Source organism: Mesorhizobium sp. WSM3879 (assembly GCF_002294915.1).
Taxonomy (GTDB): Bacteria; Pseudomonadota; Alphaproteobacteria; order Rhizobiales; family Rhizobiaceae; genus Mesorhizobium.
Map to the genome: position 1 here is coordinate 441,628 of NZ_NSFZ01000003.1, position 55,425 is coordinate 497,052.

The 55,425-nt window shown below is 65.4% G+C and carries 54 protein-coding genes and 1 pseudogene (1 of these 55 only partly in view); 36 read left to right on the forward strand and 19 right to left on the reverse strand.

Going from position 1 to position 55,425, the window contains the following annotated elements:
- The 3 genes from CK218_RS08835 to CK218_RS08845 form a co-directional block, all read left to right on the forward strand.
- Positions 1–1,687: the 3' portion of a DNA translocase FtsK gene (locus CK218_RS08835; protein ID WP_095827444.1), read on the forward strand. 971 nt of this gene lie to the left of the window's left edge; the window shows 1,687 of its 2,658 coding nt (coding positions 972–2,658); its start codon lies off the left edge, out of view; its stop codon occupies positions 1,685–1,687.
- Positions 1,688–1,830: 143 nt separating this feature from the next.
- The gene (locus tag CK218_RS08840) at positions 1,831–2,499 is read left to right on the forward strand and encodes an outer membrane lipoprotein carrier protein LolA (protein ID WP_066998340.1); all 669 of its coding nucleotides are present in this window, start codon (positions 1,831–1,833) and stop codon (positions 2,497–2,499) included.
- Between the two features lie 103 nt (positions 2,500–2,602).
- Entirely contained in the window at positions 2,603–3,403 is an 801-nt protein-coding gene (locus CK218_RS08845) for an exodeoxyribonuclease III (RefSeq protein ID WP_095779918.1), read from the forward strand.
- 33 nt (positions 3,404–3,436) lie between these two features.
- On the opposite strand, the gene CK218_RS08850 is transcribed toward CK218_RS08845, so the two are convergent.
- Positions 3,437–3,895 (reverse strand): cyclic nucleotide-binding domain-containing protein, encoded by a 459-nt coding sequence (locus CK218_RS08850; RefSeq protein WP_095782692.1) that lies wholly within the window; start codon positions 3,893–3,895, stop codon positions 3,437–3,439.
- A gap of 246 nt (positions 3,896–4,141) precedes the next feature.
- Positions 4,142–4,825: a response regulator transcription factor gene (locus CK218_RS08855; protein ID WP_095804844.1), complete on the reverse strand. Its 684-nt coding sequence runs from the start codon at positions 4,823–4,825 to the stop codon at positions 4,142–4,144.
- A gap of 83 nt (positions 4,826–4,908) precedes the next feature.
- On the opposite strand from CK218_RS08855, the gene CK218_RS08860 reads away from it, so the two are divergent.
- Entirely contained in the window at positions 4,909–5,505 is a 597-nt protein-coding gene (locus CK218_RS08860) for a L,D-transpeptidase (protein ID WP_095779916.1), read from the forward strand.
- 69 nt (positions 5,506–5,574) lie between these two features.
- Here the strand turns inward: CK218_RS08860 and CK218_RS08865 are convergent, their stop codons facing one another.
- Complete coding sequence (locus tag CK218_RS08865) at positions 5,575–5,832, reverse strand: DUF1127 domain-containing protein (RefSeq protein WP_066998328.1); 258 nt, start codon at positions 5,830–5,832, stop codon at positions 5,575–5,577.
- Between the two features lie 132 nt (positions 5,833–5,964).
- On the opposite strand from CK218_RS08865, the gene gcvA reads away from it, so the two are divergent.
- The gene (gene gcvA / locus CK218_RS08870) at positions 5,965–6,891 is read left to right on the forward strand and encodes a transcriptional regulator GcvA (RefSeq protein ID WP_095827569.1); all 927 of its coding nucleotides are present in this window, start codon (positions 5,965–5,967) and stop codon (positions 6,889–6,891) included.
- Positions 6,892–6,987: 96 nt separating this feature from the next.
- Here the strand turns inward: gcvA and CK218_RS08875 are convergent, their stop codons facing one another.
- The 6 genes from CK218_RS08875 to tsaD all read right to left on the reverse strand — a co-directional run bounded on the left by CK218_RS08875 (position 6,988) and on the right by tsaD (position 11,083).
- A complete protein-coding gene (locus CK218_RS08875) occupies positions 6,988–7,413 on the reverse strand; it encodes a DUF1761 domain-containing protein (RefSeq protein WP_095779794.1) in 426 nt (141 codons plus the stop codon).
- Between the two features lie 51 nt (positions 7,414–7,464).
- Positions 7,465–8,136: a methyltransferase gene (locus CK218_RS08880; protein ID WP_095799653.1), complete on the reverse strand. Its 672-nt coding sequence runs from the start codon at positions 8,134–8,136 to the stop codon at positions 7,465–7,467.
- Positions 8,133–8,558 (reverse strand): EVE domain-containing protein, encoded by a 426-nt coding sequence (locus CK218_RS08885; RefSeq protein WP_095826266.1) that lies wholly within the window; start codon positions 8,556–8,558, stop codon positions 8,133–8,135. Before CK218_RS08885 ends, CK218_RS08880 begins: the two co-directional genes overlap by 4 nt.
- Positions 8,559–8,661: 103 nt before the next feature.
- A complete protein-coding gene (locus CK218_RS08890; RefSeq protein ID WP_066998315.1) occupies positions 8,662–8,958 on the reverse strand; it encodes a YciI-like protein in 297 nt (98 codons plus the stop codon).
- A 17-nt stretch (positions 8,959–8,975) separates the two neighbouring features.
- Entirely contained in the window at positions 8,976–10,001 is a 1,026-nt protein-coding gene (locus CK218_RS08895) for an NAD(P)H-dependent glycerol-3-phosphate dehydrogenase (RefSeq protein WP_095827445.1), read from the reverse strand.
- Complete coding sequence (gene tsaD, locus CK218_RS08900; RefSeq protein ID WP_179294465.1) at positions 9,998–11,083, reverse strand: tRNA (adenosine(37)-N6)-threonylcarbamoyltransferase complex transferase subunit TsaD; 1,086 nt, start codon at positions 11,081–11,083, stop codon at positions 9,998–10,000. The genes CK218_RS08895 and tsaD overlap by 4 nt, the downstream gene beginning before the upstream one ends.
- A gap of 224 nt (positions 11,084–11,307) precedes the next feature.
- Between tsaD and hemC the strand changes: the two genes are divergently transcribed.
- From hemC to CK218_RS08930, 6 genes are all read left to right on the forward strand, one after another.
- Positions 11,308–12,234, forward strand: coding sequence for a hydroxymethylbilane synthase (gene hemC, locus CK218_RS08905; protein ID WP_095827446.1), 927 nt, complete (start codon positions 11,308–11,310; stop codon positions 12,232–12,234).
- A gap of 1 nt (position 12,235) precedes the next feature.
- Positions 12,236–12,949 (forward strand): uroporphyrinogen-III synthase, encoded by a 714-nt coding sequence (locus tag CK218_RS08910; RefSeq protein ID WP_095827447.1) that lies wholly within the window; start codon positions 12,236–12,238, stop codon positions 12,947–12,949.
- A 105-nt stretch (positions 12,950–13,054) separates the two neighbouring features.
- A complete protein-coding gene (locus tag CK218_RS08915) occupies positions 13,055–14,527 on the forward strand; it encodes a COG4223 family protein (protein ID WP_095827448.1) in 1,473 nt (490 codons plus the stop codon).
- 10 nt (positions 14,528–14,537) lie between these two features.
- Entirely contained in the window at positions 14,538–16,106 is a 1,569-nt protein-coding gene (locus CK218_RS08920) for a heme biosynthesis protein HemY (RefSeq protein WP_095827449.1), read from the forward strand.
- 32 nt (positions 16,107–16,138) lie between these two features.
- A complete protein-coding gene (locus CK218_RS08925; RefSeq protein ID WP_066998287.1) occupies positions 16,139–16,618 on the forward strand; it encodes a TerB family tellurite resistance protein in 480 nt (159 codons plus the stop codon).
- 18 nt (positions 16,619–16,636) lie between these two features.
- Positions 16,637–17,353 carry a glutamine amidotransferase gene (locus tag CK218_RS08930; RefSeq protein WP_066998285.1) on the forward strand — a complete coding sequence of 239 codons (717 nt, stop codon included), beginning with the start codon at positions 16,637–16,639 and terminating at the stop codon, positions 17,351–17,353.
- A 70-nt stretch (positions 17,354–17,423) separates the two neighbouring features.
- Here the strand turns inward: CK218_RS08930 and CK218_RS08935 are convergent, their stop codons facing one another.
- The 7 genes from CK218_RS08935 to CK218_RS08965 all read right to left on the reverse strand — a co-directional run bounded on the left by CK218_RS08935 (position 17,424) and on the right by CK218_RS08965 (position 26,258).
- Complete coding sequence (locus CK218_RS08935; protein WP_095827450.1) at positions 17,424–18,662, reverse strand: MFS transporter; 1,239 nt, start codon at positions 18,660–18,662, stop codon at positions 17,424–17,426.
- A 157-nt stretch (positions 18,663–18,819) separates the two neighbouring features.
- Positions 18,820–19,920, reverse strand: coding sequence for an aminotransferase class I/II-fold pyridoxal phosphate-dependent enzyme (locus CK218_RS08940; RefSeq protein ID WP_095827451.1), 1,101 nt, complete (start codon positions 19,918–19,920; stop codon positions 18,820–18,822).
- Between the two features lie 110 nt (positions 19,921–20,030).
- Complete coding sequence (locus tag CK218_RS08945; RefSeq protein WP_095827452.1) at positions 20,031–20,495, reverse strand: MucR family transcriptional regulator; 465 nt, start codon at positions 20,493–20,495, stop codon at positions 20,031–20,033.
- 191 nt (positions 20,496–20,686) lie between these two features.
- Complete coding sequence (locus CK218_RS08950; RefSeq protein ID WP_095826255.1) at positions 20,687–21,391, reverse strand: ROK family protein; 705 nt, start codon at positions 21,389–21,391, stop codon at positions 20,687–20,689.
- A gap of 16 nt (positions 21,392–21,407) precedes the next feature.
- The gene (gene zwf, locus CK218_RS08955; RefSeq protein WP_095826254.1) at positions 21,408–22,784 is read right to left on the reverse strand and encodes a glucose-6-phosphate dehydrogenase; all 1,377 of its coding nucleotides are present in this window, start codon (positions 22,782–22,784) and stop codon (positions 21,408–21,410) included.
- Between the two features lie 16 nt (positions 22,785–22,800).
- A complete protein-coding gene (gene gnd / locus CK218_RS08960; RefSeq protein WP_095826253.1) occupies positions 22,801–23,808 on the reverse strand; it encodes a phosphogluconate dehydrogenase (NAD(+)-dependent, decarboxylating) in 1,008 nt (335 codons plus the stop codon).
- A 38-nt stretch (positions 23,809–23,846) separates the two neighbouring features.
- The gene (locus CK218_RS08965; RefSeq protein ID WP_095827453.1) at positions 23,847–26,258 is read right to left on the reverse strand and encodes a glucan 1,4-alpha-glucosidase; all 2,412 of its coding nucleotides are present in this window, start codon (positions 26,256–26,258) and stop codon (positions 23,847–23,849) included.
- Between the two features lie 223 nt (positions 26,259–26,481).
- Between CK218_RS08965 and CK218_RS08970 the strand changes: the two genes are divergently transcribed.
- Positions 26,482–27,759: a histidine kinase gene (locus tag CK218_RS08970; protein WP_095827454.1), complete on the forward strand. Its 1,278-nt coding sequence runs from the start codon at positions 26,482–26,484 to the stop codon at positions 27,757–27,759.
- Entirely contained in the window at positions 27,759–28,499 is a 741-nt protein-coding gene (locus tag CK218_RS08975; RefSeq protein ID WP_095799667.1) for a response regulator transcription factor, read from the forward strand. The genes CK218_RS08970 and CK218_RS08975 overlap by 1 nt, the downstream gene beginning before the upstream one ends.
- Before the next feature lie 22 nt (positions 28,500–28,521).
- Here CK218_RS08975 and CK218_RS08980 read toward each other — a convergent pair whose 3' ends face one another.
- Positions 28,522–28,860: a putative quinol monooxygenase gene (locus CK218_RS08980; protein ID WP_095827455.1), complete on the reverse strand. Its 339-nt coding sequence runs from the start codon at positions 28,858–28,860 to the stop codon at positions 28,522–28,524.
- Between the two features lie 142 nt (positions 28,861–29,002).
- Between CK218_RS08980 and CK218_RS08985 the strand changes: the two genes are divergently transcribed.
- The 10 genes from CK218_RS08985 (at position 29,003) to CK218_RS09035 (ending at position 39,727) form a co-directional block, all read left to right on the forward strand.
- A complete protein-coding gene (locus tag CK218_RS08985) occupies positions 29,003–29,197 on the forward strand; it encodes a 4-oxalocrotonate tautomerase family protein (RefSeq protein ID WP_067323038.1) in 195 nt (64 codons plus the stop codon).
- Entirely contained in the window at positions 29,197–30,087 is an 891-nt protein-coding gene (locus CK218_RS08990; RefSeq protein WP_095827456.1) for an SMP-30/gluconolactonase/LRE family protein, read from the forward strand. The genes CK218_RS08985 and CK218_RS08990 overlap by 1 nt, the downstream gene beginning before the upstream one ends.
- Before the next feature lie 95 nt (positions 30,088–30,182).
- Entirely contained in the window at positions 30,183–31,199 is a 1,017-nt protein-coding gene (locus CK218_RS08995) for an ABC transporter substrate-binding protein (RefSeq protein ID WP_066998252.1), read from the forward strand.
- A 45-nt stretch (positions 31,200–31,244) separates the two neighbouring features.
- Positions 31,245–32,708 (forward strand): sugar ABC transporter ATP-binding protein, encoded by a 1,464-nt coding sequence (locus CK218_RS09000; protein ID WP_095827457.1) that lies wholly within the window; start codon positions 31,245–31,247, stop codon positions 32,706–32,708.
- A gap of 1 nt (position 32,709) precedes the next feature.
- Positions 32,710–33,684, forward strand: coding sequence for an ABC transporter permease (locus CK218_RS09005; protein WP_095799671.1), 975 nt, complete (start codon positions 32,710–32,712; stop codon positions 33,682–33,684).
- A gap of 3 nt (positions 33,685–33,687) precedes the next feature.
- The gene (locus tag CK218_RS09010) at positions 33,688–34,635 is read left to right on the forward strand and encodes an ABC transporter permease (protein ID WP_095827458.1); all 948 of its coding nucleotides are present in this window, start codon (positions 33,688–33,690) and stop codon (positions 34,633–34,635) included.
- A 146-nt stretch (positions 34,636–34,781) separates the two neighbouring features.
- Positions 34,782–35,807, forward strand: a complete 1,026-nt coding sequence (locus CK218_RS09015; protein ID WP_067323051.1) for a BMP family protein — start codon at positions 34,782–34,784, stop codon at positions 35,805–35,807.
- 168 nt (positions 35,808–35,975) lie between these two features.
- Entirely contained in the window at positions 35,976–37,487 is a 1,512-nt protein-coding gene (locus CK218_RS09020) for an ABC transporter ATP-binding protein (protein WP_095827459.1), read from the forward strand.
- Positions 37,488–37,730: 243 nt separating this feature from the next.
- On the forward strand, positions 37,731–38,786 hold the full coding sequence (locus CK218_RS09030; RefSeq protein WP_095827461.1) for an ABC transporter permease: 1,056 nt from the start codon (positions 37,731–37,733) through the stop codon (positions 38,784–38,786).
- The gene (locus CK218_RS09035) at positions 38,783–39,727 is read left to right on the forward strand and encodes an ABC transporter permease (protein WP_095779812.1); all 945 of its coding nucleotides are present in this window, start codon (positions 38,783–38,785) and stop codon (positions 39,725–39,727) included. Before CK218_RS09030 ends, CK218_RS09035 begins: the two co-directional genes overlap by 4 nt.
- 49 nt (positions 39,728–39,776) lie before the next feature.
- On the opposite strand, the gene CK218_RS09040 is transcribed toward CK218_RS09035, so the two are convergent.
- Positions 39,777–40,544, reverse strand: coding sequence for an SDR family oxidoreductase (locus tag CK218_RS09040; protein ID WP_095782665.1), 768 nt, complete (start codon positions 40,542–40,544; stop codon positions 39,777–39,779).
- Positions 40,545–40,822: 278 nt separating this feature from the next.
- Between CK218_RS09040 and CK218_RS30515 the strand changes: the two genes are divergently transcribed.
- Positions 40,823–40,972 carry a hypothetical protein gene (locus CK218_RS30515; protein WP_095782664.1) on the forward strand — a complete coding sequence of 50 codons (150 nt, stop codon included), beginning with the start codon at positions 40,823–40,825 and terminating at the stop codon, positions 40,970–40,972.
- 143 nt (positions 40,973–41,115) lie between these two features.
- Positions 41,116–42,054 (forward strand): LLM class flavin-dependent oxidoreductase, encoded by a 939-nt coding sequence (locus CK218_RS09050; protein WP_095827571.1) that lies wholly within the window; start codon positions 41,116–41,118, stop codon positions 42,052–42,054.
- 242 nt (positions 42,055–42,296) lie between these two features.
- Here CK218_RS09050 and CK218_RS09055 read toward each other — a convergent pair whose 3' ends face one another.
- Complete coding sequence (locus tag CK218_RS09055; RefSeq protein ID WP_095827462.1) at positions 42,297–42,971, reverse strand: isochorismatase family cysteine hydrolase; 675 nt, start codon at positions 42,969–42,971, stop codon at positions 42,297–42,299.
- A gap of 167 nt (positions 42,972–43,138) precedes the next feature.
- Here CK218_RS09055 and exbB point away from each other — a divergent pair, with 167 nt between their 5' ends.
- From exbB to CK218_RS09110, 11 genes and pseudogenes are all read left to right on the forward strand, one after another.
- A complete protein-coding gene (gene exbB / locus CK218_RS09060) occupies positions 43,139–44,155 on the forward strand; it encodes a tonB-system energizer ExbB (RefSeq protein WP_179294454.1) in 1,017 nt (338 codons plus the stop codon).
- Between the two features lie 7 nt (positions 44,156–44,162).
- On the forward strand, positions 44,163–44,648 hold the full coding sequence (exbD, locus tag CK218_RS09065) for a TonB system transport protein ExbD (RefSeq protein ID WP_095827464.1): 486 nt from the start codon (positions 44,163–44,165) through the stop codon (positions 44,646–44,648).
- On the forward strand, positions 44,645–45,622 hold the full coding sequence (locus CK218_RS09070; protein WP_095827465.1) for an energy transducer TonB: 978 nt from the start codon (positions 44,645–44,647) through the stop codon (positions 45,620–45,622). The genes exbD and CK218_RS09070 overlap by 4 nt, the downstream gene beginning before the upstream one ends.
- 159 nt (positions 45,623–45,781) lie before the next feature.
- Positions 45,782–46,876: a transporter substrate-binding protein gene (locus CK218_RS09075; protein WP_095827466.1), complete on the forward strand. Its 1,095-nt coding sequence runs from the start codon at positions 45,782–45,784 to the stop codon at positions 46,874–46,876.
- On the forward strand, positions 46,873–47,475 hold the full coding sequence (locus CK218_RS09080; RefSeq protein WP_095827467.1) for an ANTAR domain-containing protein: 603 nt from the start codon (positions 46,873–46,875) through the stop codon (positions 47,473–47,475). Before CK218_RS09075 ends, CK218_RS09080 begins: the two co-directional genes overlap by 4 nt.
- 19 nt (positions 47,476–47,494) lie before the next feature.
- Positions 47,495–48,361: pseudogene (locus CK218_RS09085) on the forward strand (ABC transporter permease).
- The gene (locus CK218_RS09090; protein WP_095827468.1) at positions 48,358–49,278 is read left to right on the forward strand and encodes an ABC transporter permease; all 921 of its coding nucleotides are present in this window, start codon (positions 48,358–48,360) and stop codon (positions 49,276–49,278) included. The pseudogene CK218_RS09085 and the gene CK218_RS09090 overlap by 4 nt, the downstream one beginning before the upstream one ends.
- 33 nt (positions 49,279–49,311) lie before the next feature.
- Positions 49,312–50,955: an ABC transporter substrate-binding protein gene (locus CK218_RS09095; protein WP_095827469.1), complete on the forward strand. Its 1,644-nt coding sequence runs from the start codon at positions 49,312–49,314 to the stop codon at positions 50,953–50,955.
- Positions 50,945–51,889 carry an acetamidase/formamidase family protein gene (locus CK218_RS09100; protein WP_095827470.1) on the forward strand — a complete coding sequence of 315 codons (945 nt, stop codon included), beginning with the start codon at positions 50,945–50,947 and terminating at the stop codon, positions 51,887–51,889. The genes CK218_RS09095 and CK218_RS09100 overlap by 11 nt, the downstream gene beginning before the upstream one ends.
- A gap of 151 nt (positions 51,890–52,040) precedes the next feature.
- Positions 52,041–53,849 carry an ABC transporter ATP-binding protein gene (locus CK218_RS09105; RefSeq protein ID WP_095827471.1) on the forward strand — a complete coding sequence of 603 codons (1,809 nt, stop codon included), beginning with the start codon at positions 52,041–52,043 and terminating at the stop codon, positions 53,847–53,849.
- A gap of 129 nt (positions 53,850–53,978) precedes the next feature.
- The gene (locus tag CK218_RS09110; RefSeq protein WP_095827472.1) at positions 53,979–55,373 is read left to right on the forward strand and encodes a multicopper oxidase family protein; all 1,395 of its coding nucleotides are present in this window, start codon (positions 53,979–53,981) and stop codon (positions 55,371–55,373) included.
- Positions 55,374–55,425 lie beyond the last annotated feature (52 nt).

The window sequence follows — 55,425 nt, forward strand, 5'->3', positions numbered from 1 at the left end:
CTTCGACGACGAAGAGCCGGTCCAGCGCCGCGCCAATGTGCGCAACTTCCGCTCGGACGCGGCGACGCGCGTGGAGGCGCCTGCGCCGCGCCCGGTGCAAGGCGCACGCGTTCAGCGCGAGGCGCAGACCTCGCTCATCGGCTCCGGCACGTTCGAGATGCCGTCGCTGCATTTCCTGTCCGAACCGAAGAACGTGGCGAAAGACCCAAGCCTGTCGAAGGACGCGCTGGAGCAGAACGCAAGGCTGCTCGAAGGCGTGCTCGAGGATTTCGGCGTCAAGGGCGAGATCATCCATGTCCGCCCGGGTCCGGTCGTCACCCTCTATGAGCTGGAACCTGCGCCCGGCATCAAATCCTCGCGCGTCATCGGCCTTTCCGACGACATCGCCCGCTCGATGAGCGCGATCGCCTGCCGCGTCGCCGTCGTGCCCGGCCGCAACGCCATCGGCATCGAACTGCCGAATGCCAAGCGCGAGACGGTCTATCTGCGCGAGATCATGGCGAGCCGCGACTTCGAAACCACCAAGGCGAAGCTCGCCTTGGCGCTCGGCAAGACCATCAACGGCGAGGCGGTCATCGTCGACATCGCCAAGATGCCGCATGTGCTGGTCGCCGGCACCACCGGCTCAGGCAAGTCGGTCGCCATCAACACCATGATCCTGTCGCTGCTCTACCGGCTCACCCCGCAGGAATGCCGGCTGATCATGATCGATCCGAAGATGCTCGAGCTCTCGGTCTATGACGGCATCCCGCATCTGCTCACGCCCGTCGTCACCGATCCGAAGAAGGCCGTGGTGGCGCTGAAATGGACGGTGCGCGAGATGGAGGACCGCTACCGCAAGATGTCCAAGGTCGGCGTGCGCAACATCGACGGCTTCAATGCACGCGTCAGCCAGGCCGAGAAGAAGGGCGAGAAAATCTCGCGCACCGTGCAGACCGGTTTCGACCGCCAGACCGGCGAGGCGATCTACGAGACGGAGGATCTCGACCTCGAGCCGATGCCCTATATCGTCGTCATCATCGACGAAATGGCCGACCTGATGATGGTGGCCGGCAAGGACATCGAAGGCGCGGTGCAGCGCCTGGCGCAGATGGCGCGCGCCGCCGGCATCCACGTCATCATGGCGACGCAGCGCCCGTCGGTCGACGTCATCACCGGCACCATCAAGGCCAATTTCCCCACCCGCATCTCCTTCCAGGTAACGTCGAAGATCGACAGCCGCACCATCCTGGGCGAGCAGGGCGCCGAGCAGCTGCTCGGCATGGGCGACATGCTCTACATGGCGGGCGGCGGCCGCATCCAGCGTGTCCACGGTCCCTTCGTCTCGGACGACGAGGTCGAACGGATCGTCGGCCATCTCAAACTGCAGGGCGTGCCGGAGTATCTCGACGCCATCACCGAGGATGACGAGGAAGACGACGAGGACGGCGCCTCGGGCCGGGGCGGTTCCGGCGGCGGCGGTGGGGGCGGCAATTTCGAGGATTCCGACGATCCCTACGATCAGGCGGTGGCCGTGGTGCTGCGCGACGGCAAGGCCTCGACCAGCTACATCCAGCGCCGGCTGGGCATCGGCTACAACCGCGCGGCGTCGATCATCGAGAAGATGGAGAAGGAAGGCATCGTCGGCCCGGCCAACCACGCCGGCAAACGCGAGATTCTCGTCCCCACCGAGGACGATAAGTTCTAGCCCGGCGAGGCCTACGGGAGGCGGCCGGCAACTTTGAACCCTCTGGCGCGTTGATGCGACCAAGCGCCGTGCGACCCGCCAAACTTAGGCCCAACTGGCGGTCCAGAGACAGCGACCAAGGCAAATCACAGGAAGTGACCGGCATGAAGACCCAGACAGATTTCGCTCCGACCCGCCGACAGCTGCTCGGCCTTGGCCTGGTGCTCGCTGGCGCCGCCGCCATCAATGTCGTGCCGGGCTTCCAACTTCTGGCCTTGGCTCAGGCCGCCGTTCCGCCGGCTGCGCAAAAGATCGCCGACCATTTTTCCTCGGTCAAATCGATGAGCGGCGAATTCGTGCAGTTCGGCCCGAAGGGCGAGCAGACCGGCGGCAAGTTCTTCCTCGAACGTCCCGGCAAAATCCGTTTCAACTATGACGGATCGTCGAATTTCCGGGTGATCTCGGACGGCAAGTCGGTCGTCATCCTCAACAAGAAGCTGAACACCTCCGACCTCTATCCGCTGTCGAAGACGCCCTTGAAGCTTTTGCTCGACGACCGGATCGATCTCTCCGGCGGGCGCGTGAAGGCCGTCAAGGAAGAAGACGACCTCACCACCATCCAACTCTCCGACAAGTCGGTGTTCGGCAACGCCAAGATCACCATGATGTTTGATCCGAAGACCTATGAACTGCGCCAGTGGACGATCACCGACGCGCAGGGCAAGGACACAACGGTGATGATCTTCAACGTCAAGGAAGGCGTCTCCATTCCGGACGGCACCTTCGCGATCGACTATACGGCGAACCGCGAGCTCAATACCAAGACGCGGTAGGTCCGCCCATATTCAGGGCAGGGCCGGCTTGCAGCGCGGGCCGGCTTGTCTTTATGGCGCGTGGCTGGCAGTAGATCGGCGATCTTTTGCCGGACCTGCCTGAATGCCCTTCACCATAGCCACCTGGAACATCAACTCGGTGCGCCTGCGCATGCCGATCGTCGAGCGGCTGCTCAAGGAGCACGCGCCGGACGTGCTCTGCCTGCAGGAAACCAAGGTTCCGGACGAGCTGTTTCCGGAAAAGGCGTTCCGCAAGGCGGGATACGAGCACATCCTGTTCCACGGCCAGAAAGGCTATCACGGCGTGGCGACGGTGGCGCGCCGGCCGATCGAGCTGGTCGAGAAGCGGCGTTTCTGCGAGATCGACGACAGCCGGCATCTCTCGGTCAGGGTCCAGGCCGGCGGCAGGTCGATTCTGCTGCACAATTTCTACGTTCCGGCCGGCGGCGATGAGCCGGACCCGGAGATCAACCGGAAATTCCGCCACAAGCTCGATTTCGTCTATGAGATGAACAGCGTGCCAGCGAGTGAGCACGATGCCTCGATCCTGGTGGGCGACCTCAACATCGCGCCGCAGGAGCATGACGTGTGGTCGCACAAGCAATTGCTCAACGTCGTCAGCCACACCCCGGTCGAGACCGAAAACTTCGAGGCGATGCGGCAGGCCGGCGGCTGGGTTGACCTGATGCGGCTCAATGTGCCGGCCGAGCAAAAGCTCTACACCTGGTGGAGCTACCGCGCGAAGGACTGGCAAGCATCGGACCGCGGCCGGCGGCTCGACCATATCTGGTCGTCCGCCAATCTGGTGCCGAGCTTTGCCGGTTACGAGGTCCTCAAGGCGGCGCGCGGCTGGGAGAAGCCGTCGGACCATGTGCCGGTCATCGCGAAGTTTGAATTGGATTGAGCGCTTTCAATCGGCAGGGGCGCTGCGGCGCGTCTATTCCGTAAACCGTGGCGCGAGCTCCTCGATGCGGGCGATCATCTCTTGGAATTCCTCCAAGATGCGCTCGTGCAGCTGCACCGCGAGCTCCGGATATTCCTCGAGGATGCGGCGAAACATCTTGCGGCTCAAGCGGATAACTTCCGAATCGATCGCGGCCGAGGCGCTGGTCAGCCGGTTGGTGTCGGCGATGAGGGCCAGTTCGCTGAGCATGGCGCCGGGGCCTGCCGTGCCGATCGGGACGCGTTCGCCGCTGCCTTGCTCGCGATAGAGGACTATCCGCCCGCTGACCACGATATAGGCCGAGTCGGCCACGTCATCCTCGCGGTAGAGCTTGTGGTCGGCCTGCAGAAAAGTGGTCTCGGCGCCGAAGGCCAGCAGGCGCAACTGTTCCTGCGTGAAGCCCTGAAAAAGCTTCACGGCGGACAGGATGCGGATGTCGTCATCCAGCGCCATGCTAGCTGTGTCCCCGAGCGGTCAGTCCAGTCCCTCCTTTGGAGCGCCGCCTCCTTGCGGGAGCGCGCACTCCAACTTTCAATCACGCGTCGTGCGATGCGTGCAGCGAGCCGATCCATCACCCTCCAGCATCAGGATCGTACCCGAGGCAGTCCCGCCCGACCGCCTATCTGTTTGGTTCGACGCAATTCCGATCGGAAAACCGCTTTCACACTTTTCCTGGAATTGCTCTAGATCATGAAATGTTTAAGGAACCAGCTTGTAGCCGCCGCTTTCTGTCACAAGAATTTCGGCATTGGAAGGATCGCGCTCAATCTTCTGGCGCAGCCGGTAGACATGGGTTTCCAGCGTGTGGGTGGTGACGCCGGAATTGTAACCCCACACTTCTTCCAAGAGCACGTCGCGCGTTACCACCTTCTGGTCGGCGCGATAGAGATATTTGATGATCGAGGCTTCCTTTTCGGTCAGCCGCACCTTGGCGCCGCGCGGATCGATCAAAAGCTTCTGGCTGGGCTTGAAGGTGTAGGGGCCGACCGAGAAGGTGGCGTCCTCGCTCTGCTCGTGTTGGCGCAACTGTGCACGGATGCGCGCCAACAGCACGGCGAAACGGAAAGGCTTGGTGACGTAATCGTTGGCGCCGGCTTCGAGCCCCAGGATCGTGTCGGAATCGGTGTCGTGGCCGGTCAACATGATGATCGGGGCCTTATAGCCGCCCTTGCGCAGGATCTTCACCGCCTCCCGACCGTCCATATCGGGCAGGCCGACGTCCATGATGAGCAGATCGACAAGGCCGCCGCGCGCCGCAGCGACGCCTTTTGCGGCAGTGGCTTCCTGCTGGACGTCGAATTCTTCGTAAAGCGCCAGTTGCTCGACGAGGGTGGCTCGCAGGTCGTCGTCGTCGTCAACGATCAGAATGGTGCGTGATGTCATGATCAATCCGTTGTTTTAAAAAGAATATTCAGTTGACCTCCCCCCATTTATGCGGAAGCTCACCGGCGCAACAGTCGTTCACAGTGATTTGTTCCGTGAGACAATCATACAAGAAAAAACGCGCGCGCAATGCGGCAGGCGAATTTTTGCCGAAAGGGCTGCATGTCCTGGTTGTGCGTGCGAGGCCCGGCAACCCTGCGCAGGGATTGCTGCAAGCCGGCCAAACGGTGTTTCCCTGCGCCCTCGGGCGCGGCGGCATTTCCGCCAGCAAGCGCGAGGGCGACGGCGCGACGCCACTGGCTGCGATGCGGATATTGTCAGGCTATTTCCGCAACGACCAGTTTCCCGGCGGCCGCCGGACGGGGCTGGCGATGGCGCCGATCGGCCCGGATCTTGGCTGGTGCGAGGTGCCGGACGACCGCAACTACAACCGACCGGTGAAGATCCCTTACGGCGCCAGCCATGAACGGATGCGGCGCGCCGACCGGCTCTACGATGTGTGCCTGGTGCTGGACTGGAACATCGCGCCGCGCCGCCGCGGGCGCGGCAGCGCGATCTTCTTCCATCTGGCGCGTCCCGGCTTCACGCCGACGCAAGGCTGCGTCGCGGTGACGGCGCGCACCATGGCGAGGCTGCTGCCGCTGCTGTCGGACCGGACGGTGGTGAAGGTGGTGAGGTAGGGGAGTAGGATATGTCACGGAGGACGCACGTCCACCGAAGCGAGATTCTCTGCCTACTCCCCTATTCCCTCAGTGCCGCTTAGGCTGCTGCCAGCCGGTATCCAGCAATCCGATCCGGCCAAGCTCCCGGTTCATCGCCTTTGCGACGTCCCTGCGCTCGACGCCGATGTCGCGCAGCTGACGGTCGGAGAGATCCTCGACGGATTCGTCGGGAAGCCGAGCGGCGACCCCGGCCTGGCGCAGCCACTCGAATGCCGAACGCAGCCAAAGCGTGATGCCGGAGTCGGATTTCTGGACGGCGTGAGACTTCAGGACGATCTCGGTCATGGCTCTATCCCGTGTTCTCCGGATATCAAATCCGGTTTGATGGTTTATCGATGCGGCCATCTTGCCGGATTGAAAAACAAATGGGAAACGAGTAGTTCTTGTCTGATCATCAAGTTTTTTTTGGAGATCTGGATGGCCCGCTTGCTGCCCGGAACGCGTGCGTTGAGGACGTTCGAGGCAGCGGCGAGGCACCTCAATTTCACCCGTGCCGCGGACGAGCTTGGCCTGACGCCGGCGGCGGTCAGCCACCAGATCAAGGAAATAGAGGATCAGCTCGACCTCGTGCTGTTCACGCGCACCAGCCGCACCATGCGGCTAACCGAAGCGGGGAACGTTCTGTTCGAAGCCTCGGTCGATGCGCTCGACCTGCTTGGCCGCGCCGTTACCCGCGCGCGCAAGATGGCGAGAGGCACGGCGCTGCTGAAAGTGACGCTCGACGCGCAGTTCGCAACCAAGTGGCTGATGCGGCGCGTCGACGGTTTCCGCCGGCAAAAGCCTGGCGTCGAGTTGCGCTTCGACATTACCTATGAAGTCAGGGATTTCGAGCGGGACGATGTCGATATCGGCATTCGTTTCGGCAGCGGCAAATATCCCGGGCTCTGCGCGCACCGGCTGTTCGAGAACATCATCATCCCCGTCTGCAGCCCGGCGCTGCTCGCCTCAGGCCTGCCGCTAAAGGAGCCGCGCGATCTCTTCCACCATACGCTGGCGCATATCGAATGGTCCCGGCAGGGCGTCACTTGGCCGAACTGGAGCATGTGGATGCACGCGGCAGGGGTCGAAGATTTCGACGACAGCCGCACCCTTGCCTTCGGGTCCTCGACCGATGCCGCGCAGGCGGCGCTCGACGGCAATGCGGTGGCGCTTGCCGACTTCGCCATGGTGGCCAATGACCTTTCGCAAGGGCGGCTGATCCGGCCCTTCGAACTCGGCATCAAGGTCGCGCCGGAGTTCGCCTATTTCCTGGTTTATCCGGAAGCGATGAAGGACGACGCGCGCATCGTCGCCTTCCGCGAATGGCTTCTCGACGAAGTCACGAAAGACGCAGACGCGGGTTAGCGGCGCTCCGGACCGCTCTCTCTCTATCTCTCTCTCTTTCTCTCTTTGTTTGGCGCAATTCCGACGGAACCGTTTCACACTTTTCCTGGAAGTGCCCTAGCCTGCCGGCGCGGCCGGCGCGCCGAACCAACCGATCACGGCGCCGATGATGAGCAGCACGCCGAGCCAATGGCCGGCATCGATCAGCGTGAGGTCCCAGCCAAAGCCCTGATAGCGGTGGTTGACCGACAGCGTGGTGGCGACGAAGCCAAACCAGAGCACAAAGCCGAAGATCACGCCGGCGAGCGGGTTGGGCTCGCCGCCGGTCATCGCGCCGACCACCAGCGTCATGACCAGCGCCATGACGAGCTCGGCGACGAAGCTGACGATGAACGGAACGGCCGAGCGCTTCATCGTCGCCGGATCGAGCTTTGCCGCCTTCAGCCAGGGCCTGCTCAGGCCCATGTACCAGGCGGCACCGAACAGCCACGCCACGACGGCTGCGGCGATCACTGCCAGCCAGTTCACCGTTGAGAAATCCATAGAATCCCCTCCCGAAAAGATGAGCGATGGAATCCCTGTTCGCCGGCTGCGTCAAGCCGAAGCGGCGGAAACCCATCGCCACACGGTCGTGCGCTTGACCTCGGCATCCTCCAGCACGCGCGTCACCGGCACCTGGTAGACGGCGAGCGATTGCAGTCCGGTCTTCGGCAGATAGGCGCGCCCGGGATCGCCGACGAGGATGTCGGCGCCGCGCGCCTTGAGGCTCGTGAACCACGGCGTCAGCCTCTCCGCCAAAGGCTTGTCGTAGAAGACATCGCCGGCCAAGACGACGTCCCAGCCGTCATCCGTGCCGATGGAGTCCGCATCCAGGAAATCGGCCTTCACGCCATTGGCTTCCAGGTTGAGGGCGATAACCGTCGCGCAAAAGGGATCGATATCGGCCGCGGTCACTTCAGCCGCGCCGGCCTTCAAGGCAGCGATGGCGACCACGCCGGAGCCGGAAGCGAAGTCGAGCACGCGTTTGTCCTGCACCGTCGCCGGATGGTCGAGCACATAGCGGGCAAGGCCCTGGCCGCCGGCCCAGGCGAAAGCCCAGAAGGGCGGCGGCAGGCCGATCTCGGCCAGCTCCTCCTCGGTGCGCAGCCAGAGGTCGTGCGCCTCGTCAGCCAGGTGCAGCAGCACTTCCGGCACATGCGGCGGCGCCATCAGCGCCGTATTGTCGAGGATGAATGTCCTTGCGTTTTTGGGGGTGAGTCTGGTCACGGCGCCGGGTCGAGGCCGGCCATGCGGCAGACTTCTTTCCACTCTGCCGGCGTCACCGGCTGCACGGAAAGCCGGCCAAGCCGCACCAGCGCCATGTCGGCCAGCTTCGGATTGGCCTTGACCTGTTCCAGCGTCACCGGCTTCGGCACGTCCTTGCAGGCGCGGATGTCGACGCATTCCCAGCGTGGATCGTCGGTGGTGGAGTCGGGGTGGGCAAGCGCGCAGACCTCGGCGATGCCGACGATGTCGAGGCCTTCATTGGAATGGTAGAAAAAACCGAGATCGCCGATCTGCATGGCTTTCATGTTGTTGCGCGCGGCGTAGTTGCGCACGCCGTCCCACTGCGTGCCGGCCTTGCCCTTCGCCTTCAGCGCCTCGAAGGAAAAGACCGAAGGTTCGGACTTGAACAGCCAGTAGTTCATCTCAGTTGTTCCCTTGCCATTGTCGGTTCGCCACGATTGAAGCCTTGGCGCTCTTCCTTATCCTTTCCCCGTACTCGCGGGGAGCGGGAGCGCCAGCGACCGGTCACGCGGCGGCAGGCTTCTGGAAGACCCAGTTCCATGGACGGATTTCGACGCTTTCGAACAGGCCGGCCTTGGCATAAGGGTCGGCGGCCGCCAGGGCTTGCGCGCCGGCCATGTCGGGCGCCTCAATCATCACCAGGCTTCCGTCAGGCTTGCCGGCAGCGTCGAGGAAGGGCCCTGCGAAGGCAAGTCTTCCTTCGCTGATCAGCCCTTCCAGGAACGCCGCATGCGCCGGCCTTGTGTCGGCGCGCAGCTGCAAGCTGCCGGGCTTGTCCTTGCAAATCAACGCAAACAGCATGTTTCAACTCCGAGGCTTCAGATGTCGGTTTCGGTTTTGAGCGGCCGCGTCATCAGCGCCGTCACAGCCTGGCCGATGGTCACCTTGCCATCGAGGATGGCGGCGACCGCGGCAATGATCGGCGTCTCGATGCCGCGCTCGGCGGCGATGCGGGCAGCAATGCCCGCCGTCGGCACACCTTCGGCGAGCGGGAGGCCGGTGAGCTCCTTGCCTTGGCCGAGCGCCAGGCCGTAGGCGAAGTTGCGCGACTGCGCCGAGGAACAGGTGAGCAGCAGGTCGCCGAGGCCGGAGAGCCCCATTAGCGTCTCCGGCCTGGCGCCGAAGGCGGCGCCGATGCGGCGCAGCTCGACGAAGCCTCGCGTCACCATGGCGGCCTGGGCGCTGGCACCAAGCTTGGCTCCGCTGACGGCGCCGGCAGCAATGGCGAAGACGTTCTTCAGCGCGCCGCCGATCTCGACGCCGATGAGATCGTCGCTGGAATAGCAGCGCAGGTTCTCGGCCGAGAAGCGGGCGGCGAGATCGGCCGCCAGTTCCGCGTCGCGACCCGCCACCACCACGGCCGTCGGCAGGCCGCGCGCGACATCGCTGGCGAAGCTCGGGCCGGAAAGTGCCGCGACCGGGTTGTCGGGCAGGTTTTCCTCGACGATCGAGGACAGCAGCGCGCCGGTGTCGCGCTCGATGCCCTTGGCGCAGAGGACGAGCGGCACGCCGGATGGCACATGGCCGGCGGCAGCGGCCAGAACCGCGCGCAGCGATTGGGCGGGCGTTACCGCCAGCACGCAATTCGCACCGTCGAGCGCAGCAGCGATATCGCTGGTGGCGACGATGCCGGGCTCGATCGCGATGCCGGGCAGATAGTGCGGGTTTTCGCCACGGTCGATCGCGGCGACGGTGTCGGGATCGCGGGCATAGAGGCGGACAAAATGGCCGGCGCGCAGCATGGCGAGCGCCAGCGCCGTGCCCCAGGCGCCGCCGCCAAGCACCGCTACGCGCCAGCCGCTGGGCGCCTTGGCCTGTGCGCCGTTCGTGACCGCGTCAGTCATGCCTTTGCCCCGCGACGGCCCGAGCCGACCAAGGGAGCGGAAACACTGTCCAGCGGCCAGCGCGAGCGCGGCACGAAGTCGGCGGCGCTCGCGTCGGCCATCCCGGCGCGCAGCCGCTCGATGCCGGCCCAGGCGATCATCGCGGCATTGTCGGTGCAAAGCTTTTGCGGCGGTGCGACGAATGCGAAGCCGGCCTTGGAACAGCGCGCCTCCAACGTCGCCTTGATCGTGCGGTTGGCGGCGACGCCGCCGGCGACGACCAGCGCCGGCTTTGCCGTGTCGGGAAATTCCTTGCGGAAACGGGCGAGCGCCCGCGCGACACGGTCGCCCAGCGCATCGGCCACCGCCGCCTGGAAGGAGGCGCAGATGTCGGCGACGTCCTGGTCGCCGAGCGGCGCGATCGCCGTTGCTGTCTGGCGCACAGCCGTCTTCAGGCCGGAGAAGGAGAAGTCCGGCTGCGCCGAGCCTTTCATCGGACGCGGGAAGGCAAAGCGGCTCGCATCGCCGCCGGCCGCGGCCTTTTCGACATTCGGCCCGCCCGGATAGGGCAGGCCAAGCATCTTGGCCGTCTTGTCGAAGGCTTCGCCCAGCGCATCGTCGATGGTCGTTGCCCACCGCTGGTAGTCGCCGACGCCGCGCACCGCGACGATCTGGGTGTGGCCGCCGGAGACCAGCAAGAGCAGATAGGGAAAGTCGAGCCCCTCGGTCAGCCGGGCAGTCAGCGCGTGACCTTCGAGGTGGTTGATGGCGATCAGCGGCTTGTTCGCGGCGGCGGCGATCGCCTTGGCGGTCATCAGACCAACGATCAGCCCGCCGACCAGCCCCGGCCCGGCAGTCGCGGCGACGGCGTCGACCTCATCGAGCGATACGGCCGAATCGGTCAGCGCTGCCTCGACGATCCCATCCAGCGCCTCGACATGGGCGCGCGCGGCAATCTCGGGGACGACGCCGCCGAAGGCGGCATGCTCCTCGATCTGGCTCAAGACGACATTGGAGAGGATTTCGGGCGCGGAGTCGCCGTCCAGCGCCACCACGCTGGCCGCCGTCTCATCGCAGCTTGTCTCAATGCCCAGAACGCGGATCAATTCGTCGCTGTCCTCGAAGATTGTGTCTCTGACCTTTCCTATATAGGAGGTCTGTCGATAGTCAGGTGATGCCGGCCTGCAAATGGCGGTTTTCTGCGCTTCCGGCGCTCGCGTACCCAAAAGCACGCTCCGGTTCTCGAAATCCGCCATTTTCGGCTCGGCCTGACCTGAATCTCGGCAAACCTCGAAATCGCCTGGGGGGTTATCACGGACCGCGCGCCATGCAAACAACCTTGAAAATCGGAACACGCGGCAGCCCGCTGGCGCTCGCCCAGGCGCATGAGACGCGGGCGCGGCTCATGCAGGCGCATGGCCTGCCCGAGCAGGCCTTGGAAATTGTGCCGATCTCAACCAGCGGCGACCGCATTCAGGACCGGCCGTTGTCGGAAGCGGGCGGCAAGGGCCTGTTCACCAAGGAGATCGAGGAAGCGCTGCTCGACCGCCGCATCGATATCGCCGTGCATTCCTCGAAGGACATGCCGACGGTGCTGCCCAACGGGCTGGAGCTTTCCGTCTTCCTGCCGCGCGAGGACGCGCGCGACGCCTTCATCGGCAAGAGCGCGAAGCGGATCGCCGATCTGCCGCATGGCGCGACGCTCGGCTCGTCGTCGCTCCGGCGCCAGGCGCTGCTCCGCCGGATGCGGCCGGACCTCAATGTGGTGATGTTCCGCGGCAATGTGCAGACCAGGCTGCGCAAGCTGGATGAGGGCGTGGCCGAAGGCACCATCCTCGCCTATGCCGGGCTGAAGCGGCTCGGGCTCGAGAGCGTGATTACCGATCTGATGCCGCTGGATGTCTTTCCGCCGGCGCCGGGGCAGGGGGCGATCGGCATCGAAAGCCGCATCGGCGACGGCGTGGTCGAAAATATGTTGGCGGCTATTCACGACATGCCGACCGGCCAGGCGCTGGCTTGTGAGCGCGCTTTTCTCGCTGCGCTCGACGGCTCCTGCCGCACGCCGATCGCCGGCCATGCGATCGTCTCGGACGAATACCTGTCTTTCGCCGGGCTGATCATCTCGCCCGACGGCACCGAGTCGCATGAGGTCAGATTGAATGGCCCGGCCCGGGACGCGGCGAATACCGGCGTGGAAGCCGCGCGGGCCGTTCGCGCCGAGGCCGGCGCAAAATTCTTCGACGGCTGGGCCTGACATGGTCCGCGTCCTGGTGACGAGGCCGGAACCGGGCGCCTCCCGCACGGCCCGGCGGCTTCAGGCCCAGGGGTTCCAGCCCGTCCTGCTGCCACTGACGGAAACAGTGGCGTTGCCGGTCGAGGCAAGCGTCTTTCCCGCTGCTGCCGCGGTTGCCGTCACCAGCGCCAATGCGGTGCGCTATGCGCCCAAGGAACTGGTCGCCGCGCTTGCCGCCCTGCCTTGCCATGCGGTTGGCAAAAGGACGGCGGAAGCCTGCCGTGCGGCTGGATTTACGTCCGTCTTTGAAGGCCCAGGCGATGCCGAAGCACTGGCCGGCCAGATAACCGCCGAACTTACGGGCAAGGAGATTGTTTATCTTTGTGGCCGGGCGCGCTTTCCCGTCTTCGAAGAACGGCTGGCGGCAGCCCGGGTGCGTGTCCGGCCTGTCAAGACCTACGACACCATCGAATTCGATTATGGCGACGATGCCGTCGTTGCCCGATTGTCGGGCACGCCGGTCGAGGCAGTGCTGCTCTATTCGGCCAAGGCGGCACCCGTGATGATTGGCCTGGCCATGCGCCCAGCACTGCGGCATCTCTTTGAACGGGCGGAGTTTTTGGCCCTTTCCGCGCGAATCGCCAACGCATTGGACGGGGTTGGCGGGCAAAAGGTTCGCATTGCCTCTCAACCCGACGAGGACGCGCTGTTCCAGCTTTTGTCGCTACCGGGCTGAGCCGCGTCATCACACCGCCCCTTTTCACCGCTTGGTGATGTGGTAGAGCATCCTTGAGCTCTAGACCCTTTGAACCATCCTCAAGCCAATTTGCGGAGCCCAAGCATGGTCAAGACGCCTAAGGTGCGACATTCGAAGAGCCGCCGCGAGCCGGTGACCATCGAACTCGAACCCGGCGCCGTCTCGCGAATCACTGACGAGGATGCCGCCAATACCGATACCAACACGGAACGAACCGACGAGGCGAAGGCAGAGGAAGGGGCTGCTGCTTCGCAGCCGGAAGCTCCCGAAGAGCCGATCCATGCCGAACAGGCCGACATCGAGCCGTGGGAACACACCGACGCGGCGCAGGGCGGAGCTGACCAGGCTGGAACCAACAAGGATGGGGCAGAAGCATCCTATCCGGGCACTGATGAGGCTCCGAAGAGCGAACCAAAAAGCTTCGGCTACAGTTTCGAGGATGCGTCGGCAGCCAAGACCCGTTTTGCCGCCTCGACGGCGAAGCCGAGCGAAACCCGAAGCGACGATCGCGACTTCCCGGCCGCCAGGCGCTCAGGCGTCAACATGATTGCCGCCGGCGTGATCGGCGGCGTTGTCGCGCTTGCCGGCGCCGGCCTTCTGCAAGCGGTAGGGCTGCTCGGCTCTCCGAGTTCGGTCGGCGGGCCCTCGCCCGACGGCGTCACCGGCGAGATCGCCTCGCTGAGAAGCCAAATCGCGGCACTCAAGGAAACGGCCGATGCCGGCGCTTCGGCCAAGGTCGACGGCCTGTCCTCGGCGCTCGACCAGGTGAAGTCGGACGTCGCGGCGCTGAAATCCTCGCCCGGCCAGGGCGGCGACGGCGCCGCGCTCAAGGCGCTCACCGACAAGGTCGGCCAGGTCGAGACGTCGGTCGCCGACCTGCAGAAGGCCGGAAATGCTGCACCGGTCGATCTCGCCCCGCTCAACGAGAAGCTCGCCGGGCTCGACGCGCTTGTGAAATCGGCGGGCGACGCGGCGAAGGCGGCGGACAGCCGGATCGCGGCGCTGGAACAGTCGGTGCGGCAGCTCTCCGGCAAGGTCGAGGCGCAGGCCTCGCAGCCGAAGATCGCGTTGGCGATCGCCGCTTCGGCGCTGAAGGCGGCGCTCGATCGCGGTGCGCCGTTTGCGACCGAGCTCGACACGTTCGCCGCGATTGCGCCCAACGCGCCGGAGCTTGGCGTTCTGCGCGGCTATGCGGAAAAAGGCGTGCCCACGCGAGCCACCATCGCTTCCGAGGCCGAAGCCGCCGCCAACGCCATGATCGAAGCGGCAACGCCGGTCGACCAGAATGCCGGCTTCTTCCAAAGCCTGGTGTCGAGCGCGAAATCGCTGGTGCAGGTGCGGCCGGTCGGCGCCGTCGAAGGCAAGGGCGTGCCGGAAACCGTCGCGCGCATTGAAGTGGCAGTCAGCCAGGGCGACTATGCCAAGGCTCTCGCCGAATACGATACCCTGCGCGATGCGTCGAAGGCGGCCGGCGCCGACTTCGCCGGCAAACTGAAGGCGCGGCTCGAGGTCGAAAAGCAGATCGAAGCGCTGATTGGCGGCGCGACCAAGGCATGAGGACCGTCAAATGATCCGCATCCTCGCCTTCCTCGCCGTCGTCTTCGCGCTGGGGCTCGGCTTTGCCTGGCTGGCCGACCGTCCGGGCGAGATGATCGTCACCTTCAACGGTTACCAGTACCAGGTCACGCTGATGGTGGCGGCGGTGGCGATCGTCGCCGTGGTCGCAGCGGTGATGATCGTCTGGTGGCTGATCAAGTCGCTGTGGAACAGCCCTTATGCGATCTCGCGCTATTTCCGGGTGCGCCGCCGCGACCGCGGCTACCAGGCGCTGTCGACGGGGATGATCGCGGCCGGCGCCGGCGACGGCGCGCTGGCGCGCAAGAAGACCAAAGAGGCGGCCAAGTTGATCAGTTCCGACCAAGAGCCGCTGATCAACCTGCTCGATGCGCAGGCCTCGCTGCTCGAAGGCGACCATGACGGTGCGCGGGAAAAGTTCGAGCGCATGCTCGATGATCCGGAGATGCGGCTGCTCGGCCTGCGCGGGCTCTATCTCGAAGCTGAGCGACTGGGCGACCGCAACGCCGCGCGCCACTATGCCGGTCGTGCCGCAGCTGTGGCACCGCAGCTTGCCTGGGCGGCGGAATCGACGCTTGAAGAGCTGACCGAGCGCGGCGACTGGGACGGCGCGTTGAAGCTGGTCGAGGCGCAGAAATCGACAAGGCAAATCGAACGCGATGCCGCCAACCGCCGCCGCGCCGTGCTGCTCACTGCCAAGGCGCAGGCGCTGGTCGACAGCGATCCGAACGCTGCCCGGACCGCGGCGCTCGAAGCCAACAAGCTGGCGCCCGATTTCGCGCCGGCCGCGGTGATCGCGGCCAACCTGCTGATTAAGCACAACGATGTGCGCAAGGGTTCCAAGATCCTGGAGACGGCTTGGCGGGCCGAACCGCATCCGGACATCGCCGAGCTCTACATCCATGCGAGGCCGGGCGATGCCGTGCTCGATCGCCTCAACCGGGCGAAAAAGCTGCAGGAATTGAAGAAGAACCATGCCGAATCGTCGATGGCGGTGGCGCGCGCCGCGCTCGACGCGCAGGATTTCGCCACCGCCAGGCGCGAGGCGGAATCCGCCATCCGCATTGATCGCCGCGAAGGCGCCTATCTGTTGCTGGCCGACATCGAGGAGGCCGAAAGCGGCGACCAGGGCAAGGTGCGGCAGCTGCTGTCCAAGGCTGTGCGCGCGCCGCGCGATCCGGCCTGGGTGGCGGACGGTGTCGTCTCGGAGCGCTGGGCGCCGGTATCGCCGATCACCGGCAAGCTCGACGCGTTCACTTGGCGCGCGCCGATGGAGCGGCTCGGGCAACTAATCGACAGCGAGGTTGAGGAGGAAATTCCCGCGATCGCTGCATCGGCGCCCGCTTTGCCGGCTGACGAGAGAGCGATCGACCTTGAGCCCGATAGTTCGGCCGAGAAGGCGGCCGCCGAGGCGCCGAACGGCATCGAGAGGGAAACCGCGGTCGCCGCCGATGACACGGTGGTCGAGCAGGCGCCGGAGTTGCCGCGCTTGCCGGATGATCCCGGCGTGACGCCGGAAGACGAGGCGGAAAAATCGCCGCGCCGGTTTCGTTTGTTTTGAGGCTCGGCTTGGCGGACAGGGAAAAAGCATCGATGTTCGAACGCGTATTGTCCTTCCTGAGGGATTTGCCTGCTGCGGGCGCGAGCAAGCCAAGCGCGGACGATCCGCGCGTCGCGGCCTCGGCGCTGCTCTATCACGTGATGAACGCCGACGGCGTGCGCCAGGATATCGAGTGGGAGCGCTTCAAGGAGATCCTGGCCGAGACCTATTCGATCAGCGGCGACGAGCTCGACGCGCTGGCCGCCGCCGGCGAGCGTGCCGATAACGAGGCGATCGACCTCTATGCCTTCACCAGCGTGCTCAAGCGCCATCTGGATGCCGAGGCGCGCAAGGCCTTCATCGGCCTGATGTGGGAGATCGTCTACGCCGACGGCGAGCTGCACGAGCTCGAGGACAACACCGTCTGGCGCGTCGCCGAACTGATCGGTGTCGAGCGCCACGACCGCATCGAGGCGCGCCGCAAGGCTGCGGCCGAAGCGCCGGGCGCGCGGGGCACATCGAGCGACGAATAGCTGGACCTTTCTTCTTCCATGCCACCCAGACCCAGGCCGAGACCAAAAATCCTGATCGTGCTGCATCAGGAGACTTCGAGCCCCGGCCGCGTCGGCCATATGCTTCTGGAAGAAGGTTTCGATCTCGACATTCGCCGGCCGCCGCTTGGCGAAGAGCTTCCCTGCACTTTGGACGGCCACGCCGGGGCGGTGATCTTCGGCGGGCCGATGAGCGCCAACGACCAGGACGAGTTCGTCCGGCGTGAGACCGAGTGGCTCGAAATCCCGCTCAAGGAAAACCGGCCTTTTCTTGGGATCTGCCTCGGCGCGCAAATGCTCGCCAGGCACCTTGGCGGCAGGGTCGAGGGTCATGGCGAAGGACTGGTCGAGATCGGCTGGTATCCGCTGAAGGCGACCGACGCCGGCAAGAAACTGCTGCACTGGCCGGAGATGGTCTACCAATTCCACCGCGAGGGCTTTTCCCTGCCGAAGGACGCGACGCTGCTCGCCACGGCCGAAACCTATCCCAACCAGGCTTTCCGGTATGGCGAGAATGCCTGGGGCATCCAGTTCCATGGCGAGCTGACCAGGGTGATGATGCAGCGCTGGGTGGTGCGCGGCGCGCATCGCTTCGAGCTGCCGGGCGCGCAGCCCGGCCGCGATCATCTCGGCGGCCGGCTGATCTGGGACATGCACCTCAAGCGCTGGCTCGGCGAATTTTTGAGCCTGATCTTCGGCAAGCCGGCCGTCGGATAGATTTTGCCGCAATTGCAGAGGGAAGCCGCTGCTCTCTTCTAGTCCGGCCGTCAAGTTGCTGCGCCGGCAATTAGTTCCTGCTATTCAAATGCCGCACCTGCCGCAGCGCAGGGAACAACCAAGCCCAGATCCCGGCAACCCCGATGGCGCCGATGCCGCCGATCACCACCGCCGGCACGGTGCCGATCAGCGCCGCCATGGTGCCGGCGCGGAACTCGCCAACCTCATTGGAAGCGCCGACGAAGACCTGGTTGACGGCGTTGACGCGGCCGCGCACCTCGTCGGGCGTCCAGAGCTGGATCAGCGTCTCGCGGATATAGACGCTGAACATGTCGGTGGCTCCGAGCATGGCGAGCGCCACGATCGACAGCCAGGTGATGGTCGAGACGCCGAACAGGACGGTGAAGGCGCCGAACAAGGCGACGAAACCGAGCATGATCTTGCCGGCATGGTCGCGGATCGGATGGCCGGCGAGCCAGACGGCCACGGCGATGGCGCCGATGCCAGGCGCCGAGCGCAGCAGGCCGAGGCCCCAGGGCCCAAGCTCCAGAATGTCGCGGGCATAGACCGGCAGCAGCGCCGAGGCGCCGGAGAGCAGCACCGCGAACAGGTCGAGCGAGATCGCGCCGAGCACGATCTTCTCGCCCCAGATGTAACGAAAGCCGGCAAACAGGGTCTGCATCGTCGGCTTGTCGGTAGCCGTCTGCTGCGCGGGCTTGGGGATGGTGAAGACGAGCAGCGCGGCGACAAGCATCAGGATCGCCGCAGTAGCGTAGGCGATCTCCGCCGAAAGGCCGTAGAGCAGGCCGCCGGCGACCGGGCCGACGATGGTTGCCGTCTGCCAGGCGGACGAATTCCAGGCAATGGCGTTGGCGAAATCCTGTGGCGGCACCAGATTGGCGACCAGCGAGGACGAGGCCGGCCCGTAGAAGGCGCGGGCGATGCCGAACATGGCGAGCACGACGAAGATCGGCAGCGGGCCGCCAAGGCCGCGCAGCGTCAGCAACAACAGAGTGAGCGCACAGCCGGCCTCGACGAACGACGCCAATGTCATGATCAGGCGGCGGCCGAAGCGGTCGGCGACGACGCCGGTGACAAGCACCAAGAGCAGCGACGGCAGGAACTGGACGATGCCGACGATGCCGAGGTCGAAGGGATTGCGCGTCAGGTCGTAGATCTGCCAGCCGACGGCGACGGAGACGATCTGGGTGGCGAAAGTGGTGAGGAAGCGCGCCGTCCAGTAGCTGAGATACGGCCGGTGCCGGAAGGCGGCGTAGCGCTGTTCAGGTGAAGTTGCTTCGGCGGTCATGATTCGAGGGCCCCGTTGTGACATCGACCGGCGGGGCACTTCCACGGTGGGCGCTGTTCCGGCCTGAGACCTTTAGCCCAGTTCGCCTCGTCGCGCGCGCAAAAAATCGGCGCGGCATGAAGGATCTTCGGGATTGTCGTTCGCGGTGGAAAGAGGCTCAGTCTCTCAGCGCGGCGGAAATCGCTTGCAACCCGCCGCGCAATTCCGCCTCCTTCGGCCAGCCGAAGCCGACGCGGAAGAAGCGCTTCGGCATCTCGAACCAGTGGCCGGGGCCGACATAAGTGCCGTGTTCTTCCAGGAGCCGCAAGTAGAACCGGTCGAGGTCGAAACCTGCATCGACATTCAGCCGCGGGAAGCCGACCACACCGCCTTGCGGACGCACCCAGTCGACCAGCGGCTCGCCGTCGATCCAAGCCTGGACGATATCGCGGCGCTTGGCCATCTCCGGCAACAACGATGCAAGGAAGGCATCGCGCCGCTCGAGCATGAAGCGTGCGATCGCCTCGTCGATGACACTGCCGCAGATGCCGATCTGCTCCTTGGCGGCGAGGAACGTCTCTTGCAGAGCGTGGTCCTTGCTGACCAGCCAGCCGATGCGGATGCCCGGAATGCCGAATGCTTTCGAAAGGGAACAGACGCTGATCGCGCTTGGACTGAGCGATGCCGCGGAGGGCAGGCGCTCGCCATAGGACAGATCGCGATAGGTTTCGTCGACCAGAAGCCGGCAGCGGCGGCTTTCGGCAAGCGCGACCAACGCGTCGAGATCGGCGCCGGTCATCATCGTGCCGGTCGGGTTGTGCGGGCAGGTGACGCTGATCAGCCTGGTGTTCGGCCGCACCGCCGCCGCGACGCGCGCGACATCCACGGCGAAGCCCTCGTCGAAGTCGAGATCGACATAGCTGATCGCGCAGCCGATCGCCTTGGGCGTCTCGATATTGGTGGCATAGTTCGGCCGCACGACGACGAGATGGTCATCGGCCGAAAGCAGCGAGGTAGCAATGATGAACAGCGCGCCGGCAGCGCCGGCTGTAACCAGCACGTCGTCCGGGGATAGCGCTTTGTCCTGCCCGGCGATCAGCGCGCGCAATTGCTTATCGCCGCGATGCTCGCCGTAGAACAAGGTGAGGTCGGGCAGCGAGAGGCCGATATCGGCAAGCTTCTGGTCGGCGATCGAGCTTTCGGAGAGATTGAAGCGGATGCGGTCGTAGCCGTATTCCTCCGGCGCTTCCTTCTCGATCACCATCCTCGCATAGTTCATGGCTCACCCGAACAGCATTCGCTTGTCTTATCCAAGCCAAAAGCAGGAAGCCTGCCAAGGCGGATTCCTTGGCAGGCTTCTTCAAACCGTTGGCACAGGGCCAAGATCGTTCAGGCGGGGGCCTTTACCTTCCTGGCCTTTGCCGGCTTCTCCGGCTCGGCTTCGGCCTTGCGGCCGAGGCCGATCGACTTGGCGAGCTCGGAGCGCGATGCCGCGTAGTTAGGCGCGACCATCGGGTAGTCTGCCGGCAGGCCCCATTTGGTCCGGTAGGCTTCCGGGCTCAGCCCGAAATGCACGCCGATATGACGCTTCAGCGATTTGAACTTCTTGCCGTCCTCGAGGCAGATGATGTAATCCGGCGTCACCGAGCGCCGGGGATTGACGGCAGGAACGGGCGGCGGTGCCGGCGGAATCGGCGGCTGGTTCAGGGCGCCGATCGAGGAGGCGACACTGGCGATGAGCTCGCCCAGGCCCGAAGCAGGCAGCCGGTTCTTGGCGACATAGGCCGACACGATGTGGGCGGTGAGCTCGAGCAGGTCGACATCTTCGTTGGCTGTATTGGTTTCCTCGTCCACGTCAGTCCTCCTCTATGCCGCACGGCCGCAAATCGGGATGTAAAATCCAGCGCGCTGCCGCGCGTTTGGCGCGCCGAGGCGGGCGCATGTGCGGCAGGCCGGCGGATTCCTAGTCGGCAAATCTGCGAGGCGCAACGACAGGTCGTGCGACTACACGTTATTTTGAACGACTATACTGAAAAGTAAAAATATCAGACGATCAGCGCCTTATCGCGCCACAGTCGAAATCCGCCTTCGAAGGCACGTGTGTTGTCGCCGCGCCTGGATCTTTCAGGCAATTCATCGAGCTTGTCGACATTGCCGCCGCCGATGACCACATAGTCCGGCTGCAAGGCGGCGCGAAGCCTGTTTACGACATCGAAAACGTATCTGCGCCATTTTTTCTTGCCGTGCTTTTCCAGGCCGCGCTCGCCGACATAGTCCTCGAAGCTGCCGCCCTTCTTGTAAGGAAGATGAGCAAGCTCCATCGGCTGCCCGACATTGTCGAGGATCATGGCGGCGCCCAGGCCGGTGCCGAGGCCGAGGAACAGCATACGGCCGCCGTCATAGCTGCCGATCGCCTGCAGGAGCGCGTCGTTGACGACTTTGACCGGCTTGCCGAAGGCGGCGGCGAAATCATAGCCGTTCCAGCCCTTGCCGAGATTAAAGGGATCGAGCGACGGCTTGTTGTCCCTGACCGGGCCCGGATAGCCCATCGAAATGACGTCGTAATCCAGGCCCTCGGCCAGCTTCTTCACCGAAGCCACCATCTGCTCAGGTGTCAAGCCCGGCCCGGACTCGGTGCGGCGCATCTCGCCGCCGGCGCTGGTGAGAATTTTCACACGCGATCCGCCGACGTCGATGGTGAGGACGACCTGCCCGTCCTTCGTCGAAGCCCGTTTTGCTGCTTTCGCCATCCCGTCCCCCGAGAAGCTATTTCGTCGGATTGATCCAGCCATCGGGGGGGCCGAAGCCGTTCATGGCGTCGGCCGGCCCCCAGGTCTTCGGCGCGTAGATCGGAGGCGGCGTGGTGTCGCCAAGCACCGGTCCGACGATCCGCCATGCAAGCTCGGCCGCGTCCTGGCGCGTGAAGAGCTGGCCGTTGCCGTTCATCGCGTCGCCGATCAGCCGCTCATAGGGCGGCATGTCGCCCTTGGTGTCGTCGAGCGCGGTCAGTTCCACCTGCTCGCCGATCATGTCGTCGCCGGCTACCTTGCGCTGGGCGCCGATCGAGATCGCCACCTGCGGATCGATACGGAAACGGACATAGTTGGCGTCGCCCGGCTTGATCGGATCGAAGACGTCGAGCGGCGGACGCTTCAGCCGCACGATCACTTCGGTCGCATGCACCGGCATGTTCTTGCCGGCGCGGATGAAGAAGGGCACGTCCTGCCAGCGCCAGGTGTCGACGAAGAAGCGTACGGCGGCGAAGGTCTCGACCGGCGAGTTCGGCCGCACGCCCGGTTCGGCCAGATAGCCGTCGAACTGGCCGCGCACGACATCGTCCTTGGTAAGCGTTCGGATGGCGCGCAGCACCTGCACCTTCTCGTCGATCAAATCGTCGGCAGAGCGGCCGACCGGCGGCTCCATGGCGAGCAACAGCAGGATGTTGAGCAGATGGTTCTCGATGACGTCGCGGATGCAGCCGACGTCGTCATAGAATTTGCCGCGGCCTTCGATGCCAAAATCCTCGGCCATGGTTATCTGCACGCTCTCGACGAAGTTGCGGTTCCAGATCGGCTCGAGGAAAGCGTTGGCGAAACGGAAATAGAGCAGGTTCTGGATCGCTTCCTTGCCGAGATAGTGGTCGATGCGGAAGATGGACTGTTCGTCGAACACCAGGTGCAACACGCGGTTCAGCCAGCGGGCCGACTGCAAATCGTGGCCGAAAGGCTTTTCGACCATCAATCTGGCGCCCCGCGCGGTGCCGGATTGTTCGAGCCCCTGGACGACGGTTTCGAACATGGTGGGCGGCACTGCCATGTAATGCAGCGGCCGCTGCGCCGAGCCGAGCGCTGCCTTCAATCTCTCGAATGTCGCCGGATCTCGATAGTCGCCGCTGACATAGCGCAGCAGCGAGGCGAGCCTGGCGAACACCTTGTCGTCGACGCCGCCCAGCGCATTGACGACGCCGTCGCGGGCACGGTCCACCAGCTTGCCAAGATCCCAGGGATCGAATGCGACGCCGATCACCGGCTCGCTCAGCGTCCCCTTGGCGACCATGTGATAGAGGGCCGGAAATATCTTCTTGTGCGCAAGGTCGCCGGTCGCCCCGAAAAGCACCAGCGTGTCGGATCTCTCCTGGCTCATCCCGTCACTCCCGCCCTCACGCCTTCGGCTTTTCGACATGGCCGCCGAAAGCGTAGCGCATGGCGGACAAGAGCTTGTCGGCAAAGGCGGATTCGCCTTGCGAGGAGAAGCGGTCGAACAGCGCCGAGGAGAGCACCGGCGCCGGAACGCCGGTGTCGATCGCGGCCTTCAAGGTCCAGCGGCCTTCGCCGGAATCGGAGACGCGGCCGCCGAACTGGGCGAGCGACGGATCGTTCTTCAGCGCGCCGGCGGTGAGATCGAGCAGCCAGGAGCCGATGACGCTGCCGTGGCGCCAGACTTCGGCCACGGCGGGCAGGTCGATGTCGAACTGATAGTATTGCGGGCTTTCGAGCGGGCTGGTTTCAGCGTCCGCCGTGCGGGCGCGCTTGCCGGCATTGGCCGATTTCAGGATGTTGATGCCCTCGGCGTAAGCGGCCATGACGCCGTATTCGATGCCGTTATGAACCATCTTGACGAAATGGCCGGCGCCGCTCGGCCCGCAATGCAGATAGCCGTAAGGCGCGGTTCCGGCGTCCTTCGGCGGATTGGAGCCCGGGTCGGAGCCCGGCGCCAGCGTGGCGAAGACCGAATCCAAGTGTTTCACGGCGTCGTCGGGGCCGCCGATCATCAGGCAGTAGCCGCGCTCCAGTCCCCAGACGCCGCCGCTGGTGCCGACATCGACGAAATTGATGCCCTTGGTCGCCAACTTCGCCGCCTGGTCGACGGCATCGTGATAATAGGAATTGCCGCCGTCGATGATGATATCGCCCGGCTCCATCAGCGCCGCAACCTGGTCGACGATCCTGCCGGTGATCGCCGCCGGCAGCATCAGCCAGGCACAGCGCGGCTTAGCGAGCTTGGCGACGAACTCCTCCAGCGAGGCGGCGCCGATGGCGCCGTCCTTGACCATGCCGGCGACGCTTGCCGAATTGATGTCGTAGACGACGCATTCGTGGCCGTCGCGCATCAGGCGCCGCACCATGTTGGCGCCCATCCTGCCCAGTCCCATCATTCCGATCTGCATGGTGTTATCCTAATAGCTTGAGGAAAGAACCTTACCGGCTATCCCGAAGGATCGATGCCGACGGTGAAGTCGACATTCTCCCAACGGCTCGCTTCCGGCCAGAAAAATGTGAAGACGACCGTCGATCCCGGCTGCAGGCCGGCGACATCCAGGTCAACCAGGTGGACGCCGAAGGCGTTCTCCACCGTGTTGTCGTCGCGCACCGTCAGCCATTTGTCGCTACTCCAGTGAACCACGCCGCGCGCCGCAAGTTCCACGCGCAGGAGCTTGCCGGCGGGAAGCGAGCGGATCTTGTTGTTGAAGCGCCATGTCCTGAACGGCGACACGGTTTTGCGCTTGATGTAGCGCTCGACGCCCTGCGGCGGCATGTCGAAGACCTTGCCGTCGCGCAGCGAGCGCAGCAGCTTGATGTGCTCGGCATGCGCCCAGACCAGCGGCATGGCGCTGCCCGATGGCGCGCCGAGCCGCAATTCGCGCTCCGGCAGGTCGGGTCTGTCCCAAACCTGCTCCGGCAGCAGACCGCCTGCACCGGCAGAGCGCTCGAAGGTTTCGAGCAGTTCGGCCGCTTTGCTGGGTCGCCCGGCGGCCAGCTCGTAATGCGCGCGCTCGCCGGCGAGTAGCGGCCAGGGCCGGCCCCGGCCGATGCCGTCGAAGGGCGAGCCGTCCTCATGCTCGCCATAGCCGTCACCGCTATAGCGATACCAGAGCGGACCTTGCGGCAACTCGCAGCGCAGAAGCGCGTCGATGGCTTTGACGGTGTTCACGATGCGAGCATCGTCGGCGGCTCTCAGTCCGAAGCGGACCAGCGCCAGCGCGTCGGGACTTATGATGGCCTCGGCCGGCCGATGGCTATCGCCGGGCGGGCGGTTCTTGATCGGCAGGAAACCGTCCTTCGGCGAAGCGGCGCCAGCACCGTCGGGCGGTGCGATGCGGACATGGTAGCCGTCGATGCCCTCCCTGGCGCAGAGTTCGGTGCCGGTGACATAGGTCCAGCGCTCGATCTGGTCGTTCCAGCAGTCGGCCGTCTCGCGCAGATAGTTTGCCGGTTCATTTTTGCCGCAAGCATCCAGCATGTCAGCCGCCGCAAGCAGCGCCGCGATCTCGACGGCCAGCGTGAACGGGCTGTAGCCGGCGTCCTCTTCCCAGCGGTCCTCGCCGGTGACCGGGCCGTTGCGCACCACATAGGAAGCCGCGCTTTCGATCATGGCTAGGAAGTCGTCGAGCTTCGCGCGCGGCAGATGGCCGGCGCGGCGGAGCGCGTCGGCAAGCAGCAGCGGAAAGGCGCATTCGTCCATCTGGATGCCAGGCCAGTAGGGCGTGCCGCTCGCCCAGCAGTTCTGCGGCCAATGACCGTCCGCCTGTTGGATTGAGCGGAGATAGATGAGGATATCGAGCGCCTGCCTGGCGTCGCCGGCTGCAAGGAAGCCGCCCGCCGTTTCGACCAGGTCGCGCGGCCAGACCAGATGGTAGCCGCCCAGATCGTCGTCGCCCTTGCTGAAGCCCCAGGGGATCGAAAGACTGGCGACTGCGGCTCCAGGTCTCGCGATCGACAGATGCGAGGCAAGCACCGCGGTACTGACGCGGTAGGTGTTCAAGCCGCAGGCGGCTTGCCTGTCGAGCGTCTCCAGGCCGGACTGAAATTTCCGCCAGCTGGCGGCGTAGGTTTCGGCGGCCGCATCGAAACCGTCCTTCAGGCTGGCCAGCGCGGCTTCAGCCGCCTCTTCCTGCGAGGCGCCGAAGCCGAGCGCCAGCAATGCCGTGCCCTTGCCTGTCGAGAAGCCGATCTCGCCGGTCAGCGCCACATTGCCATCCTCCGCGCGCTCAGCGGCAGGATCGAGCGCGCCGCCATTCCGCAGCTGCTGCCAGCCGTCCGAGAACCCGACATAGCCGGCCGAGCAGGCGCCCCAGGGGAGCGAGGCGGCAAGCGCGACCGAGACGCCGCGGCCTGAGGCAAAGAGGATACGCTGCCCCTTGTGCTCGCCGACCCAGGCGGTGTTGCCCATGCCGCGATTGACGAGATGCGGCGCGAGCAGCGCGTAAACCTGGTAGTCCGAGGCTGAGCCTTTGAGCGCCGCGAATGTAATTTCCTGCAGCAGAACGGGCCGTTTCGAATCCGTAACAATGCGCTTTTCAATCCGACAGGAGCCATTGACCGCCGTGTTGACCAGGCGATAGCCGGGGACGCCGGCTTCGAATGGCTCGATAAGGTGGGCGGCATCGCGTTTCTCTTCCGAGAAATAGCCATCGCGACCGGTAATGATCAGCCCCAAGTCGCGCGTGCAGGCGCTGTCGAGGCGGGGATAATAGACCTCGTTCAATATGCCGTGACTGATGGTGAACCAAAGCGGGCTGTTCGCTGAAAGCCCGGTGCCGACGCCGCTCTTGGCGCTTGACGTCCAGCGCGCGGGAATTCCCGGGGCGCCCTGAGCAACGGTCGGCGTCACTGCCATCAATTGGCCTCCTGCCGCCGTTCCTAGACCAGGAGCCGGCGGCTTTTCAATCGCCGCACCCGAAGTTGATCGGGCTCGGGTCGCTTGACCCATCGTTGACAGCGGCGCCGTCAAGCGCTCACTATTTCTCGGGCAGGGAGGAACTGCGGAAAACAGGATCGAGGCCGCGCGGCGCGGCTTGGCTGTCGTTCCACGGCATTCATCAGGGGGACAGGGAGGAGACATGTCGGAGGTATCTCCCCAGCTGATCGATCGGCTGCTCGCGATCTCGCGGGCGCTCGCCGGCCATATCGATCCGGGCTCAGCGTTCCGGGCGACAGCGATCGAAATCGGCACGCTCATCCCGCACGACCATATCGATCTGGCGGTGTTGTCGCTCGATGGGCGCATGCATGCCTGCTACGAGGCCGGCTTCCATACCAGCTGGAGCGATCTGGCGCAGCATCCGGTCGAGGGCAGCCCGATCCGGCGCGTGCTGTGGGGCGACACGCCTTATCTTCTGACCGACAACGCGCTTCTCGACGACCGATTCCACTTCGAGGGAGCGTTCGACGGACCGATCTTCGCCGCCAAGCTGCGCAGCCGCATCATCGTGCCGCTGCGGGCACGCGGCAGCGTGATCGGCGCGCTCAACATCAGCCGGCACAAGGCCGGCTGCTACTCGCAAGAGGACGTCGAGGTCGCTCAGCAATGCGCCGACCTCATCGGGCCCTATATGTTCGCGCTGATCCAGACAGAGGAAGCGCGCCGCGCCATGCTCGCCGAAAGCGAGGCGCGCAACCGGGCGGAACTGCTGAGAGTCGGCGCCTCGCAACTGACCGAGGGCATGGAGCGCGAGCGGCGCCGCATGGCCATGGACCTGCACGACCAGACGCTCGCCGACCTTGCCCGCATAGCACGTCAGGTTTCTGCGTTCCGCAGCCGGGGCGTGGCGCGGACGGCCCAGCTTGCCGATCTCGAGCAGGAGGTGGCGGGCTGCCTGGCGGAGCTGCGCCACATCGTCGACGACATGCGGCCGAGCGTTCTGGAACTGTTCGGCCTGCGCGACGCGGTCGAGGCGCACCTCAACCGCAGCGTCGCGAGGGCCAAGCCGCCGATCGCGGTGCGCATCGCCGACACCAGCGACGGCAGCGCCGACAGCCTGTCGGAAACGCTTCGCACCGCGCTCTACCGTATCGTGCAGGAAGCCATCAACAATGCGGTCCGTCATGCCGCGCCAAGCCGCATCGAGGTGCAGCTGGCGTCGACGGCAACCACATTCAACGTGACCGTCACCGATGACGGGCATGGCTGCGGCGCCGTCGATCCCGCCGCCCAAGGCGGCATCGGCCACATGCACACGCGAGCGGCCCTTGTCGGGGCGCGGCTGCGTTTCGAGCCGGCCGACCGCAAGGGCGGCACCAGGGTCGTGATCGAGATCGATCGCGAGTCCGCCGAGGCCAAGGCGGCGGCGTGCAGCGCCGCGATAACCGAAGCTCAGCCGGTGGCGGAGGCAGTTTGATGCTGGTCATGATCGCCGAAAATGACGGCCTGCATCGCACCTTCGCGCGGCGGACCGTCGAGCAATTGTGGCCCGGCGATGTCGAGGTGATCGAAGCCGGCGACGGCGAGGACGCCATCAATCTTGCGGCGGAGCGGCAGCCGCCGCATGTCGTGCTCGACCTGCAACTGCCCAAGGCGACCGGGATCGAGGTGGCGCGCGCCATCTGGAGCCAGCGCGCCGGCACGCATATCCTGTTCTGGTCGAACTTCGCCGACGAGGCCTATGTGCGCGGCGTGGCCCGCATCGTGCCGCCGGGATCGGTCTATGGCTATGTGCTGAAATCGGCGACGGAAGAAGGCATGCGCTCGGCGCTGCGCGGCGTGTTCCGCGAGGGGCATTGCATCATCGACCGCGAGATCCGCGGCATCCAGCACCGCGTCCAGGACCGGTTCGAGGGCATCACCGACGGCGAATATGAAAGCCTGATCGACATCGCGCTCGGCCTCACCGACCGAGCGATCGCGGCGCGGCGCGGCCTGTCGATCCGCGGCGCGCAGAGCCGCATCAAGCATGTCTACGAGAAGCTCGGAATAGTGCCGCCGGAGGAAGGCGTTGGCGAGGCGTCGGTGTTCAATTCGCGCACCCGCGCGATCTATCTGGCCATGGCCCGAGGCCTGATCAACATCGACGCGCTGCGGCGCGAGCAGGAGCAACTCGACGCCTGGCTCGCGCAGGCAACGCCGTTGCAGGAGCAGTAAGCCCCGCGATGGGCGAACAGGCTCAGCTTGAATGCTGATTGCTCTTGGCCCTCAGAACGATCGGCTCGGTCTCGATCAATCGAAGCGACCTGACCATATCAGCCGTCCGCGCCTTGTATTTGAGAAAGTGCGGCGCGGTCAGGTGAGCGTGGTATGCGGAATGATCGACATAGCATTCGATGACGCGCACCGTTTCGGGCGAACCCTTTATCGAGACCGCGTGCAGGAACAACACGCCAGGCTCGTTCTGCACCGAGGCCTCGATCTCTTCGGCGAGCAAGGCCCTGAAGCTTTCGAGCTGGGATGCCTCGATCTCCAGTTCCGCAATCCGCACGATCGGCCTGCCGCATCTCTCTGCCATCCATGGTTCTCCTGTCTGCAGCCGTGGATGCCGGTGCCGACTGTGCAAAACCACAGTCGGTGCTGCGCTTAGACCGCTATCGCCCGGTCCGCGTCCCGACTAGCTTTTGTCCTACAAAAACAGAAATCCCGGGGAAGCGCTCATGCCGTTCGTCAGCATACGGATACTCGAGGGTCATTCGCAAAAGCGCAAGAACGAGATCTCTCGCCGGGTCACCGAGGCGATCAGCGAGGTCGCCGGACTGCCCATGGACGCGATCTGGGTGGTGATCGAGGACGTGCCGGGCAGCGACTGGTTCGTCGCCGGCAAGCCGGTGCGGGAACCCAAGAGCCCGTGATGTCGATCCCGGCGCGCGCCCGTCAGTCCGGCTTTGATGACGTCGTCGGCAATGCGGCGATGGAGCGGCTCGCCACCGGCTACGGCTTCATCGAAGGTCCGGTGTGGCATCCCTATGAGAAATGGCTGGTCTTTTCCGATATTCCGCAAAGCCGCATGTACCGGCGCAGCGCTTCCGGCGAAATCGCGGCGTTCCGCGACCCGAGCCACATGGCCAACGGCAACACGCTCGACCGGCAGGGGCGGCTGGTGACCTGCGAGCACGCCAGCAGCCGCGTTACCCGCGCCGAGCCGGGCGGCACCACGACCGTTCTCGCCACGCATTACCAGGGCAAGCAGCTCAACAGCCCGAACGACATTGTCGTTGCTACTGGAGGCTCGATCTATTTCACCGATCCGACCTACGGCCGAGCGGAATTTTACGGCGTCCCGAGGCCGCAGGAACTGTCCTACCAGGGTGTCTACCGGATCGACGGCGACGGCGCCGGGCTGACGTTGCTTGCCGACGATTTCGCGCAGCCCAACGGGCTCTGCTTCTCGCTCGATGAATCGCGGCTCTTCGTCAACGATACCACGCGTGGCCACATCCGTGTGTTCGGCGTCGAATCCAATGGTGACCTCAATGGCGGGGCCGTATGGGCTGTGACCGAGGGCGATGCGCCAGGCGCGCCGGATGGGATGAAGATCGACAGCCGCGGCAACCTCTATTGCACCGGCCCGGGCGGCATCCATGTCTTTGACGCGTCGGGCGATCTCCTCGGCGTCATCGCGACGCCGGAAGATTGTGCCAATTTCACCTTCGGCGACGAGGACCTGCGGAGCCTCTACATCGCCGCGTCGACGTCGCTCTACCGGCTGAGGGTACGGGTGCCGGGATTGAGGCTGTTTTGAGCGGGACCGTTCGCGCTCAGATCGGATGGGAGTGAAGCCGGCCCGCAGGGGCCGGTGGGAAGTGCAGCAGTCAACACATCTGGGAGGATAATGACATGAAGAAACTACTGGTCTTGAGCGCCTTTGCAGCCATGCTCGCCTCGGGCACCGCGCTTGCCGACACGAGCGGCAAGAAGATCGCCTTCTCCAACAATTATGCCGGCAATTCGTGGCGCCAGGCGATGCTCGACAGCTACGCCATCGTCACCAAGAAAGCGGTCGAGGACAAGGTGGTGGCGGCGGCGGATGTCTTCACCACCGCCGACAAGGAAGTGCCGACGCAAGCCGCGCAGGTGCAGAACCTGATCCTGCAGGGCTATGACGCCATCGTCATCAACGCCGCCTCGCCGGATGCGCTGAACGGCGCCATCAAGCAGGCCTGCGACGCCGGCATCGTCGTCGTTTCCTTCGACGGCATCGTGACCGAGCCTTGCGCCTACCGCGTCGTCGTCGACTTCAAGGACATGGGTAGGCAGGAAGTCGAGCAGATGGCCAAGTTCCAGCCGAAGGGCGGCAATTTGCTGGAAATCCGCGGGCTGGCAGGCACCTCGATCGACGATGCCATCCATGCCGGTATCCTCGAAGGCGTCGCCGCCCATCCCGAGTTCAAGATCGTCGGCTCCGTGACCGGCGACTGGGACCAGACCACGGCGCAGAAGGCGGTGGCGACCATCCTGCCGTCGCTGCCGGAGATCGTCGGCGTCGTCGACCAGGGCGGCGACGGCTACGGCGCCGCGCAAGCGTTCGCCGCCGCCGGCAAGCCGCGTCCGACCATCATCATGGGCAACCGTCAGGACGAGCTGAAGTGGTGGAAGGAGCAGAAGGACAAGGACGGCTACCAGACCTGGTCGGCCTCGATCGCGCCCGGCGTGTCGACGCTCGCCTTCTGGGTGGCGCAGCAGGTGCTCGACGGCCGCAAGGACGTGCCGCACGATCTGCTGGTGCCGTATCTCGCCTTCACCCAGGACAATTTCGAGGCCGCGCTGCCGAAGATCAAGGAAGGCGGCGTCGCTACCCACGAATACACCCAGGAAGACGCGATCGCGGCCATCAAGGCCAACATCAAGCAATAGCGGCGCGACGTTGCCAGCCGCATCGCCGACCGGATATCGTTGAGGATGCTCCAGGCTATTGCAGACATCGTCAGGCTGGACGGCGCCGAAAAGCACTTCGGCGCCGTCCGCGCGCTCAACGGCGTCGACTTCCATGTCGGCGCCGGCGAATGCGTCGGGCTGGTCGGGCACAATGGCGCCGGCAAGTCGACGCTGATGCATATGGTTGCGGGCACGCTGCGGCCCGATGGCGGGCAGATCGCGGTGCGCGGCAACCAGGAAGCGAGCTATTCCGTGGCGCGCGCGCTCGAGCTCGGCATACGCTGCGTGTTCCAGGAGCTGTCGCTCTGCCCAAACCTCAGCGTCGCCGAGAACACGCGCATCAACCATCCCTCGCTCAGCGGGCTCGGCTGGCGGCGCAAGGCCGCCGATCTGATCCAGGCCAAGCTCGACGAGATCTTTCCCGACCACGGCATCGCGGCGGACGACATTGCCGGCGATCTGTCGATCGGACGCCGCCAGATGGTCGAGGTGGCGCGCGCCTTCACGCTGACCCGCGAGCCGCTGCATCTGGTCATCCTCGACGAGCCGACCTCGTCGCTCGATGCGCACACGGCCGGCCAGCTGCTTTCATTCGTGCGCCGCTTCGTCGCCGCGGGCGGCAGCTGCATCCTGATCTCCCATGTGCTGGGCGAGGTGCTGCAGAATGCCGACCGCATCGTGGTGATGCGCGACGGCAAGGTGGTCGCCGCCGACGCCGCAAGCGCGTTCGACCGGGACAAGCTGGTCGCCGCGATGGGCGGCGCCGGGGAACATCAGAAGGCCGCCGCCGAGACCCGCAAGGTCGCGGTCGGGGCGCTCAGGGTGCGGGCGCGCCCGGCGCGGCAGCAGGATGGCAAGGAGCTTGTCGCCCGCGCCGGCGAGATCATCGGCCTTGCCGGGCTCGCCGGGCATGGCCAGACCGACCTGCTGCTCGCGATCTTCTCGGCCGCCTCGCGCGCCAGGGCCGGCATCGAAGTGACGGCGCCGGTGGCGCTGGTCGCCGGCGACCGCCAGGCGGACGGCATCTTCGCCCAATGGTCGATCGCGCAGAACATCGGCATCCGCTCGCTTCAGCGCCTGCGCGACGGCCTGCTGATCTCACCGCAGCGCGAGGCGGAGCTGGCGGAATTTTGGAAGAAGAAGATCGGCATCCGCACGCCGGACATGAGCAACAACATCTATTCGCTGTCGGGCGGCAATCAGCAGAAGGCGCTGTTTGCGCGCGCGCTCGGCTCCGATGCCGAGATCGTGCTGATGGACGATCCGATGCGCGGCGTCGACATCGGCACCAAGCTCGAAGTCTATGACCTCGTGCGCGAGGAGGCCGGAAAGGGCCGCACCTTCCTCTGGTACACGACCGAAACCGAAGAGCTCGACAATTGCGACCATGTCTATGTCTTCAAGAACGGCCGCATCGTCGCCAATCTCGGACGCGACGAACTGACGGAGGAGAAGATCATCCAGTCCTCGTTCGGCGACACGGCCTGAGATGACGGCGATCGCTCCCGGCACGCTCCCGAAATCCTCCCGCGGCAGCGCGGCCCGCGCACGCATGCTGCGCAGCCTGCTGCCGGCGCTGTCGCTGGCGCTGGTGTTGATGGCCATCGCCTGGCTCAACCCGCGCGCCATCAGCTATTTCGGCTTCAACCTGATGCTGAACCTGGCGATCCCGATCGCGCTGGCGACGATCGCGCAGATGTTCGTCATCGCCGGCAATGAGCTCGATCTGTCGATCGGCACTTTCGTCGGCTTTGTCGGCTGCGTCACCGCCACCTGGCTCAGGGATGCGCCGCTCATCGGTGTCGCTGTGCTGCTCGGTTCAATCGGCGTCTACGCGCTGCTCGGCGCGCTGATCCATCTGCGCAACCTGCCCTCGATCGTGGTGACGCTCGGCATGAGCTTCGTCTGGCAGGGGCTGGCTATCCTTATCCTGCCGAAGCCGGGCGGCAAGGCTCCGGACTGGCTGCTGGCGATCATGTCTTTCAAGCCGCCCTATATCCCGTTCCCTATCCTGGCGGCATTGCTCATCGCGGCGATCGTGCATTTTGGCCTGATGCGCACTTCATATGGCGTCATCCTGCGCGGTTCCGGCGGCAATGCCGCGGCGCTCAGGCGCGCCGGCTGGTCGCTGCTCAAGACAAAGATCGTGCTCTTCGCGCTGACCGGCCTGTTCGGCGTGCTTTCCGGCATGGCGCTGATCGGCATCACCACTTCGGCCGACGCCAATATCGGCAACGGCTACACGCTGCTTTCGATTGCCGGCGTCATCCTTGGCGGCGGCGAGTTCGTCGGCGGCCGGGTGTCGCCGATCGGCGCGGTCATCGGCGCGCTGACGCTGGCTTTGGCCGCCTCGCCGCTCTTGACCTTCATGCACATCCCGCCCGATTGGCAGGTGGCTGCCAATGGCGCGATCCTGATCATCGTGCTGGCGGCCCGGGTGCTGATCAGCCGCAGGGAGAGGTGAACGATGACCTCTGTACGGATGCTGCTTGAAAAACCCTGGCTCTGGTCCTTCGTCGGCGCCGTTCTCGTGTGGGTGGCGACCGTCGCCTTCACCGGCGGCTATGGCGCCGGCGGCATGGTCACGGCGGCACTTTCGCTTGCCGTCTTCACCGTCATCGTCGGCGTCGGCCAGATGTTCGTCATCACGCTCGGCCCCGGCAATGTCGACCTGTCGCTGCCCGCCAATATCGGACTGGCGAGCGCGGTGGCGATGAAGGTTATGGGCGGCAGCGATTCGATGATCGTCGTCGGGCTGTTGGCGGCGCTCGCCTGCGGCGCGGCGATCGGCGCCATCAACTATCTGCTGATCTGGGCGCTCAGGATTCCGCCGATCATCGCGACGCTGTCGGCGAGCTTCATCATCCAGTCGGTCGACATCAGCTACGGGCGCGGCCTGCAGATCAAGCCGCCGCCGGGCTTTGCCGATTTCACCAACTGGCAGATGCTGGGGATCCCGGTGCTGGCGATACTGACGGTGGTCTTCACCGTCGCCGCGGCGCTGGCGCTGCAGCGCATGATCTATGGCCGCTCGGTGCTGGCGATCGGGCAGAACATCCGCGCCGCCTGGCTGGCCGGCGTCAATGTCGGCCGCATCCGCTTCCTCACCTACACGCTTTGCGGCGCGCTCGGTGGCATCGACGGCGCGCTGCTTGCCGGCTATTTCCGCGGCGCCAATGTCGATATCGGCAATGAATATCTGCTCGCCTCCATCGCGGTCGTCGTCATCGGCGGCACCTCGGTCGCCGGCGGCAAGGCCAACGTGCCCGGCGTCTGGGGCGCCGGCCTGTTCCTGGTGCTTTTGCTCACCATGCTCAACACCTTCGGCGTCAGCGCCGGCGTGCGGCTGGTGCTGACCGGGCTGATCATCGTCGGGGTGATCACGGCGGCGGGTGGCGAGAAGGCTGTGCGGTGACAAGTCGCGAGGAGGGGGTCGCTCTCCGGGGTCTCTCCAGCCAAATTTGACCATGTGGACAAAGGTCCGGCGTCGTTCCATAGTCCTCCCGTCTGACATGTTTTGAACGGCCGGCTCGACACGGTCGTCGAGCAGAGGGGATTTCAATGGAAAACGATCATCGCAAAACGCAACGCGCCGGCCTGTCGCGGCGCAATGTGCTGGAACTCGGCGCCCTCGGGCTGACCGCGGCGGCGCTGCCCGGCGTGGCCTTCGCCAAGGACAAGAAGCTGAAGGTGGCGGCGATCTTCGCGACGCCGATCGAGGAGCCCTGGGACAACCAGATCCATGTCGCCCTGCAGAAGGCCGAGAAGGAGCTGGGCATCGAATACAAATGGTCGGAGAAGGTGCAGACCGCCGACTTCAGCCGCGTGATGCGCGAATATGCGCAAGGCGGCTACCAGTTGGTGCTGGGCGACGCCTTCGCCGCCGAGCGCGAATCGCGGCGCACGGCAAAACAGTTTCCGAAGACCGCCTGGCTGTTCGGCTCCGGCGCCGGGCCGGCCGAACCCAATTTCGGCGTCTTCGACAACTGGATCCACGAGCCGGCCTATCTCTCCGGGCTGATCGCCGGCAAGATGTCGAAGTCGGGCACGATCGGCGCTGTCGCGGCAATGGGCATTCCGGAAGTGAACCGGCTGGTCAACGCCTTCTTCGCCGGCGCCAAGGAGGTCAATCCAAACATCAAGCGGAAGGTCGCCTTCATCGGCTCCTTCTTCGATCCGCCGAAGGCCAAGGAGGCCGCGATCGCGCAGATCGATGCCGGCGTCGACGTCATCTATGCCGAGCGTTTCGGCGTCATCGAGGCGGCGGTCGAAAAGAAGATCTACGCCATCTCCAACATGTCCGATCAGTCGAGCCTCGGACCCGACACGGTGATCACCGGCCCGGTATGGAACATGTATCCGACGGTCGAGCAGGCGATCAAGCTGGTCAAGGCGGGCGTCTTCACCGCGCAGGACTATGGCGACTTCTCGCGCATGGCCAAGGGCGGCTCCGATCTCGCCCCCTATCACAAGTTCGAGAAGACGCTGCCGGCCGAGGTCAAGGACCTGGTCGCCAAGAAGAGAGCCGAGATCCTGGAAGGCAATTTCCGCGTCGACGTCGACGAGAACACGCCTGTGTCGGATTGAGCGCAGTTTACCCTCCCCCTCGAGGGGAGGGGTGCCGAGCGAAGCGAGGCGGGAGGGGTCGTCTCAACCGCTCGACCTTGACGACTGAAGATGGAGCGCGTCGCGGGCGACCCCCCCCCGCCCGGCGGGCCACCCGCCCCACGAGGGGGAGGGATATTAGGAGCATCCTTGCCCGTCCCTCTGATCGAAATGCGCGGCATCACCAAGAGCTTCGGCGCCGTCAAGGCGAACGAGGGCGTGGATCTCAGCGTCGCCTCCGGCGAGATCCTTGGCCTGCTCGGCGAGAACGGGGCCGGCAAGACGACGCTCATGAACGTGCTGTTCGGCGCTTATGCGCCGGATGCCGGCGAGATCCTGGTCGAGGGCAGGCCGGTCGCCATCCACGATTCGGCGGATGCACTCGCGGCCGGCATCGGCATGGTGCATCAGCATTTCCATCTGGCGCCACGGCTGACGGTGCTGGAAAACCTCTTGATCGGCATTGCCGGCAAGTCCGGTCGCATCGACCGCACGGGCGGGCTGGCGCGGCTGAAGGAGATCGGCCGCCAGCATGGCTTACATCTCGATCCCGGCCTGCCGGTCTCGGCGCTCTCGATCGGCGAGCAGCAGCGGCTGGAAATCATCAAGGCGCTCTTTCGCGGCGCCAGGCTCCTGATCCTCGACGAGCCGACGGCGGTGCTGGCGCCCAGCGAGGTCGATGGCCTCTTCGCCGCGCTGCGCTCGATGGCGGCGCAAGGGCTCGGCATCATCTTCATCTCGCACAAGCTCAACGAAGTCAGGGCGCTCACCCATCGTTGCGTCGTGCTTCGGCATGGCAAGGTCGCCGGCCGCGTCGATCATCCGGCAGGAACCACCTCGGCCGAGATGGCCAAGCTGATGTGCGGCCACGAAATCATGCCGCCGATCAAGGAGGTCTCGACGCCTGGCGCGCCCGTGCTGACGCTCGACGGCGTCTCCACCTCAGGTCATGGCGGCACGCCGCTGCGCGAGGTCTCGCTCTTCGTCCGCGCCGGCGAGATCCTCGGCGTTGCCGGCGTCTCCGGCAATGGCCAGCGGGCGCTGGCTGATGTGATCTCCGGCATGCTGTCGCCGAGTGCCGGTTCGATGACGATAGCCGGCAAAGCAGTTGCGCAATTTTCGCCGCGCGAGCTGCAGGCGCTCGGCCTTGGCCGCATTCCGGAGGACCGGATGACGACCGGGCTGGTCACCAACCTGCCTCTAGCCGACTCCATGGTGCTGCCCCGCATCGGCACCGAGGCCTTCAGCCGCAAGGGACTGCTCGATCCGGCCGCGATCCGCGCCTTCGCGGAGGCGCAGATCAAGGCCTATGACATACGCTGTCCCGGCCCCATGACGCGCGCCGGCGCGCTTTCCGGCGGCAATCTGCAGAAGGCGCTTTTGGCGCGCGAGCTCGCCTTCGACCCGAAGGTGCTGATCGTTTCGCAGCCGACGCGCGGCCTCGACATCGGCGCTGCACGGTTCATCCACGAAAAATTCCTGGCCATGCGGGCGAAGGGTTGCGGGATCATCGTGATTGGCGAGGATCTCGAGGAATTGCTGATGCTCTGCGACCGCATCACGGTGATGTATGAGGGTCGCATCGCCGGCACGCTTTCCGGCCCGGAGGCCACCGTCGCGACGCTTGGGCTGCTGATGACCGGCGCGGAGGGGAGGGCGTAGAGCTATGGAATTGCCTCGGGCGCCGGACTTTGGCGCCGCCCCTCACCTGCCTGCCGGCATCCTCTCCCCGTATAGGGACGGGGAGAGGGGCGCTCTCATCGGTGGTTTCGCCAATCGTCAGCGGTGCAAGAGAAGCGCCAGCGGCGCGCCCAGCCCCCTTCTCCCCGTCACTATACGGGGAGAAGGTGCCGGCAGGCGGATGAGGGGCGGCGCCGACATCCGCCTAGCAGAGGGCCACGCCTGATGTTCCGTCTCGAAGCCCGCAGCTCGACGCCGGCCTGGCTCAATCTCGCACTGCCGCTGCTCGCCATCGCCGTCACGCTGGTTTTGTGCAGCGGTCTCATCGCTGTCGCGGGCGCTGGCGTCGTCGAGGCCTATGGCGTTATGCTCTCGGCCTCGCTCGGCGACAGCTACGCCATCACCGAGACGCTGGTTCGCGCCGCGCCGATGATCTTCACCGGCCTGGCGGTGGCGATCGCCTTCCGCGCCAAATTCTGGAACATCGGCGCCGAGGGCCAGCTGCTCGCCGGCGCGGTTGCGAGTTGTGCCGTAGGCGCCATCCCGATGCCGGGACCGCTCGCCATGCTGCTGATGGTGCTGGCCGGCGCGGTGGCCGGCGCCCTCGTCGCGCTTGTGCCGGCGACGTTGCGCGTCCAATTCAAGGTCGACGACGTGGTCAGCTCGCTGCTGCTCAACTCGGTCATCTATTACGCGCTGATGGCGCTGATCGAGGGGCCGTGGAAAGACACCTTTTCCGGCTATCCGATCTCGCCGCCGATCGAGGATTCCGCCAATTTCCCGGTGCTGATCGAAGGCACAAGGCTGCATATCGGCGTCGTCGTGGCGCTGATCGCAGCGCCCGTCTGCTGGTTCCTGATCGCGCGCACCACGCTCGGCTTCCAAATCCGCGTAACCGGCGAGAATGCGGAGGCGGCCCGCTATGGCGGCATCAATACCCAGCGCGTGCTGCTCTCCACCGCGCTGCTTTCCGGCGCGCTGGCCGGATTGGCCGGCGTCGGCGAGGTTGGTGGCGTCCACTTCCAGGTGATGAGCGACATCTCGCCGGGCTACGGCTATTCCGGCATCGTCGTCGCCATGCTCGCCCGGCTCAATCCGCTCGGCGTCGTGCCGGCCGCGATTTTCCTTGCCGCGGTCATGACCGGCGCCGAGGCGATGTCGCGCGCGACTGGCGTGCCGGCCTTCCTCAGTGAGGTCATCCAGGGCACGGCGCTGCTTGCGATGCTGGTGGCGCTGCTCTTCACCGCCTACCGCATCCGCCGCGTGGGGGCGCCCGTATGAGCGCGGTATTCGAGCAGATTTTTCAGGTCGGCTTTCTCGCCGCCATCATCCGTATCGCCACACCGCTCGCCTTCGCCACGCTCGGCGAGATGTTTTCGGAGCGCGCCGGCGTGCTCAATCTCGGCATTGAAGGCATCATGCTGTTGGCGGCCATGGCCGGCTTCACCGCCGCGAGCCTGAGCGGCAGCCTGTGGCTGGGCGTGCTGGTGGCCGTGCTTGTCGGGGCGGCGATGGGCGCGCTGCATGGGCTGTTCACGGTGGTCTTGGGCCTCAGCCAGCATGTCTGCGGCATTGGCGTGACGCTGTTCTGCTCTGGGCTCGCCTATTTCCTCTACCGACTGATCTTCGGCCAGCAATCGGTGCCGCCCAGCATCAAGGGCTTTCAGCCGGCGCCGATCCCCCTGCTGTCGGACATTCCGATCCTGGGGCCGGCGGTGTTCAACCAGTTCACGCTGGTTTATCTCGCGATCATCGCCGTTCCGTTTGCCGCCTTCGTGCTCTACCGCACGCCCTGGGGGCTGTCGGTGCGCATGGTCGGCGAGAACCCGCGCGCGGCGGATTCCGCCGGCGTCAGCGTGATCGCCACGCGCTTCCAGGCCGTGATCCTCGGCGGCGCGCTGATGGGTCTTGCCGGCGCCTTTCTCACCATGGCGCAGTTCAACGCCTTCACCTTCGGCGTGGTGTCGGGGCGCGGCTGGGTGGCGATCGCGCTGGTGGTGTTCGGCCGCTGGGACCCGTGGCGTTCGGCGGGCGCGGCATTGCTCTTTGCCTTCGTCGACGCGCTGCAGCTCAGGATGCAGGCCAGCGGCCTCGGGCACATCCCTTACGAAGCCTTCCTGATGCTGCCCTTCATCTTCACCATCGTCGCCATGGCCTTCATTTCGCGCAACGCGGTCGCGCCTTCGGCGCTGCTGAAGCCGTTTCGACGCGAGGAACGGTAGGTAGATTCCGATCGCCGGGGTAGAGGAAGGGCGCCAAGCTTGGGACGCCTCAGATCGCCGTGAAGGCGTTGTCGACGAAGAGATGCGCGCCGTTGACGAAGCTCGATTCGTCGCTCGCCAGGAACAGCGCCGCCTTGGCCACTTCCTCCGGCTCGCCGATGCGGCCCTGTTGCGCGGCCATGGCGGCATCGGAAACATCGACGCCGAGCTTGCCGAGGTCGGCGACCTCGCGCATTCCGTGCGGCGTGCGGATGAAGCCGGGACAGATGGCATTGCAGCGGATGTTGCGATCGCGGAACTCCACCGCGATGGCACGCGCGAACATGTGGCAGGCGCCTTTAGTGGTGTCATAGAGCACTTCGTTCGGCGTCGCCGCCACCGCCGAGATCGACGAGGTGCAGACGATCGAGCCGCCGCCGGCGGCGATCATGCCGGGCAGCACCGCGCGCGTCATCAGGAACATCGAACGCACATTGACGGCGTGCAGCCAGTCCCATTCCTGCAGAGTCGTCTCCAAGAAGGGTTTAATCACAATGGTGCCGGCGTGGTTGAACAGCACGGTCACCAGCCCGAATTTTTCCGCGGCCGCCTTCGCCGCCGCCTCGACCTGCGCCTCGTCGGAAACGTCGGCTACGAAATGCTCGGCGACATGGCCGCGCGCGCGGATCGCCGCGGCGGTCTTGCCGGCGGCATCGCCATTGCGGTCGATGATCGCCACTTTGGCGCCTTCGGCGGCAAACAGCTCGGAAGCCGCTCCACCCATGCCCGTCGCGCCGCCCGAGATGATGGCGACCTTGCCCGCCAGCCTTCCACCCATTTTTCTCTCCCTGAGTCCTGTGAGGCTATTTTGATGCTATCCCCTCGCGTATCGAATAGCCAAGCACTTGCAAGGCCGGTTGCCGCCGAAAAGCCGGAGCTACAGGCATTTTGTCGGATCCTCCGGTGGCGCGTCCCCGGACGGTTTTCGATCTCGGCTGAGAATAAACGCCCCTCAAGTTGCCGTTTCCGAGGACGTCCTTCCAAGAATCGTCGAAAAATAGCACTCGACAAAGTCTACTATCTTTATAGATTAATGGCCGAGACGGAGGTTCGACCATGACCTACATGCAGAATGCTCAGCGCGAAGGCCAGAGGCTGACCACCGACCGGAGCTGGAGGCCCGCCTATGGCGGAACCTTCGCCTATCTCGTTTTCGCGCTGGCATTCGTGTTCACCGGCGCGGTGGTGCTTGGGATCATCCCCTGACAGAGCCGGGGCCTAGGGCCCCGCCGTCCAAAAATCTGAGTTGAAGTAACCGGAGAGATGACTGGCCGAGCGCCAGGGCGCGTCGGCGCGCATTTGGATTGTTCGAGGTGGAGCGGGCAAGCAACGTGACGGAGGAGATGGCAATGCCGATCGAGTTCACGCATGTTCCCGGTAAGCCTGCCAATGGCAGCTTCTTCTACGATTTCGCCGAGACGGCGACCAAGCTGTCGCTGATCGAGGATGCGGGGTTTCGCAAGCTGGTGATCGACGATCCGGCCGGCCTGCTCACCAATATGGACATCGCCGCGCAGACGCTCGACCGCACCCCGGCGCTGGAAGTGGTGCTGACGCACTGGGCCGGCGTGGTCGAGCCGGCGGTGGCGGCAAGGCAGCTCGCGGCGCTCGACCGCAGAGGCGGCGGCCGCCTGTCGCTCAGGATGCTGAGCGAGCCGCTGCAGGACAGTGACGCCGAGCCGCGGCCGGCCGGCCACAGCGTGGTGTGGCAACGCATCGACGAATATCTGGTGCTGCTGAAGCGGCTGTGGTCGAACGACAAGCCCTTCGACCATGAAGGCGCCTTCTACAGCGTCAAAGGCGGTTACGTGCCGCGCAAAGGCCCGCATGGCGGCGACCTCAGCATCCGGCTCGGCGGCCAGTCCGGCACAGCGCTGAAGGTCGCCGGCCGGCATGCCGATATATTCGAGCTGGCGGCCGGCTCGCCGGACGAAGTCGCGCAGTTGATGCAGCGTGTGCGCGGCGCTGCAGCCGAGCACGGCCGCGCCGGCAGATTGCGCTTCGCGCTTCCCGTCCGCATTCGCCCCGAAGGCTGGTCCGGCGCCTCCGACCACAAGGCGGTCGAGGTCGCGGGGCCGCCGGCGCGGCTTGCGCTCTCGCTGTTGCCCTATACCGCGCTAGGCATCGAGGAATTCATGATCGGCGGTATCGACCGTCCCAGCGAGATCGCGCGGATCGGCCGCGAGACGGTCACGCTGATCGCGAATTCGCTGGCTCGGTGCGACGCCGACACCCTGGCGCCAGGAACGTTCGCGTCGCGTTCGTTCACCGGGGCACACCTTCGATGAAATCGCGGGGCGAGGTGAGACCGGCCGCTGCGGCTGCCGGTTTCATCAAGACGGGACATAGTGAAGACATTGATCAAGGTCACTGCGGTCGACAAGGCTTGGCTCCGTCTGTGTTGGTGGCGGCGGCCATTGTGGCTTCCGCAATCGTCACAACCGTGAAGACGAAGGCGACGCCGGCAACGGAACGGTGCACGCAAAAAGATTTGTGACCGGCGGATACTTGTGATCCCGAAGCTCCCATATCAATCCCGTTGTTCTGCGATCCGCGACAGCGCGGCGATGACCGCCTCCGAGCTCGCCAGCGCGCCGAAGACGCCGTCCTCGACCGTCACCATATCGAGCGCGGCTTCGTGCGCCCGGCCGTCGCCGCTGGCGCAGGCGTCCGCAATCGTCAGGCATTGGAAATTGCGGTCGCAGGCCTCGCGTAGCGTCGTGTGAACGCAGACATCGGTCGTGCAGCCGGTGAACATCAGATGGGTGATGCCGCGCGCCCTCAGCACCAGTTCCAGATCCGTATAGGTAAAGGCGCCGTTACAGGTCTTGTCGACAATGATGTCCTCGGGCCTGACTTCTATGTCGGCGACGATCTGGAAGCCTGGGCTGGAGCGCAGCAGGATATCCGTGCCGTCCAGTCCCGCCCGCTTGCGCCGCCATTTTTCGTAAGCCGTCATATCGGCCATGTCGGCGCGGTAGCCTTGCCTCGTATGGACGATGGCGAGGCCGGCGGCGCGCGCCGCCGCAATCAGCCGATTCACCGTCGGCAGAATGGCGCGCAGCGGCGAAGGGTCATAGCCTTTCCTGGCGAAATAGCCTGTCGGCGACAGGAAATCCTCCTGCAGGTCGATCACGAGCAGGGCGGTGTCTTGCGGCACCAGCCTGCCGTCATAGGGGAAGTCGAACGGGGTCGCCTTGATCATCGCCTGCTGCCTCGGTTGCGGCTGGCATGGTGGCCCAGCGACGGCGTCGCAGTCCAGGCCTCACGGAGTCCCTATGCGCCGACCCGGATTATTTGTTGATGATGGAAGATCTTAATAGTTGACTCTCTAACTCATGTTTTCTAGTCAGACGGCATTGGCGTGCAATGATGACGCGAGGACTAGCCTTGTCCCGGAACGTTTTTTTTGTGGTGCTGGCCGCGTTCGCCATTCTTGCGGCCGGCTCGATCCTTCCCGACATCGCGGCGGCACAGAAGCAGGCTGCACCCGCGGTACCGGTTGCACAAGCGCCTGCTCAGCAGCCCATGACAGCTCCGGCGGCCGCGCAGCCAGCTCAGGCCCCGGCCGGGGCGCAGGCCCCGGCGACGGAGGCACCAACCGCTGCCGCACCGACCGAACCGCGCGTTCAGCCGGCGCCGAGCACTGCTGGGGGCGAAGAGCCTTCCGCCATTGCTCTGACGCTGCCGCATGACCTGTCGCCCTGGGGCATGTTCATGAACGCCGACATCGTGGTGAAGGCGGTGATGGTCGGACTTGCTTTCGCTTCTCTGGTCACCTGGACGATCTGGCTCGCCAAGTCGCTGGAGATCGTCGGCGGCAAGCTCAAGGCGCGGCGCGCGGCGAACGCGATCGGCAATGCCGCGACGCTGATGCAGGCCGGCCGCGCGCTCGGCCACAGCGGTGGCCCGGGCGCGCTGCTGGTGCGGGCGGCGGAGGAAGAGCGCGCGCTTTCGGCGGGCGCGCTGGACCATGCATCAGGTGATGGCCTGAAGGAGCGCGTCACCTCGCGGCTGTCGCGCATCGAGGCGGCAGCGTCCCGGCGCATGTCGCGCGGCACCGGCCTGCTCGCCACCATCGGCTCCACGGCGCCCTTCGTCGGCCTGTTCGGCACCGTCTGGGGCATCATGAACGCCTTCATCGGCATCTCGCAGGCGCAGACCACCAATCTTGCGGTGGTGGCGCCGGGGATCGCCGAAGCCCTGCTCGCCACGGCAATAGGTTTGGTGGCTGCGATCCCGGCGGTGGTGATCTACAACGTCTTCGCGCGATCGATAGCCGGCTACAGGCAGATCCTCGCCGACGCCTCGGCAGGCGTCGAGCGGCTGGTCAGCCGCGACCTCGATTTTCGCACGGTGCCGCCGGCAACCGCGTTGGCAGCGGAGTGAGCGGCCAATGGCGGCGCGGATTCGTGAGACGGCCGGCGACGATCTCGAGGAAAGCCACGAGATCAACGTCACCCCGTTCATCGACGTCATCTTGGTGCTTTTGATCATCTTCATGGTCGCGGCTCCGCTTGCGACCGTCGACGTCAATGTCGACCTGCCCGGGTCGACGGCGACGCCGGCGCCACGGCCGGAGACACCGCTGTTCCTAACGCTGAAAAGCGATCTTTCTCTGGCGATCGGCAATGAGGCTGTGCCGCGACCGAGCTTCGCCACCGTGCTCCACAGCCGCACCAAGGGCGACAAGCAGACGCGCATCTTCCTGCGCGCCGACAAGGCGGTGGGCTATGGCGAGCTGATGGAGGTAATGAACCTGCTGCGCGCTGCGGGCTACCTCAAGATCGCCCTGGTCGGGCTGGAGACGGCGTCCGGCACCGGGGCTGCGGCCGCGGGCGCCACCTCCGCGCCGGCGACAAGCGGAAGCGCGGCGCAATGACGCAAGCGATCGCCGCCTTGTCCACCCAGCCACGCTTCGGCTTCCGCGAAGCCGGTCTGTGGGCAAGCGCGGCCACGGTTATTTTCGCCGCACATGTCGCGGTCGCTTATGCGGTGCAGAATCTGAGCTTTTCCGAGGTGCCGGACGGCGGCCCGCCGCCGGCGCTGGCTGTCGAAATGGCGCCGCTGCCGACGACGCCTGCCGTGCCGGAAGAGGCGGCCATGCTGGACACGGTCACGCCGGAGCCGCCCGATGCAATCGAGGAGGCGCCGGCGGTCAGCGAAGTGAAACCGGTGACCGATCCGGCGCCGGTCATGAAAAGGGTCGAGCCGGTCGCCGAGCCGCCGGTCGTTTCCGACAAGGCGGCGGAGGCCGAACCGGCGGAGACAGTAGCTGCGCTCAGCGAGCGGCCGCCGCTGGACGAGGTCGTGCCCGACCCTGTCGAGGCAGTTACTCCCGACGTCGTCGTTCCGCTGCCGCAGCCAAAGCCTCTCGAGGCGCAGCCGAAGGCAAGCCAGCCCGTCGAAGCGAGGAAAAAAGCGGAAAAGAAGCCGGTCGAAAAGCCGAACCAGAGGAAAAGGGCAAAGGCCGCGCCGCCAAAGGCTGTGACGATGGCCGGCATCGATGCCAACGCAGGCGCGAAGGCCGCCGCGCCGCAATCCTCCGAGTCGGTGTCGCGATCGAGCGTCAGCCCGTCGCGCTGGAATTCCAGCTTGGCGGCATGGATCAGGCGGAATACCCGCTATCCAAGCGCGGCGCGCTCCAGGCGCGTCGAGGGCACGCCTACTGTAACCTTCACGGTAGACGTCTCCGGCAGGGTGGTCTCTGCCCGGCTGGCGCAATCCTCGGGCGATCCGGATCTCGATCGCGCCGCGCTCGGCGTGTTGCAGGGCGCGTCGGTGCCGGCGCCGCCGGCCGAACTCGGCGCCCACGTCACCCGCACCGCGCCTTTCGTCTTCAGCCTGCGCGATTAGATGCCCCGCCGCGCCATGCAACTTTGAGGCTTGACTGGCGGGCGGTAGGGAATAGGGTAGCTGCGAACATATCGGCCTCGGTCGCCGGACGGCAAGAATGCCTCGTATGCCTCGCCTGTCGGCGGCGGCTGCGGGGCTTTTTCATTTTTGGGGCATTGCTTGAAACGGCGTATCGAGATCGGCGTCCTCTATTCGCGATCCGGCAGCTACCAGCTCGTCTCGGACGCGTGCCGTACGGGCGCGATGCGGGCGATCGCCGACATCAATGCCGACCGAAGCTGCGGGATCGAGCTGGTGCCGGTCGAACGCGATCCGCAAAGCAATGCCGACCGCTACGCCACGCTTTGCGAGGATATCTTCCGGACCAGCAGCGCCCGCCACGTGATCGGCTGCATTACCTCCTGGAGCCGCAAGGAGACGATCCCTGTGCTGGAGAAGGCGGGCGGCATGCTCTGGTATGCCTGCCCCTATGAGGGGTTCGAGGCCAACGAGCATGTCGTCTACATGCATGCCTGCCCGAACCAGCATCTGGTTCCGCTGATGGCTCATGTCGCGCCGCGTTTCGGTGCCAACGGCTTCCTGCTCGGCTCGAACTATATCTGGGGCTGGGAGATGAACCGCGTCGCGCGCGACCTTATCGCCGACGCTGCGGGCAAGGTGCTCGGCGAGCGCTACCTGCGCATCGGCGAAACCGACGTTTCGCGCCTGATCGATGAAATCCGCGCCACGCGGCCGAATTTCATCCTCAACAACCTCATCGGCACCTCGTCCTATGCCTTCCTGGCGGCATATCGCGACTTGGGACGCGAGAATGCGACCTTCAAGGCCGACGCCTGCCCGGTCATATCCTGCAATCTCACCGAGGGCGAGTTGCCGGCGATCGGCGAAACGGGCAGGGGCCATTTGTCGGCCGGACCCTATTTCGCGCCGCGCCCGGCTGCCTTCGCCTCGTCCTTCGAGGCGTCCGCCTATGCATCGGTGCAAGTGATGGCGGACGTGCTCTCCGGCGATCCCGACGCCGGCCCGGCGGCGTTCTCAAAAGCCTTCGCCGGGCGCCGCTTCACGACGCGCCTGGGGCCTATCGCAATCGATCCGCACACGCAGCATGCAACCCTGCCGGTGATCATCGGGCGCATCGCCGATGGATTTTTCGAGGTCGTCAGCCGCGAGGAAGAGGTGGCGCCCGATCCCTATCTGTCGCGTTACGACCCGGCGAAGACCTTCGGCCGTCCGCGGCTCAGGGTGGTGTCGTGAGCCGGTCCGCACGCATCCCCAATCTCGGCGGCGCGTGGGCTTTCGTGCTGCATCGCCCGCACGCGACGGTGCAGGCGATCACCAGGCAGCTGTCGGCGATCGGCCTTGAGGCGGTCGAGTGCTGGCCGCAATTGCCGGCAGAGGCGCTTGCCGCGGATTTCGTCTTCTTCGACGCCGATCTCGGCTTCGACGAGCAGTTCCCGTGGCAGCCGGGCGAGGCGCCGATGCCCCTGGTGGCGCTGATCGGTTCGGAAGCGCCGGGCCGCATCGAATGGGCGCTGTCGCAAAAAGCCGACGCGCAATTGCTGAAACCGGTCGGCAATGCCGGCGTGTACAGCGCGCTGCTGATCGCCCGGCAAAGCTTCGAGGCGGGGAAACGGCTGGCCGACGAGATCACGTCGCTGCGCCAGCGCGTCGGCGAGCGCCAGACCATCGTGCGCGCGGTCGCGGCGCTGTCGAAAGGCAGCGACGACGATCGCGCCTATGCGCAGTTGCGGTCGCTGGCGATGAGCTGGCAGATCAGCGTCGAGGAAGCGGCCCGGCGGATCGTGGCGATGACGGAAGACGAGGATGGCGGTGACCAATCCCATCGCGCCTGATCTCCCGGCGCCGGGCCAAATGCCGGTCAAGCCGCGCGCCGGCGTCTGGCGCCGGCTGCTCAAGCGGCCGCTGGCGCTGCTCGGACTCTTCATCGTCGCCATCGTGCTTGCTGGCGCCATCCTGGCGCCGTGGCTGACCGGCTACGATCCCAACGAGCAGATGTTCGACGGACTGACGCTGGAAGGTTCGCCCTTGCCGCCGAACGCCAAGTTCTGGCTGGGCACCGACCTGCTCGGCCGCGACCTGTTGACCCGCATCCTGTTCGGCGCCCGCACCTCGCTGATCATCGGCATCGTCGCCAACGGCGTGGCGCTTCTGATCGGTACGCTGGTCGGCGTCACGGCCGGTTATTTCCGCGGCTGGATCGGCAGCGCGCTGATGCGCTTCACCGACCTGATGATGGCCTTCCCGGCACTGCTTCTCGCCATCTGCCTGGCGGCGGTGTTCGAGCCGAGCCTTTGGATCGTTGCCATGGTGATCGCGCTGGTCAACTGGGTGCAGACCGCCCGCGTCATCTACACCGAAACCTCGTCGCTGTCCGAGCGCGAGTTCATCGATGCCGAGCGCACGATAGGGGCGAGCGCGCCGCGCATCCTGTTGCGCCATATTCTGCCGCATCTGCTGCCGACCATCATCGTCTGGGGCACGCTCGGCATCTCGACCACGGTGCTGCTCGAAGCCACGCTCAGCTATCTCGGCATCGGCGTGCAGCCGCCGACGGCCTCCTGGGGCAACATCATCTTCGAGAACCAGACCTATTTCTAGGCGGCGCCCTGGCTGGTGTTCTTCCCCGGCGCCGCGATCCTGGCGCTTGCGCTTGCCTTCAACCTGATCGGCGACGCGCTGCGCGACATCCTCGACCCGACGCAGAGGGGGCGGGCATGATCGCCTATCTCGGCCGACGTCTCATCCAGTCGCTGCTCATCCTGCTCGGCGTCTCGCTGATCACCTTCGCGCTGCTCTATCTGCTGCCGGCGGACCCAGTGCGCCAGATCGCCGGCCGCAGCGCGACGCCCGACACGGTTGAAAACATCCGCAGGCAGCTCGGCCTCGACCAGCCCTTCATCGTCCAGTACTGGCACTATCTCACAAGGCTGCTCAGCGGCGATCTCGGCCGCTCCTACATCCAGCGCTCGGAAGTCACCGAGCTCATCGTCTCGCGGCTGCCGGCGAGCCTGCTTCTGATGGTCGGCGCCATCCTGTGCGAGCTCGCGATCGGCCTTACCATGGGCCTGATCGCCGCCGTCAAGCGCGGCACCTCCACCGATCAGACCTTGATGGTCGCCTCCTTTGTCGGCGTCTCGGCGCCGCAATTCGTCGTTGGCCTGCTCCTGCTCTATGTCTTCGCCGTCCGGCTCGGCTGGTTCCCGATCGGCGGCTACGGCAGCTGGCGGCATCTGGTGCTGCCCTCGCTGACTATGGGCATACTCGGCGCCGGCTGGTATGCGCGCATGATGCGCTCGTCGATGATCGACGTTCTGCGCCAGGACTATATGCGCACCGCCCGCGCCAAGGGCCTGGCGCGCGGCGCCATCCTGTTCCGCCATGCGCTGCCCAACGCCATCCTGCCGGTGGTCGCCATGATCGGCATCGACATCGGCGTCTTCATGGGCGGCATCGTGGCGGTCGAAAGCGTCTTCGGCTGGCCCGGCATCGGCCAGCTCGCCTGGCAGGCCATCCAGCGCGTCGACATCCCGATCATCATGGGCGTCACCCTGGTCTCGGCCTTCGCCATCGTGCTCGGCAACCTGCTGGCCGACATCATCGCGCCCTTCATCGACCCCCGAATTAAACTCAGATGAACAAGGCAACAACCAGAGAAAGGGAACAGTGACATGAGACGATTTCTGGCATCCACCGTGGCGGCCTCGGCGCTTGCGCTGATGCTCGGCATGGCAAGCGCGCGCGCCGACGACGCGGTCGACCCTAACGCCAAGCAGGGCGGCGCCATCACCATCACCTACAAGGACGATGTCGCGACGCTCGATCCGGCGATCGGCTACGACTGGCAGAACTGGTCGATGATCAAGAGCTTGTTCGATGGCCTCATGGACTATGAGCCCGGCACCACCAAGCTGAAGCCCGACCTTGCCGAAAGCTACGAGATCTCGCCGGACGGCAAGACCTTCACCTTCAAGCTGCGCCACGGCGTGAAGTTCCACAATGGCCGGGAGATGACGGCCGACGACGTCAAATACTCGCTCGACCGCGTCACCAATCCGAAGACGCAGAGCCCGGGCGCCGGCTTCTTCGGCTCGATCAAAGGCTATGACGAGGTCGCCGCCGGCAAAGCGAACAGCCTCTCCGGCGTCACCGCGGTCGATCCCTATACGATCAAGTTCGAGCTGACCCGTCCGGACGCCACTTTCCTGCATGTCATGGCGATCAACTTCTCGCATGTGGTGCCGAAGGAGGAGGTCGAGAAATACGGCGCCGACTTCGGCAAGCATCCGGTCGGCACCGGCGCCTTCAAGCTCGCCGAATGGACGCTCGGCCAGCGCATCGTCTTCGAGCGCAATCCCGACTACTGGCACAAGGGCCTGCCGCATCTCGACAAGATCACCTTCGAGATCGGCCAGGAGCCGATCGTGGCGCTGCTGCGCCTGCAGAAGGGCGAGATCGACGTGCCCGGCGACGGCATTCCGCCGGCCAAATTCCAGGAGGTGATGAACGATCCGGAGCAGAAGGCCCGCGTCGTGGTGGGCGGGCAATTGCACACCGGCTACATCACCATGAACACCACCATGCCGCCCTTCGACAATGTGAAGGTGCGCCAGGCGGTCAACATGGCGATCAACAAGGACCGCATCGTTCAGATGATCAACAACCGCGCGGTGCCGGCCAACCAGCCGCTGCCGCCTTCGATGCCCGGTTACGACAAGGCATTCAAGGGCTATCCCTATGACGTCGCCAAGGCCAAGGCCCTGCTTGCCGAGGCCGGCCACCCCGATGGCTTCGAAACGCAGTTGTTCGCCATGAACACCGACCCCAATCCGCGTATCGCGCAGGCGATCCAGCAGGATCTGGCGGCCATCGGCATCAAGGCCAGCATCCAATCGCTCGCCCAGGCCAACGTGATTGCCGCCGGCGGCGACAAGTCCGGCGCGCCGATGATCTGGTCGGGCGGCATGGCCTGGATCGCCGATTTCCCGGATCCGTCCAACTTCTACGGACCGATCCTCGGCTGCGCCGGCGCGGTGCCGGGCGGCTGGAATTGGGCGTGGTACTGCAACAAGGATCTCGACGCCAAGGCGGCCGAAGCCGATTCGGTCGTCGATCCGGCAAAGTCCGCGGATCGCGAGAAGATGTGGAGCGCGATCTACGACAAGATCATGGAGGACGCACCCTGGGCGCCGGTCTTCAACGAGCAGCGCTTCACGCTGAAGTCGGCCCGCATGGGCGGCGCCGACAATCTCTATGTCGACCCGGTCCATATCCCGATCAACTACGACAATGTGTATGTGAAAGATGTGCAGTAACTGCGACTACACCATCCACGGGCGCCATCACCACTTCGGCTGGGACAATTCCTTTGCCCCGGCCGAGCGCGTGGCACCTGGCTCGACGATCGAGTTCCAGTGCCTGGATTCCTCCGGCGGGCAGCTCAAGGCCCACAGCACCGTCGGCGATATCGCCAATCTCGATTTCGGCATGATCAACCCGGTGACCGGGCCGATCTTCGTCGAGGGCGCCGAGCCCGGCGACGCGCTGAAGGTGACGATCGAAATGTTCAAGCCGTCCGGCTTCGGCTGGACGGCGAACATTCCGGGCTTCGGTCTGCTTGCCGACGACTTCAAGGAGCCGGCACTCAACATCTGGAAATATGACCCCGGCTCGCTCGAGCCGGCGCTGTTCGGCAGACAAGGCCGCGTGCCGCTGAAGCCGTTTGCCGGCACGATCGGCAACGCGCCGGGCGAGATGGGCCACCATTCGGTGGTGCCGCCGCGGCGCGTCGGCGGCAACCTCGACATAAGGGATCTTGCCGCCGGCACCATTCTCTATCTGCCGGTGGAAGTGGCAGGCGCGCTGTTTTCCGTCGGCGACACGCATGCCGCGCAGGGCGATGGCGAAGTGTGCGGCACTGCGATCGAGAGTCCGATGGACGTCGTGCTCAAGCTCGACCTGGTGAAGGACGCGCGGCTGAAGACGCCGCGCTTCACCACGCCGGGCCCGGTGACGCGGCATCTCGACGCCAAAGGTTATGAGGTGACGACCGGGATCGGACCCGACCTGATGACCGGCGCCAAGCAGGCGGTCAGTCAGATGGTCGACCTGCTGGCCGGCCGATACAAGCTCGACCCGGTCGACGCCTATATGCTGGTCTCGGTCTGCGGCGATCTCAGGATCAGCGAGATCGTCGACATGCCGAACTGGGTGGTGTCGTTCTACTTCCCGCGCTGCGTGTTTGAATGAGAGGTCGGCGCCCCACCCCCGCCCCGCTGCTTCGCAGCGACCCTCCCCACAAGAGGGAGGGTAAAACGCCAGCGCCCTACCTCCCCCTCGTCGGGAGGTCGGACCAAAGGTCCGGGTGGGGACCGGCGCTCCGACTTGCTCGGGGAAAGCAATGACGCAAAGCGTTCGCGAAGTTCCATCAGCGCTGGCCGGCGAGGCGGTGCTTGAAATCGCCGGCCTCAGCGTCAGCGTGCGCGGCGAGGATGGCGAGCGCGAGGTGGTATCCGGCCTGTCGCTGTCTCTCAAACGCGGCGAGACGCTGTGCATCGCCGGCGAGTCCGGCTCCGGCAAGTCGATGACCGCGCTGGCAATCATGCAATTGCTGCCGCAGCCGGCCGGCCGCATCGCCGCCGGCGCGATCCGGCTTCGCGACAAGGATGGCAGCGCCGTCGAGCTGACGGTGCTCGACGAGCGGCGCATGCGCGACATTCGCGGCGACCGCATCGCCATGATCTTCCAGGAGCCGATGACCTCGCTCAATCCGGTGCTGTCGATCGGCCGGCAGCTCGCCGAGTCGATCGAGGCGCATATCGGTGTATCCCACACGGAGGCCAAGCTGCGCGCGGTCGCGGCGCTGAAGGCGGTGCGCATCTCCGAGGCCGAAAGCCGGCTGGAACAATTTCCGCACGAGCTGTCCGGCGGCATGCGCCAGCGGGTGATGATCGCGATGGCGCTGGCGCTCGAACCCGCCGTGCTGATCGCCGACGAGCCGACGACGGCGCTCGACGTGACCGTGCAGGGCGAGGTGCTGGAACTGCTGCGCGACCTGCAGCGCCAGCACGGCACCAGTGTGATCCTGATCACCCACGACATGGGCGTCGTCGCCGAAATGGCCGATCGGGTGATCGTCATGCGCAACGGCCGCATGGTCGAAGAGGGGACGACATCGGCTATTTTTGCCAGGCCGCAAGCCGCGTATACGCGCGAGCTCCTTGCCGCCGTTCCGCGCATCGGCTCCGGCGCGCGCCGCCGGGCTTCCGGCGAGTCCGACGTGGCGGCAATGCAAGACAAGGTGGCGGTCGTGAAAGACCTGCATGTCCGCTTCGACCTGCGTGGCGGCTTCTTCGGCCGCGTCAACCGAAGGGTGCATGCCGTCGAAGGCATCAGCTTCTCGATCGCGCCGAACGAGACGCTGGCGCTGGTCGGCGAGTCCGGCTGCGGCAAGTCGACCACCGCCAAGGCGCTGGCCGGCCTCGTTCCTTATAGCGGCGGCGTGACGATCGGCGGACGCGAATTGTCCCGCCTCGCGCGCGACGAGCGCAAGGCGGTGCGGCGCGACGTGCAGATGGTCTTTCAGGATCCTTATGCCTCGCTCGATCCGCGCATGCGCGTCGGCGAGCTGGTGGCGGAGCCGCTGCTGATCCACGGCATCGGCTCGAAGGAAGAACGGCGCCAACGCGTGGCAGCGCTGTTCGAGCGGGTCGGTCTGTCGTCTGAGCAGATGGAACTTTATCCGCATGAATTCTCGGGCGGCCAGCGCCAACGCATCTGCATCGCGCGGGCGCTGGCGCTGAGGCCGAAGCTGATCATCGCCGACGAGAGCGTTTCGGCTCTCGACGTTTCGGTGCAAGCGCGCGTGCTCGATCTCTTGAAGGAGCTGCAGCGCGAATTCGGCGTCGCCTATCTGTTCATCTCGCACGACATGGCGGTGGTCGAAAACGTCTCGGATCGTGTCGCCGTCATGTATCTCGGCCAGATCGTCGAGATCGGCAGTCGCGACCAGGTGTTCTCCAATCCGCGCCATCCCTATACGCGGCGGCTGATCGAGGCCGTTCCTGTTCCCGATCCGTCATTGCGCCGGACACGCTTTGCCCGTCTCGACCGCGAAATTCCAAGCGCGACGCGGCGGATCGGGGAGAGCGTGCCGAAACTGGTGCTCAAGGATTTCGGCGGCGGACATTTCGCCGCCGTCGGAGATTGATCAGGGCCACGGCCTGCCGCATTCAGCCTGGCATTCGATTGGCTTTCGGGAGCGGCGATCTGTCCGTTTCGGGATGTGCGCGAATGATGGTAGAGCCTGAAGCCGCCACTCACCCATTTCGGATTCTCAATGTCGGTCCTCACACGCCGCAAACTCCTGCAGGGCGCCGCGGCGGCCGGCGCGGCCGGCATCGGCCTCTCGACCGCCGGCAAGTTCGCCGGTTGGGCGGCGGCGAAACCCGAACCGCTGATCTTGAAGACTGCAGGCATTGCAGCGCAGTTGATGGCCGGCGCGCCAACGAAGAATGTCCTGACCTATGGCGAGGCCGGCTCGCCGCCGGTCATCAGGATGAAGAAAGGCAAGCCATTCGCTGCGCGGCTCGTCAACGGCATCGACGACCCGACGACCATCCATTGGCATGGCATCCGCGTTCCCAACAAGATGGACGGCGTGCCGTTCATGATCCAGCCCTATGTGTATCGGGGCGATCATTTCGACTACGCCTTCGCGCCGCCAGACGCCGGCACCTTCTGGTATCACCCGCATTGCAACACGCTGGAACAGATGGGCCATGGGCTGACCGGCGTCATCGTGGTGGAAAACCCGAACGATCCTGCCTTCGATGCCGAAGTGGCGCTCAATCTGCGCGACTGGCGCCTCGGCGATGACGGCCAGTTCATCGCGCAGTTCCGGCCGCGCGATGCGGCGCGTAGCGGCACCTATGGCACGGTGCGCACGGCCAACTGGCTCGACCAGCCGCAATATGACGCGCCGGCCGGCGGGCTGGTGCGGCTGCGGGCCGCCATCACCGACGTCACGCGCATCTATGGCTTCCGCGTCGACGGCGCCGAGGCCGCCGTCATCGCGCTCGACGGCAATCCGGTGCCGCAGCGCTTTGCGCCCGACGCCCTGCAGCTCGGGCCCGGACAACGGCTGGAGCTTGCCATCCGCATGCCCGACGACGAAGGCGCGATCGTCAGCCTGCGGGATGTCAGGGGCACGAAGCCAAAGGTTCTGGCGACACTGCGTGCGGTCGGCCAATCGCTCAAGCGCGATCTTCGCGATCTCGGCCCGCTCGAGCCCAATCCGGTGGCGGAGGTGGACGTCGCCGCCGCGAGGCGCATTCCGCTGGCGCTGAGCGCCACGGCCGAAAATGTCGCGGCCGACAGCATCTGTGGGTCGCTCGGCTATAGTTTCTGGGCGATCAACAAAGTGCCGTGGCCGGGCGACACGCCGGACCCGACCGCGCCGCTGGCCGAGCTGAAACTCGGCCAAAGCTACATCATCGACATGGAAAACCTGACGCCGCACGCGCACCCTATCCACCTGCACGGCATGAGCTTCAAGGTGCTGTCGTCCTCGACGCGCGCGGTCCAGCCGCTTATCTCCGACACCTATCTGATCCAGCCCGACGAGAAGGTGCAACTGGGCTTCGTCGCCGACAACCCCGGCGACTGGCTGCTCCACTGCCACATCATCGAGCACCAGAAGACGGGCATGACGAGCTATTTGCGGGTGGCGTGAGCACGTAGAGCGGTAGGCGCCCTCGCCTTCGACCGGAATTCGCGGACCTCGA

Bases quoted from the DNA above. Each gene is read 5' to 3' on its own strand.
- CK218_RS08840 (WP_066998340.1), top strand. From the start codon at position 1,831: ATGAAGACCCAGACAGATTTCGCTCCGACCCGCCGACAGCTGCTCGGC.
- CK218_RS08845 (WP_095779918.1), top strand. From the start codon at position 2,603: ATGCCCTTCACCATAGCCACCTGGAACATCAACTCGGTGCGCCTGCGC.
- CK218_RS08850 (WP_095782692.1), bottom strand. From the start codon at position 3,895: ATGGCGCTGGATGACGACATCCGCATCCTGTCCGCCGTGAAGCTTTTT.
- CK218_RS08855 (WP_095804844.1), bottom strand. From the start codon at position 4,825: ATGACATCACGCACCATTCTGATCGTTGACGACGACGACGACCTGCGA.
- CK218_RS08865 (WP_066998328.1), bottom strand. From the start codon at position 5,832: ATGACCGAGATCGTCCTGAAGTCTCACGCCGTCCAGAAATCCGACTCC.
- gcvA (WP_095827569.1), top strand. From the start codon at position 5,965: ATGGCCCGCTTGCTGCCCGGAACGCGTGCGTTGAGGACGTTCGAGGCA.
- CK218_RS08875 (WP_095779794.1), bottom strand. From the start codon at position 7,413: ATGGATTTCTCAACGGTGAACTGGCTGGCAGTGATCGCCGCAGCCGTC.
- CK218_RS08885 (WP_095826266.1), bottom strand. From the start codon at position 8,558: ATGAACTACTGGCTGTTCAAGTCCGAACCTTCGGTCTTTTCCTTCGAG.
- CK218_RS08890 (WP_066998315.1), bottom strand. From the start codon at position 8,958: ATGCTGTTTGCGTTGATTTGCAAGGACAAGCCCGGCAGCTTGCAGCTG.
- CK218_RS08895 (WP_095827445.1), bottom strand. From the start codon at position 10,001: ATGACTGACGCGGTCACGAACGGCGCACAGGCCAAGGCGCCCAGCGGC.
- hemC (WP_095827446.1), top strand. From the start codon at position 11,308: ATGCAAACAACCTTGAAAATCGGAACACGCGGCAGCCCGCTGGCGCTC.
- CK218_RS08910 (WP_095827447.1), top strand. From the start codon at position 12,236: ATGGTCCGCGTCCTGGTGACGAGGCCGGAACCGGGCGCCTCCCGCACG.
- CK218_RS08915 (WP_095827448.1), top strand. From the start codon at position 13,055: ATGGTCAAGACGCCTAAGGTGCGACATTCGAAGAGCCGCCGCGAGCCG.
- CK218_RS08920 (WP_095827449.1), top strand. From the start codon at position 14,538: ATGATCCGCATCCTCGCCTTCCTCGCCGTCGTCTTCGCGCTGGGGCTC.
- CK218_RS08925 (WP_066998287.1), top strand. From the start codon at position 16,139: ATGTTCGAACGCGTATTGTCCTTCCTGAGGGATTTGCCTGCTGCGGGC.
- CK218_RS08930 (WP_066998285.1), top strand. From the start codon at position 16,637: ATGCCACCCAGACCCAGGCCGAGACCAAAAATCCTGATCGTGCTGCAT.
- CK218_RS08935 (WP_095827450.1), bottom strand. From the start codon at position 18,662: ATGACCGCCGAAGCAACTTCACCTGAACAGCGCTACGCCGCCTTCCGG.
- CK218_RS08940 (WP_095827451.1), bottom strand. From the start codon at position 19,920: ATGAACTATGCGAGGATGGTGATCGAGAAGGAAGCGCCGGAGGAATAC.
- CK218_RS08950 (WP_095826255.1), bottom strand. From the start codon at position 21,391: ATGGCGAAAGCAGCAAAACGGGCTTCGACGAAGGACGGGCAGGTCGTC.
- zwf (WP_095826254.1), bottom strand. From the start codon at position 22,784: ATGAGCCAGGAGAGATCCGACACGCTGGTGCTTTTCGGGGCGACCGGC.
- gnd (WP_095826253.1), bottom strand. From the start codon at position 23,808: ATGCAGATCGGAATGATGGGACTGGGCAGGATGGGCGCCAACATGGTG.
- CK218_RS08965 (WP_095827453.1), bottom strand. From the start codon at position 26,258: ATGGCAGTGACGCCGACCGTTGCTCAGGGCGCCCCGGGAATTCCCGCG.
- CK218_RS08970 (WP_095827454.1), top strand. From the start codon at position 26,482: ATGTCGGAGGTATCTCCCCAGCTGATCGATCGGCTGCTCGCGATCTCG.
- CK218_RS08975 (WP_095799667.1), top strand. From the start codon at position 27,759: ATGCTGGTCATGATCGCCGAAAATGACGGCCTGCATCGCACCTTCGCG.
- CK218_RS08980 (WP_095827455.1), bottom strand. From the start codon at position 28,860: ATGGCAGAGAGATGCGGCAGGCCGATCGTGCGGATTGCGGAACTGGAG.
- CK218_RS08985 (WP_067323038.1), top strand. From the start codon at position 29,003: ATGCCGTTCGTCAGCATACGGATACTCGAGGGTCATTCGCAAAAGCGC.
- CK218_RS08990 (WP_095827456.1), top strand. From the start codon at position 29,197: ATGTCGATCCCGGCGCGCGCCCGTCAGTCCGGCTTTGATGACGTCGTC.
- CK218_RS08995 (WP_066998252.1), top strand. From the start codon at position 30,183: ATGAAGAAACTACTGGTCTTGAGCGCCTTTGCAGCCATGCTCGCCTCG.
- CK218_RS09000 (WP_095827457.1), top strand. From the start codon at position 31,245: ATGCTCCAGGCTATTGCAGACATCGTCAGGCTGGACGGCGCCGAAAAG.
- CK218_RS09005 (WP_095799671.1), top strand. From the start codon at position 32,710: ATGACGGCGATCGCTCCCGGCACGCTCCCGAAATCCTCCCGCGGCAGC.
- CK218_RS09010 (WP_095827458.1), top strand. From the start codon at position 33,688: ATGACCTCTGTACGGATGCTGCTTGAAAAACCCTGGCTCTGGTCCTTC.
- CK218_RS09015 (WP_067323051.1), top strand. From the start codon at position 34,782: ATGGAAAACGATCATCGCAAAACGCAACGCGCCGGCCTGTCGCGGCGC.
- CK218_RS09030 (WP_095827461.1), top strand. From the start codon at position 37,731: ATGTTCCGTCTCGAAGCCCGCAGCTCGACGCCGGCCTGGCTCAATCTC.
- CK218_RS09035 (WP_095779812.1), top strand. From the start codon at position 38,783: ATGAGCGCGGTATTCGAGCAGATTTTTCAGGTCGGCTTTCTCGCCGCC.
- CK218_RS09040 (WP_095782665.1), bottom strand. From the start codon at position 40,544: ATGGGTGGAAGGCTGGCGGGCAAGGTCGCCATCATCTCGGGCGGCGCG.
- CK218_RS30515 (WP_095782664.1), top strand. From the start codon at position 40,823: ATGACCTACATGCAGAATGCTCAGCGCGAAGGCCAGAGGCTGACCACC.
- CK218_RS09050 (WP_095827571.1), top strand. From the start codon at position 41,116: ATGCCGATCGAGTTCACGCATGTTCCCGGTAAGCCTGCCAATGGCAGC.
- CK218_RS09055 (WP_095827462.1), bottom strand. From the start codon at position 42,971: ATGATCAAGGCGACCCCGTTCGACTTCCCCTATGACGGCAGGCTGGTG.
- exbB (WP_179294454.1), top strand. From the start codon at position 43,139: ATGACGCGAGGACTAGCCTTGTCCCGGAACGTTTTTTTTGTGGTGCTG.
- exbD (WP_095827464.1), top strand. From the start codon at position 44,163: ATGGCGGCGCGGATTCGTGAGACGGCCGGCGACGATCTCGAGGAAAGC.
- CK218_RS09070 (WP_095827465.1), top strand. From the start codon at position 44,645: ATGACGCAAGCGATCGCCGCCTTGTCCACCCAGCCACGCTTCGGCTTC.
- CK218_RS09090 (WP_095827468.1), top strand. From the start codon at position 48,358: ATGATCGCCTATCTCGGCCGACGTCTCATCCAGTCGCTGCTCATCCTG.
- CK218_RS09095 (WP_095827469.1), top strand. From the start codon at position 49,312: ATGAGACGATTTCTGGCATCCACCGTGGCGGCCTCGGCGCTTGCGCTG.
- CK218_RS09100 (WP_095827470.1), top strand. From the start codon at position 50,945: ATGTGCAGTAACTGCGACTACACCATCCACGGGCGCCATCACCACTTC.
- CK218_RS09105 (WP_095827471.1), top strand. From the start codon at position 52,041: ATGACGCAAAGCGTTCGCGAAGTTCCATCAGCGCTGGCCGGCGAGGCG.
- CK218_RS09110 (WP_095827472.1), top strand. From the start codon at position 53,979: ATGTCGGTCCTCACACGCCGCAAACTCCTGCAGGGCGCCGCGGCGGCC.